The sequence below is a fragment of the Alistipes dispar genome, from assembly GCF_006542685.1.
GTDB classification, from domain to species: Bacteria; Bacteroidota; Bacteroidia; order Bacteroidales; family Rikenellaceae; genus Alistipes; species Alistipes dispar.
Genome location: NZ_AP019736.1, coordinates 458,877 through 516,547 on the forward strand (window position 1 = coordinate 458,877; position 57,671 = coordinate 516,547).

The following is a 57,671-nucleotide window of genomic DNA, read 5'->3' on the forward strand; positions in this document are numbered from 1 at the left end:
AGATGAATTCGTGAAGCCACCGCATCAGCGGAAGGTCATCGGCCCGGCTGCGCTGCAACGTCATGGCCGCGTGGCAATGGGTGTTCACCAGCCCCGGCATGACCAGCCGCCCCCGGCAGTCGATCTCCCGCAGGCCGGGATGCGCCGCGCGGAACTCCGCCGCGGCCGATTCGTCGGGCGACACCAGCGCGATGCGGTCGCCCGCGACGCCCACCGATCCGGTGAAGGTGTGCGGCCCCTCCGCGGAGGAAGTCATCGGCAGCACCGTCGCATTCGAAAAAAGCGTAGCCATATCAATGTTCCGTTTTCGTTCTGTTCCGTCTCTCTTTCGCCTTCCCGGAGCGCTCCCCGTCGATCGAGTTGCCCTGCACGGTGATGATGTCGCGGCCGTCCGCGGAGTTCGAGTAGATCTGGATCACCTTGTTGAAGACACCCGGCTCGCTCTTGTGCGGCTCATAGACGACGCGGATCACGCCCGAATCGCCCGGCGCCACGGGCCGCTTCGGATACGAAGTCTTCAGGCACGAACAGCTGGTCATGGCGCGCAGGATGACCAGCGGCGCCGTGCCGTCGTTCGTGAAACGGAATTCGTGGACCAGGTCGCCGCCCTTGCGCGGCACGTCCCCGAAATCGTGGGTCGGATGCTCCAGCGCGAGGTGCGCGCCTTCGGGTTTGCGGGCCTCCGCCGCCGCGAAGAGCAGGCAGGCGGAGAGTATCAACAATACTCTTTTCATAACGCGATTATCTGTTCATCGCCCGACAGCCGCCGCATCCGGCGCCGTCGGGCGTCCGTCCCGGAACCGTGTCCGGAAACGGGGATTCACTCCATGCGGAAAATATAGGTGATCGTACCGCCCTGCACCGCCGCACGGCTCTCCGTGAAGCGGGCCTTGCGCGCCGCGGCGACGGCGGCCGCGACCAGCGCGGCGTCGCTTTCGGTCGAACCCTTCGGCTCGAAGGCCGCGCCCGTGACCTTGCCCGAGGCGTCCACCGTCACGCGGATCACGATCTTGCCGCTCTTGTTGCCCGGATAGGCCGGTTTGGGCAGACTGCCCACCAGTCCGCGCCCCTGAAGCCCCTTGTCGAGCTGGTCCAGCCCGTCGGGATTCAGTCCGGGACCGCTGCCCGAAGCCTTGTCCTCGCCCTCCGGAGCGCGGGGGTTGCCGGCATTGTCCGGCTCGTCCGCACCGCCCTTGTTCATCCTGAAAAGCGCCTTGGGGTTGGGCGTCTGCGTCACCTCGTCCTTGCCGGCGACCTGCGCCGTGCGCTCCTCCGGCGCGGCGACGTCGTGCACGCGCGGCTCGTCGGCCGTCTTCACGGGCGGCCGCGGAGGCTCGGGGGCGGGAGGTTCGGTGAAGTCCACCAGAATCGTGTCGCCCGGCTTGTCCGGCGCCGGCGCGAAGTCGAACGACACGACGGCGAACGACACCGCGAAAAGCAGCGCGTAAGCCCCCGCGGCGATCATCGCCCACCGTCGAGGATTCTTATTGTCGGGATCGTAATAATACATAACCGTAATTTCACCAATATTTCGGAAACGTCTTTCGCCGCCTCGCGGCACATAAGCTCCCGCCGGGGAAGGGATTCGGGGCGGGGCCGGATTCGCAAACGCAGCCGCAGGCCGCGGATGCAACCGACCGGTCCGCAAACCCGCCCGGCTATCTCGGAGTCGTCGCCAGGATCAGCTTGTAGTTGTTGTCCTTGGCCACGTTCATCACCTTCACCACCTCGTCCACCGCGACGGTCTTGTCGCAATGGAGCGACACGGTGGGCTCCTTCTGCCCGTCGAGGCGCGTCCTGAGCGTCCGCTCCACGCCGTCGATCGAGCCGACCTCCTGCATCTCCACGTAGTAGCGGTACTTGCCGCGGCCCGAATCCTGAATCGAGACGGTGGTGATCGCCTTGTCCTTGAGCTGGTTGGAACTTTTCGGCAGCATCAGTTTCAGGGCGTTGGGGTTGATCAGCGTCGTGGCGATCAGCAGGAACAGCAGCAACAGGAACATCAGGTCGGTCATGGACGAAGCCGAAAACGACTTATCGACTTTCGAACCGTGTTTGATTGCCATAATACCTTATTTTTGAACGGGTTGATTCAGAATATCCATGAAGGCGATCGAGTTGGCCTCCATCTGGAACACCAGCTTCTCGATACGCGCCACGAGGTAGTTGTAGCCGAAGTAGGCCGGGATGCCGACGATCAGACCGCCCACCGTGGTGACCATCGCCACGTACATGCCGCTGGCCAGCAGCCCGAGGTCCACCGTGCCGCCCGCCGCCGACATGTCCATGAAGGTCTGCACCATGCCGAGCACCGTGCCCAGGAAACCGATCATCGGCGCGCCGCCGGCGATCGTGGCCAGGAACGGCAGGCCGTTCTCGAGCTTCGATACCTCGAGGTTGGCGACGTTCTCGATGGCGGCCTGCACGTCGCCCATCGGCCGCCCGATGCGCTCGATGCCCTTTTCGATCATGCGGGCGATCGGCGTGTCGGTCTTCCGGCAGAGATTGACGGCCGTCGAGATCTTGCCGTCGGAAATGTAGTCGCGGATGCGGTTCATGAAGTTCATGTCCAGCACCGACGCCTTGCGGATGGCCATGAAACGCTCCACGAAGATAAAGATCGTCACGCCGCCCAGCGCCAGCAGCGGCCACATCAGCCAGCCGCCCTTCACGAACAACGTCCACAAGCCCATGCGGGTCTCCTCACTTACGGCCACCGCTTCGGCAGCCTGCAAAAATGTCATCATAACAGATCTGAAAATTTATTTGAATTTGTATTTAGTTTGCAACCTTTCGTCCGTCGTCCGCGCTCCGCCGCCGCGGCTCCCGGCAGGCCGTATCCGCCTCCGGCCGCTGCCCCGCCTCCGATCCCGGAGAACCGCCGTCCGGCGAGGCCGCCGCCCCTGCGGGAAGGCGGAATGCGGCAGGCGCCTCCGCCGGGTCCGTTCCTCCCGGCGGACAGGGCGTCTCCGAAGCGCCGCCCCGCCCCGCCGGCAGCCACGAATAAAAATCCCCGTCCTCCGCGGGATTCGGTTCGTCGCACTCTTCGGGCCGCGGATCATCGTCCGGAGACGTCGCAGCGGCCCGTTCGGCGGCGCGCGCCGCCCGCCGGGCCTGCCGCCGGGCCCGGCGCTCCCTGTTCGTGAAACGCGCCCGGATACGCTGCCGCAGGTCGCGCAGATTGTCGAAATCCTCCTTGAAATAGATACCGATGCCGGTCTCCTGGAGGCCCTGGTTCTCGTCGAAGCGGTCGATGGTCTGCGTGAAGGCCTTCAGCTTGAGCGTCCCCGCCGGGTCGATCAGGTAGGTGATATAGGCTTCGCCCATGAAGTTGGACATGGAGCCGTTCACGGCCTGCTTGTTGTCGAGCAAGTAGTTGCCCTCGACTTCGACGAACAGCCGGTCGTTGATCAGGCTCTTCGAGATGCCGAAGTCCACCTCGTCGCTCGCCTGCTCCGACCTGGGCCGGTAGCCGATCCGGAAATCGTAGCCGAGCGACGAGAACCAACTGCTGACCATGTTCGAGAGGAACTCCATGCCCGTGGCGGCCGATACCGAACTGCCGATATTGGAGGAGGCCAGCGACGAGCTCTCGGCCATGAAGCTGTTGAACAGCAACAGGTAGGCGAACTGCGTATCGACCGTCTCGGGCGTCGAGAGGGCGTTGGCCACGACCGTCTGCGTCTCCGGATCGGACCCGGGCACGCGGACGTCGAAGCCGATGCTCGGATTCGAAAGCCGCTCCCCGAGGTGGATGACGCACTCGACGGGAACCGAGCGGCTGCCCCCGAGGTTGTCGGTCGTGCCTTGCAGAAGCGGCTGCAACGACGCCTTGAGCTTGTACACGGCGTCGATGTCCAGCAGGGCGTCCATCGGCGCTCCGGTCCACTGGATCGAGGAGCCGTTCTCGATGGTGAACCGCTTGCTGATGATATTTTGCAGCGAGAGCTGGAAGCTCCCTTCGGTCAGCGTGTAGTCGCCGTAGATTTCGAAGATGTTCGAACGGGGGTCGATCTGCAAGTTCAGCGTCCCCTCGCCGCGGGCCTTCAGCGTATTGCCCGCCAGCGTCAGCTCGACGTCCGCATTGGGCCGCACGTCGAGCGCCAGGGCGACGTTCATCCGGCCGGCGGCGGTCTGTTTCTGGCGGTGGCGGCGTTCGAAGGTCAGCTTGCGGCGCGCCACGGCGTCGAGCGTGTCCCTCCTCTCGGGCCGCTCGAAAACCACGAAATCGGCGTTGGCGATGTTCGACTTGCCCGACAGCGGCAGGAAGAAGTCCGAATCGTCGTCCGTCGAGGCCGTGATATCCATGTTCACCACCCCCTTGCGGCCCGTGATGCGGGCGTCGCCGGTGGCGTGGACCCGGCCGTAGAAAGTGTCGTTGTCGGCCTCGGTCGTATTGAGCACGAGCATCCGCTGCGGCGCCACGCGCACGTCGAAGGTGATGTTCGACAAGTGCGTCAGATCGAGGTCCAGATCGAACCGCCCGCGGTTGCCCTGCGCGTCGAAAACCGGAACGCCGGAGGCCCGGAAGCGGTTGTTGCGGACCGTCACCGTCGCCTCCGGCATCGTATAGGGAACCTGCGTGTAATCGACCGTCGTGCGGAGGTTCCGGACACGCACCTCGCCCCCGAGGTCGGCCTTCCGTCCCTCGCCCTGCAACACCAGATCGGCCGAAGCGCGCCCCGCCGTCGAGGAGATCACCCCCGAGAGCAGCGGGTCGAGCAGCGCCATGTCGAGGCTGTCGGCCGTCAGACGGGCGTAATAGCGCGCCCGGTCGGGCGCATAGAACCCCCGCACGAGCGTATCGCGCCGAAGACGGTCGGAGACGGTCACCCCCGCCCGATTGCGCGCGAAGTCCCAGCGCGAAGCGAGACGCAGCGGCGGCGCCGGAATGTCATTGACCCGCACGCTGTCGAAGAGGATGTCGGCCGTGATCTCGGCGCCGCGCAGCACCGATTTCATCGTCGCCGCGCCGTTCGTGCGCCCTTCGATCGCGTAGCCCATGCGTTCGGCGACCTGCGTGAAGGTCGAAAGGTCGAAGTTGCGCAGAGAGAGGGTCACCGAATCGGCGCGGCTGCGCGAAGCCACGCCGTCGATGAGCAGCTCCTGCTCGTCGTTCATCATGAAGAAGCGGTCGATCGACACGTGCGCCGTGTCGATGCGGATCCGGTGCGCGAAGATCTGCCACGTTTTCTCCCCCCGCGTGATGTGCGACGGAAGGATGCGCAGACCGATCACGCGGCCGAAGTCGCCCTCCTCGCTCAGAACGCCCGCGCGGACGCCGATCAGTCCCGAGACCTTGCGCACGGTGTCCGTGAAGCCCGTCGAAAGCTGTACGCGCCCCTGCTTCGCACCGCCCGTCACCGAGAGGTGCGGCAGGTGCAGCATCCCGGCGTAGAGGTCCTCGGCCGAGGCATAGACCGTGAGCGAATCGCCGCGGTTCGAAGCATTGACACTGAGGCGTGTGGCCAGCATCCGGCGGCGTTCGACGTATTCGGACGACGCCTTGAACGAGAGCCGGTCGCTCGCCGGGTTGAAGAGCAGCCGCAGCGACGTGCCGTCGGCGATCTGCAATCCCGCGGCCACGGCATCGGCCACGGGGTTGATATTGCGTATATCGACCGAGAGCAGCGAGAAGTCGTCGGGCGCGGCGGCCACGGCTCCCGGAGTTTCCTCATCGGACGCCCCGCCGCGCAGCACGGGCAGGTAGCGGCGCGCGCTGCGGCGCAGGTACTCGAAGACGGTGCGGTAGCTGGTCCGCGAACGGAACGTGACGTCGGCGAAATCCGAACGCAGCTCGACGAACTTGCCTGCGTCGGAGTTCTCGCCCGTCACCGTGACGTTCGAGGCCTGTATCTCCTTGTCGTTGTAGCGGTAGCGGGCGTCGGAGATCCGGATGCGCCCGTTCAGGTCGTCGAGCGACCGCCCGCCGGCCTTGGCCACGATACGGGCCGAGAGCTGCGAGACGGAGTCGCGGCGGTTGATCCGGAGCCGCGCCAGGTCGGCGTGGTGCAGATGCATCGTGAAGTCGTAACGCGGAACCGAATCGTTGAGGTCCACCAGTCCGAAAAAGTCGAAATCGAGGTTGGGATCGCGGGCCGTGATGCGGCCGTCGAACTCGCGGTTGCGCAGGCGCCCGTCGAGCCGCAGCGAGTCATAGACATAGCCGTTGAAGCCGAAGCGCCCGACGCACCCCTCCACGCGGGCGTCGGCATAGCCGCGCCCCACCACCCCGTCGATCCGGGCCGACAGGGTCGCGTCGCCCAGCAGCTCCCCGTGTCCCGTGAGCTCCCCGAGGCGCACGTCGCGCGCCGAGACCTCGCCCCGGATCGCGCTGCGGCCCTTTTCGAGCGGGCTCATCCGCAGGTCGCAGGTCACGTCGCCCCGCGCCGTCCCGGCCCCCAGCCGCATGTCGAACGACGAGAGCAGTCCCCGGAAACGGGCGTTCAGACGCATGTCGCCCGCCCGGTCCAGCACCGGGGCGAGCGACGCGGGAAGGGACTTTCCGGCGATGCGCCGCGCCAGGTCGTCGGCCGCCGCGGCCGAAGTCCGCAGGTCGGGAATCTCGAGGTCGAAGTGCGTCTTCCGGATGTCGGGAAGCCCCCGCAGCGAAGCCGTGGCCGCGAGCGTCGTGCTGTCGCCGATGCGCATCCGGCGGATCTCGCCTGAGAAGTCCGAGACGACGCCCGCCACCCGGGCATCTATCTCACTGAAGGTCAAATGCCAGTCGCGCAGACGGGGAGCGAAGTAAGCCACGTCGTCGGTCGAAACCTCCGTATCGCGCAGTGCGGCGTCGATGCGCACCTGGCCGAGAAAGTCCCGGTAGTCGGCCCACGAGTTGCCGGCCAGCGAAACGTAGGGAATCCGGATGTCCGACCCGGGCGTCACGATCCGGGCCTGCTCGAAGCCCAGGCAGCCCTGCGTGAGATAGAACCGCCCGGAGAGGTGATCCAGCACGAAGCCGCTCTTCTCGCGCGCCGACAGCGAGGCGACGGTCGTATAGACGGCCTGTCCGTCGATGGTGAAATCGTCCACCCGGGCGTCGAGCCGCGTCAGATGCAGGTGCGAAAAGTCGATTCCGTAGGGAGGATTGCGCTCCTCGTTCCGGTCGAGGCAAAGTTCCATGTTCTCGATCGAAGCGCTCTTCAGCGAGAGGCGGAACTCGCCCTTCCGTTTCCGGCCGGGATTCGAAAGGCGCGCGACGATCTGTTTGATGTTCATTTCGCCGTCGGGCATCTGGTGCAGATGCAGTCTGGCGTCGGCGATCTCCCCGCGGCTCAGCTCGACGCCCCCGCCCCACAGGCCGAAGCCCGTGACGTAGGCATCCAGACGCCCCACGTAAAGGAGCGTGTCGCGGCCGTAGTCCTCGACGTAGAAATCCTCGACGCGCACCTTCGAAAACAGCCCGATGTCCACCCGGCCCACGCGCACGACCGTTCCCAGCCGCTGCGAGACGAGAGCGGCCGCACGGCGCACGGCATAGTTCTGGACGGCGGGAATGTCGAGCAGCAGCGAAAGCGCCACGGGAAGGATTATCAGCAACAAAACCGCCGCAGATAACACCTTTCCCAATATTTTTATAACTTTGCGCAATCGGATTCCCGTATATAACTCGCAAAGTTAACCAAAAAGTTAAAATTACACGTAAAAAACCGGATGGATATTACAATTCTCGGCATCGAATCCTCGTGCGACGACACCTCGGCGGCCGTGTTGCGCAGCAACGTCCTGCTGTCGAACGTCATCGCCTCGCAGGCCGTGCACGTCAAGTACGGCGGCGTGATCCCCGAGCTGGCCTCGCGGGCCCACCAGCAGAATATCGTCCCCGTGGTGGATACGGCGCTCAGGGAGGCCGGCGTCACGGCCGACGAGCTGGACGCCATCGCCTTCACGCGCGGCCCCGGACTGGTCGGATCGCTGCTCGTGGGCGTGTCGTTCGCCAAGGGGCTGTCGATCGCCCGCAACATCCCGATGGTCGAGGTCAATCACCTGCAGGGACACATCCTCTCGCATTTCATCGACCTGCCGGACCGGCAATTGCCCCACCCGTCATTCCCGTTCCTCTGCCTGCTGGTGAGCGGCGGGCACACGCAGATCGTGCGCGTGGACTCCCCGACCCGAATGCGGATCATCGGCACGACGATCGACGACGCCGCGGGCGAAGCGTTCGACAAGTGCGCCAAGGTGATGGGGCTGCCCTACCCGGGCGGTCCGGTGATCGACCGCCTGGCCCGGGAGGGCGATCCGAAAGCGTTCCGCTTCGCACGGCCCCATGTCGAGGGATACGACTACTCGTTCTCGGGGCTGAAGACCTCGTTCCTCTACACGCTGCGCGACGCCGTGGCCTCCGACCCGGGGTTCGTCGAACGCCGCAAGGCCGACCTCTGCGCCTCGTTGCAGACGACCATCGTCGAAATCCTGCTCGACAAGCTCGTGCGCGCCTCGAAGGAGACGGGCATCCGCGACATCGCCATCGCCGGCGGCGTCTCGGCCAACTCGGGCCTGCGCGACGGCATCGCCGAGACGGGCCGCCGGCGCGGCTGGCGCACGTTCCTGCCCGAATTCAAGTTCACCACCGACAACGCCGCGATGATCGCCATGGCGGGCTACTACCGCTACAAGCTGGGCGAAGTGGCCTCGCTCGACGTTTCGCCCGCCGCCCGGCTGGAGAACATGTAGCCGGGCCCATTCACGCCGCACACGGTCCGGATGCTTCGGCATCCGGATTTTTTTCGTACCTTTGCTTCGAAGTCCGCAGTGGCGGACCGGCTTGGCTGCACGGAAAATCTGGTAAATGTTATTCTATAAATGATTAATCATTTATATGTCAGTGCAATAGTGTTTTATTCGACTTGCAAAAGGAACAAAATAGGAACAAAATCAATAATTTAAGCGATTATCCGTTTTTCGCATTTCACTTGATTTCATCCCTTGCACTTGGTCATACTAAAAGTGTTTTTCAAACCATTTTCCCGACAACCAGTCGCTCTTCTGAGAATATATTGTTGCAGCCAAAAGAGAAAATGACAAACCTCAGTCTTGTGAGTATATCCCTATTGGAGTTTTATTCTTCGCAAAGGTAGCTATTTCTATCAAGTCATAGGCATATAGAAAGGCAAATATGCCTACCTAAATTTAGTTTACTTTGATTTAGCATATATATAGGCTAATGTACTAAACTAAACTGAATTTTCGTCTCTCTTTGCACTTTTTCCCTAATAATCGCTCAGCCAAAAAGGAACATGGAACTGCATCGTATTTTCTCTTTTGGCTGCAATGCAACTTTTGGGTTAAATCATACTTCTGAAACCTATACGAATGGTTAGGAAACTCTTGGGCAACTAAGTTCGACATCAAAGAGATTAAGAACGATTAGAATATCATCCTGTTTTTATCTTTTTATTGCATTATATTTTATATCTTTGCCATAAATATCAAACGGATTAAACATGGATAAACCAAAGAACCGTATAAAAGAGGTGCTTGAAGAAAAAGGCATCAAGCAGATATGGTTGGCGGAAAAACTCGGAAAGAGTTTTTGTATCGTCAATTCTTATGTCTGCAACAGACGTCAGCCGAGTTTGGATGTGCTGTTCGAGATTGCAAATATCCTACATGTTGATCCGAAAGATTTAATCATCAGTAAATAAGCCCAAACATATGAAATTATACGAAATCCTCAAAGGCTCCGAATACAGTTTGGATATGTTCAGTCAAGAAGTCATTGCCGAGTTGGAGAACCGGATTATTGAACGGATCGACAAAAAGGGTAAAACCTATCCGGTGGTATCATGTCTTGTGCGTAATAAAGAAATAAAACTGACACCGGAAGAAATTGTCAGACAACTATATGCGGCTAAATTGATAAATGATTACGGTTATCCTAAAAGCCGGTTGGCTTTTGAATATCCGATTTATTTCGGACGTGAAACCAAGCGCGCAGATATCGTGATCCGGGATAATGACGATGCTAACGTCGCCTACATCATAGTTGAGCTGAAAAAACCGAAAGCCAAAGATGGCCGAGAACAGCTGAAATCTTACACCCATGCGACGGGTGCAAGTATGGCCGTATGGACTAACGGAACGACGATAGCCTATTATCAACGCCAGAATCCGAACTATTTCAAGGATATTCCTAATATTCCCAATGTGCACCAAACATTGGAGGATATCCTGCAAACTCCTTTTACTATGGACGATTTGGTCAAAAACGACAAACTGACCAAAACAGGCAAGTCGCTTAAAGACCTGATTCTCGAAATGGAAGATGAAGTTCTGGCAAATGCCGGCGTCGATGTATTCGAGGAGGTGTTCAAACTGATATTCGCCAAATTGTATGACGAACAAATCGGAGCTACGGAGAAAGATTACAATCTCGTATTCCGCAACTCCGGACAAAGTGATATTCAATTGAAAAATAAAATTGAGGACCTCTTCCGCAAGGCATGCAGCAAATGGACTGGCGTGTTTGCTAAAGATGCAAAAATAGCTTTGACTCCCCCGCATTTGTCCATCTGCGTCTCCTCGCTCGAAGGCGTCAAATTGTTCAATTCCAATCTCGACGTAGTGGACGAGGCTTTCGAGTATCTGATGAGCAAAAGCAGCAAGGGTGAAAAAGGGCAATACTTCACACCCCGTTATGTTATCGATATGTGTGTCAAAATGCTCAATCCGCAGGTGGATGAAACGATGATCGATACGGCTGCAGGCAGCTCGGGATTCCCTGTTCACACGATATTTCATGTATGGAAACAGATGCAGATAGCAGCTAATAAACCGGTAAATCATCTGTTCACGGCAACGCCGAAAAGTCATGCAGAAATCGAATATGTACAAGATAATGTTTTTGCCATCGACTTCGATGAAAAAGCCGTTCGTGTAGCTCGAACCCTGAATTTGATTGCCGGCGATGGTCATACGAATGTTCTGCACTTGAATACGCTCGATTGGGCCCGCTGGAATACGGTTACAAAGGAAGAAACATGGGTAGATACCTACAATGATGGCTTCAAAAAGTTGAAACAGTTACGTGTCGGCAACGATTTCGGACAGTTCAACTTTGCCATTCTGATGGCCAATCCGCCGTTTGCCGGTGAGATTAAAGAGGGGCAGATTTTAAGTCGTTACGATCTGGGTATGAAGAATGGTAAGGCACAAAAGAGTGTCAGCCGTGATATTCTTTTCATTGAACGCAATCTTAGTTTCTTGAAACCGGGCGGGCGTATGGCAATCGTATTACCGCAAGGCAGATTCAACAACAGCAGCGACAAGACCATCCGCGAATATATCGCAGAACGATGTCGTATCCTTGCCGTCGTGGGGCTGCACGGCAACACATTCAAGCCGCATACCGGCACCAAGACGAGTGTATTGTTCGTTCAGAAATGGGACGACGTACTGTGCCCGAAAGTCGATGATTATAACATCTTTTTCGCAACCCAGCAGAAAGAGGGCAAAAACAACAGCGGCGATAAATTATATTGGAAATCGGATAAAATCGGTACGACGACCGATCCGAAACTTGCACTTTGCGACAAATATGGACATCCTGTTGTTTATCACGATCTGCTCGCAACCGTAAATTATAACTGGAACGAAGAGAAAAAGTGCAATGAAATAGAGCAAATTACCCCCGACGGCATTGCCGAGGCGTTTGTCGAATTCGCCAAGAAAGAACGGCTATCTTTTTTCGCGGATGCCCCTTTGATAAAGTAAAATACGAGGCTTTATTGGAGGGGCTGGAGATAAAAGAAAAAAAACTCTATGAAGTATTAAGTAATAAGGATTTTCGAATAGATAGTTCTTTTTACACAAAAGAGCCAAAGAAAAATCCGGATCTTATTTATGCTAAAATCGGCGAACACCTTATTTCGTCGCAATACGGTATATCTATCGAGATGAATACGGATTCTGTTGGATATCCTATTTACCGCATGAACGAGATTCATGATATGTTATGCGATCTTGATGTCGATAAATGTGCTGATATTACACAAGCCGAATACGACAGATTCGCATTAAAAGATAGGGATGTGCTATTTAATCGAACCAACTCCTTTGAATGGGTAGGTCGAACGGGCATATATTATCAAAATGATGATATACAGCGGACGTTTGCTTCTTATCTGGTAAGGCTGAATCCTAAAGACAGCATATTACCGGAATATCTGTGTGCCTATTTGAATTGCAAATATGGAGAATGGGATGTAAAGCGCAGAGCAAGGCAATCAATTAATCAAACCAATGTAAATCCGGAAGAAGTCAAAGAAATTGAAATCCCGATTCTTGATATCGATTTGCAACAAAAAATCCAATGCTGTTTTACACAGGCAAATTCTTTAAGAATTTTATCGCAAAAGACTTATTCCGAAGCAGAATTAATATTGCATAACGAATTAGGAATTAACTCGATAGCAGTAACCGATGTGAATGTATCACAAAAACGGTTTTCCGATTTTATTAATAGCGGCCGATTGGATGCGGAATATTATCAACCCAAATACGACGGTCTTTTTTCTCGATTGAGTGAGTTTGAGACTAAACGATTAGGAGATATAGTCCGAATCTGCAAATCAATAGAACCTGGAAGCGAAGCATACCAGAATCAAGGTATTCCCTTTATGCGTGTTAGCAATCTGTCTAAATTCGGTTTTTCGGATACGGAAATACATTTATCGTCAGATGAATACGGAGATGTAATTCGGCCTAAACAAAATACCATTCTACTCTCTAAAGATGGAAGTGTAGGTATTGCTTATAAAGTCGAACAAGATATGAATGTCATAACCTCAGGCGCAATATTGCATTTGACCATTACGGATAATGAATTTATGCCTGATTATTTGACGCTTGTCCTTAATTCTGTTATCGTTGGTATGCAGGCGGAACGAGATGCCGGAGGATCAATCATACAACACTGGAAACCGTCGGAAATCGAAAATGTCGTCATCCCAAAGTTAAGCCAAGAAATTCAACAGGAGATTACAAATAAGGTGAAAGAAAGTTTTGCATTACGACGTGAAAGCAAACGATTATTAAACCTTGCCAAAACCGCAGTAGAAACAACCATCGAACAAGGTGAAAATGCAGCTTTGAGACTATTAGATAGATAAATCAAGTGTAAAAACTCGATGAATATACTTTTAGACACGAATATCATTATTCCATTGGAAGATACGAGCAGGGTCCTCGATTCTTCTTTTGCTGAACTGCGGAAACTCTCCGCAGAACAGAGTCATTGTCTGTATATTCATCCGATGCAACTTGAAGACATTAACCGAGACAAGAATCAAGAAAGACGGGGAATCGTATTATCTCGGTTAAAGCAATATTCACAGATAGAAAATCCACCAGTCTTATCCAGTCGGGAATGCCATAAACTCGGTTTATCACAATCCAACGACAACGACAAAGTAGACAATAACGTTTTGTTCGCTTTGTATCGGGGGGCAGCGCACCTTCTCGTTACAAACGACGAAGGCATTCACCGGAAAGCCACGAAAATCGGATTGCAGGATAAAGTATATCGGTTAGAACAATTCTTGTTATTACTTCGGCGATATACGACTGTCCCGTTTTCTTTCGATTACACTGGTGTAAAAGAGCGCTTTCTATATGAAATAGATAAAAACCAACCGTTCTTCGAATCTTTACGGCAGTCGTATGACGACTTTGATAAGTGGTTTCAGAAATGTGCCGCAGACAAGCGGAAATGCTGGTGTATAGAAGACGGAACCGGCAACATCGTCGCAGTCTGTATCTACAAACACGAGCAAGATGCTCAGCTGACTGATAACGGAGAGGTTATTCCCGGACGCATCTTGAAGCTTTGTACATTTAAAGTCGATATAAAAGCTCGCGGAAAGAAATTAGGCGAGCGACTTTTGTATATCGCATTCGATTATTGTGTAAAAAACAAGTTGGACTGGGTATATCTACATACGTTCGGAGAGGAACAAAAAACGCTTGTAGGGCTTTGTTTAGATTATGGCTTTTATTGTCTCGGTAAATACAAACAAGATGATGTTTATATTAAGCCAATGAAATTAATGGATGATGATTGCGGCAGTTTGGATTCTTTGATAAGATATTATCCCTACTTCAAGGATAATGAATCTGTTCAAAAGTTCATTATTCCTATTCGACCGCAATACCATGAAGATTTGTTCCCGGACTTCAGCAGCATGAAAGGTTCTCTGTTCGAGAAAGATCAATCGTTGTATTCTTGCCAAGGAAATACAATCAAAAAAGCGTATTTGTGTCATTCCAAAATAAAAACGATTCGTAAAGGGGATATCATCCTATTTTACCGAAGCAAAGACCGGAAATCCATACAATGTATGGGAATCGTCGAAGATGTTCTATTTTCAGAAAATATCGACGAAGTATTTCCTGCCATTGCCAAAAGAACCGTCTACAGTTATTCGGATTTACTTAAAATTCTGGAGAAAAAGACGCTAGTAATACTTTTCCGGTATATCGCTCTTGATAAAGAAATATCCTATCAACAGATTGCTAAGGCCAAAGTTGAAGGATATATCCAAAGTATTAGAAAAATTGATAATCAACAATATTCAGCATTGATACATGAGAACTGAAACAATCATATTATCCATTCATCCAAGTCATATTGAAAAAATACTATCTGGGGAGAAGCTATACGAATATCGCAAGCGCATTCCTACGGATATACGACATATTGTTGTATATGCAACGTCTCCGATCAAAATGATTGTCGCCTTGATTGAGATAGATTCAATTTTAAAGGGGACGCCAGAATGCGTATGGGAAAAAACCAAAAAACATGCAGGTGTTTCCAAAGATTTTTTCATGCTCTATTTTGCCGACCATCAAGATTCTTATGCTATCAAATTTAAGACGGTTTTCAAATTAGAGACGCCGAAATCTTTAATGTGCTTGGGTAATAATATTGCTGCTCCACAATCTTATACATACCTCACAGAGACAACAGAGGAATTGTGTAATAAATTAGGGCTAAAGTAATTAAGCAATGATGAACTTCGACGAATACATTCGCCAAGGCGAACCGCAGAAACGGGAAAAAGGATATGCGTGGCAGACTGCAATCGGTTTGCAGGCCGTCGACGGGCTCAAGCCATCCGACTATCTGATTGAAACCGCCCGAAAAGATATTGAAGGTGAAATTACGATTGATGAAGCGGAACAGCTCATAAAAAGCTACTACCAGTCGAAAGAAGCGCGTACACCCGAAGAGGCAGAAACGCATGAGGCGGATACGGCATCGACCAACATCCGCCGACTTCTTACCGAGAAAACCTTTGCTTTTACACTTGTCGGGCTGACATCGATTCATCGTCGGATTTTTGATGGGGTATTCAAATTTGCGGGACAAATCCGAGATTACAACATTACCAAAAAGGAATGGGTGCTGCGCGGTGATACGGTGTTGTATGTTTCCGCGCCCGATCTCCGCAAAGCGATCGAATACGACTTGGAACAAGAACGCCAGTTCGACTATTCAAAAGTGGACAGGAATGGATTAGTGAGCCACATAGCCAAATTCGTATCTGGATTATGGCAAATTCATCCGTTTGGTGAGGGAAATACGCGAACTACGGCCGTGTTCATGATTCTCTATCTACGTTCTATGGGCTTTGATGTAACAAACGATCTGTTCGCCAATCATTCGTGGTATTTCCGTAATGCACTGGTACGTGCCAACTACCAAAACGTGCGAAAAGGCATCATGCGTAATTCCGAATATTTGGAACGGTTCTTTCGTAATCTTCTATTGGGTGAAACGAATGAGTTGCGGAATAGGTATATGGTGGTTAATGCTCCGGAAGAGCTGACGGCAAAACAAGTCCAGCAAATCGACCGTACAAGTACCGAACAACCTGCCGTACAAGTAACCGAACAAGTTCGCGCTTTGTTGTTGGCTTTGTCAAACGAACAATTATCGTTAAAAGTATTGATGGAGAAAGTCGGTCTGAAACATCGTCCGACATTTTTGGAGAACTATATAACCCCCGCTTCCGAAGCCGGTTTTCTCAAGGTGCTATATCCCGACAAGCCCAATCACCCGAGACAAAAATACCTGCTTACGGCAAAAGGGCTGGCTCTATATAACGAAATAAAGAAAATGCAATAGTCTTGATAATTGCTTCCATTATGAACCTTTCCATCTTCATAGCGATATCCTTTTGTGACATTTTTATCGGATAGCTTTCGGCGGTTGGAGCTGTTTCTTGCATTGGACGTTTGCCAAAGCCGATTTGATCCGGGTTTGTCCGTTTGCCACGAAATTCATTTCGGGGGAGCCTAATACCCCGTCCGACATTCGTCGTCGGGTGGGTTGCCATACAATCTGCAAGCAGAGGTAGTGAGATTGTCCAATGTCGGGCAGATTATGAAACGGCAAACGTATAGGCAGAGTGCTTTTGGCGTATCGGGAAATTTAGCCTATACCAGTTCATGTCAAGCAGGCATCCGACAAGAGGATGGAAGAAAGAATTTGCCCCTTGTAGCGTTGTCTTACCTGGCAAGAATAAGATTATACTTTACTTGACTTTCATGGATAAAATAGAAAGCCTTTCAAAGTCGCCATTTCTTCCTATTATCCGAGCAATAAAATTCCTGTTTTAGGCATGGTTTTGACCAACTGCACTGTTCCAATTTTCTTTTCAGATGTTTGCATGAAACGGTTTACTTTAGTTTTCTTGCCCTATATATAGGGAAATACTAAACTAAACAGAATTATATATGCTCGCGTGGGAATAAACTACACCAACAAAAAAACATCGTGAAACCATAAAATTCGGCAGCTGCTTTAGTCGAATAATCCGTTTACTAAATTAACAGCATCGTCCTTTTTCTGATTGATGATTTTGGCGTAGACTTGCGTCATCTTCACATCGGCATGACCGAGCAGTTTCGAGGTCGTGTAGAGGTCTGCACCGAGCGTCAGCATCATCGTTGCGAACGTGTGGCGGCTCGTGTGAAATGAAAACCGCTTATCTATTCCAGCCGCTTTCGCCCAAGGTTTGAGAAGCGTGTTTATCATCGTTGGACTCGGCAAATCGAATACGTGTTCGTTTGCCGTCTTTTCCCCTCGCTCCGGCATCCACTTCAAGGCTTCGGGGGAAAGTGGCAGATAAATCGGCTCTTTGGTCTTTTGCATAGATACAGCCAAACGATATTGTCCCCTATCAACAAAGACATCTTTCCACTTTAAACTGATGATATCGCTTATCCGCAGTCCGCAGAAACAGGAGAACAAATAAGCCTGTTTTACCGCCTCGTTTTTCATCGGAGTAGCAATCAATGCCCGCACCTCTTCTATGGTCATATACGACCGCTTGCTCTCCGGTAGACGGATTTTATCCGAATTGTTGATTTTAGTAAACGGATTGACTTTTATAATTTCCGCTCGCACAGCAGCGTTCAATGCTCCGTTCAGAATGCGGTAATAGGTATGTAGCGTAAAATTTGATACTTGCTTACCTTTTGGCCGATATTCAGTCAGCAGATAGTCGATATACTCTTGGCAAAATGTTTTGTCAATTTGATCCATCGTTACCCGTTCTCCGGCATACTCTTTCAAGATGCGGATGGTAACTTGGATTTGGTTTCCATCTTTCTTTCCTCGCTTCGCCTGATTCTCTTTGTAGGTTTCCATCCAGTCCAGAAGAAAAACCTTTTCACGGGTTTCGATACCCGCTTCGCCGTTGGTAAGTTGAATGATCCGTTTCGATTTGATGGCATTGGCTGCGGCCATAGTCGTTTGATTCCGCACACGGGCATTGTTATCCGTTTCGGGGATAAGATACATCTTCAGATACTCATACGTCCGTTTACCGTCCCGATAGATATCCAAATACAGACTTTTGTTTCCATTGGCCAACTCTTTCATCCGAAGACGAATCGGCTCTTTTACTTTCGTGGGCTTCTTTACTCGTGGCATAATTCCTCCTTTTTTACTCGTTATTTCTGCCACAAAGGTAGAAAGAATAATCCAAGATAAGGAACAAATAAGGAACAAAAATGTACCGAAAAAGAGCCAAGCAACAATAAACAAGTAAAACAAGAGAAGATACAGATACAGCATAATTACTTATTATACAGTATATTTATTTTCACTTGATTGGTTTTTGTTTTCTCTTTCAATCTATGCTATATAAATCTGGAAAATTTTTTGACAAGCGGTCAGGCACATATTCCTGCTGTTGCGGCCCCGCGTCGTGACGGGCACGGGATTTGATCCTACGCCATAACGGCGCGGGCTATATGTGCTCATTCCTTGTCGGGTTTACCAGAACCTTCCGTGAAGCGAGCGGCAATAGTCCGCGTCCGTCGTTTCAGCGCGCCGGCGCGGTCCCGAACCCGACTGCCATGAAACACGAAACCTCCCCTGAAAAACGCCTCGCGGAGTGGGAACGCCTCGCGGAGATCATCCGCCGCTCGGGGCTTTCGATCAATGCCTTCGCCCTCCGCATCGGCCTGCCGCGCGGCGAGAATCTCTACCGCATCCGCCGCGGCGCGAACGGTATCAGCCGCGACCTGGCCGAACGCATCCACGCCCGCTATCCGCAATACAGCATCCGCTGGCTTCTCTCGGGCGACGAGCAGGAGTGACGCCCCGGAAAAGCCGCCGCCGGGCCTCCCGGAACAACGGATCACCCCCGCCGGAAAGGGTTCCGACGGGGGTGGAATCGCAGTGTCCGGCCGCAGCGACGCGGTCCGGACCGAAGCCGGACGCCCCGCAAACGGGCGGGACGCCGCTGCCGGGCGGTCACTTCGCGCCGAACAGCCGGTCGCGCAGCGAAAAGTTCGCCCGCCGGGCCGCGAAGGCGTCGTATTCGGCACGCAGCGAAGCCATCAGATCGCGCACGGACTGAATCTTCTCGGCCCGCCAGGCATTCGCACCGCAGAAGGCGTAGCCGTTCTGCAAGCGACCCTTGAAGGCGTTGTAGAGGGCCAGCATGATACAATAGGGACTATGCGTCACGTCGCACGTCCTGATGCAGTCGAACGGACAGGACTTCGGACGCTTGAGCCCCTCCTTCACCCGGTCGAGGAAGCGGTTGTGAATGGCCCGGCCCGGCATCCCGACGGGGCTCTGGATGATCTCGATGTCCTCCCGGCGCGCCTCGATATAGCTCTGCTTGAAGGCCGGGTCGGCGTCGCACTCCTCCGTGGTGACGAAGCGCGTGCCCATCTGCACGCCCTCGGCCCCCAGCTCCATGATCCGGTAGATGTCCTCGCCCGTATAGATGCCGCCGCCGGCGATCACCGGAATATGGCAGTCGTGGGCGGCCTCGAAGGAGCGCACCTCGGCGACGATCTCCGGCACGAGCGTCTCGAGGGCGTAGTGCTCGTCGTTCAGCTGCTCGGGCTTGTAACCCAGGTGGCCGCCCGCCTTGGGCCCCTCGACCACGATGGCGTCGGGAACGTACTTGTACTCCGAGAACCATTTCCGGCACAGGAGCTTCGCCGCACGGGCCGACGAGACGATCGGCGCGAGCTTGGTCTTCGCCCCTTCGGTGAGGAACGACGGCAGGTTGAGCGGCAGTCCGGCGCCCGAGAAGATGATGTCGGCCCGCTCGGCGACGGCCGTGCGGACCATGTCCGCGAAGTTCGACATGGCGACCATGACGTTCACGCCGACGATGCCGCGCGTAGCCTCGCGGGCCTTGCGCAGCTCCTGCTTCAGTCCCCAGACCGAAGCCTCGCGGTAATCCTTCGAATAGTCGTTGTAAATCACCCCCAGCCCGGCCGACGAGATGACGCCGATGCCGCCCTGGTCGGCCACGGCGGACGCCAGTCCCGAGAGGGATATGCCTACGCCCATACCGCCTTGCACGATGGGCACGGAAGCGCATAAGTTTCCGATTTTAAGTGCTTTCATTTACAGTTCGGATTAAAAAACCATTACTAACCGCTCAAAGGTAGGGAAAATCGGATGAAAACCGCCGACATTCCGAACAATTTAACGTAAAGGTCACATACGCACCGTGTCCCCTCCGCGACTCCCGGTAGTTTCCGCGTTCAGACGAACCGGATGCCCCGCAGCCGTCCGCCGCGCCGGCCCGCCGTTTCGCGCTCGACGATGCCCGTTACGACGTCGGCCGCATCGTGCCAGCGGTTGGTGCGGAACAGACGGCGGTAGGTCGTCAGATGCGCATACAGCTCGGGCCACTCCCGCGCCCATCCCCGCGGAAAGCGCACGAGGTGCAGCACGGTGGCCGAGTTGGAGAGGATGCGCGCCTCCTTGTTGCCGCTCTGGTGGAACCACTCGACCCGCACGCCGGGAGCGCGCGCCTGCACGGCGCGGGCGAACCCGCGGCCGCCGTTGTTGCTCTCGACGGCGGCCTGCCGCGTCGCGGAGCGCACGAGCATCCCGGCCACCAGCGGCTCGGTCACCTCCATCGGCTCGCGCGAATAGACCGCATCGGTGATGTAGATGACCCCGTCGGTATCGACCGCATACGAAAGCGAGCAGAGATAGTCGTCGCCCGTATCGGCCGTGTCGGTGTAGTTGGCCCGGCGGACGATCTCGCGCGGCAGGGCGTCGTACTCGGCGAAGTGCGGTCCGTAGAGCAGTCCTTCGCGCGAAGAGGGTCGCCCCTGGTAGAGAGCCTCGAACTGCAACGGATCGAGCCGCCGCTTGGAGTGCAGCAGCACGGCGCCGTGCTGCTCCTCCCACAACGCCTCGCCCGGTGCGCGGGGGTCGATTTCGGTGGGCGGCGAGGTCTTCAGCGCCTCGAAGTTCAGGTGCAGCCAGCCGCCGGGCGGAAGCGTGTCGAGCTGCCGCCACTCGCGCAGCTCCTCGACCGGTTCACGGGCCAGCAGTTCGCCGATGAGGTCCTCCTCGTGCCAGCGCGTGAAAACGACCAGTTCGCGCGAGGCGTTGTGCATCCGTGTGCGGACCACCGACGTATACCACTCCCAGCAGTTCGAACGCACGAGCGGCGAATTGGCCTCCAGCGCATCCTTATACAAATCGTCCAGGATGAAGCAGTCCACGCGGTTGCCCGTGAGCGAGCCCTCGCGGCCGACCGACAGCAGTCCGCCCCGCCGCCCCACGACCTCCACCTCGTCGGCCGTGCGGATATAGCCCGGCGGCCGGGCGCCGCGCTTGATCGTCGTAGCGGGGAAAAAGGCAGCGTATTCGCGCGACTCGAGAATCCGCTGCACGCGGCGGTTGAACTTCGAGGCCAGCGCCCCGGAGTAGGAGGCGATCGCCACGCGGCAGTCGGGATCCAGCCCCAGCACATAGGCCGGAAGGAGCGTCGTGGCACCGACGCTCTTGCCGTGCTGGGGCGGCATGGTGACGATCAGCCGCCGGACGCGCCCCGCGGCGAAGGCCTCCAGCACCCGGTAGTAGGCACGGTGGAAAGGCTTCAGGTCGAGGAAGGGATAGACCCCGAGGGCGAAATCGGCGAACGCCGGAGGCGTCGCGGCATCCGCATCGGACAGCACCGGTCCTCCGGGAAACGACTCTTCCGGCGAAAGTGACGAAGAGGCGGAAAGGCCGGGGCCGGCGGAGCGGGCGGCCGCGGAAGAGCCCGCCGCACCGGAGGAAGGACAGCCGGAGACCGCTCCGGATACGAAAGCCTCTGCGGAATCTCCTTCCGCAGAGGCCGGAACAGACATTGTGACCATTCGATGAAAACTGTTTTCAAAAACCCCTTGCGCGGCGCCGCGACAGGCAGGTTTTTCGGATAAGTGCGCTGCGGCGGGCGGCGCCGCGCCCGGGAAGCGAGGAGCCGCAGCACGAAGGCGTCAGAGGTACGCCTTCATTTCGGAAAACGAGAAGTCGTTGGCGACCTCCCCCTCGCCGTCCGCGGTGTGGAACTCCCACCAGACGGGCACAAGGTCCGCGACGGCATCGACGTCGCCTTCGGGCAGCGACTCGCGCCGCCGGCAGACGATGACCGAGGCCGTCAGGCGGCACTCCATGCCGCCGAACGCGAAACGGACCGATCCCGAAAAGTAGCCGCCGCCGTCGAGGGCGTCCGCCAGACGGACCGCCGTTTCCCGGTAAAGTTCAGGTGAAACCGAATAGCTCATTGATACAGAATCGTTTTTTTGCAAAAAAGTTTGCAGACAGAAACAAATTGTTTAACTTTGCAGGACAAAGATATATTCAAAATTTGAACATTCGAACCGAAAATTCAAATTTTTGATATAAAATTTTCCGATAGAATACCATGAACGAACGGGTAAAACTGATACGCAAGCAGCTCGGAATGACGCAAGAGCAACTCGCACAGCGACTTGGAATAGGCAAAGCCGCCCTCTCGATGATCGAGACCGGCAAGGCGGGGCTCTCGGCGAGGAACCGGAACATCCTGGTTCAGGAATTGAACGTAAACCCCGAATGGATCGAAACCGGCAGAGGCAGCATGTTCAACGCCGAGCCGGACCTGACGGCCTACATGCACCGCACGGACAACTCGCTGCCGCTCCAGAGCGTGCCTCTCTACTCGATCGAGGGCACGGCGGGGCTGGTTCCCCTGTTCGCCGACCAGACGCAGGCCAAACCCGTCAATTTCATCCACATCCCCAACCTCCCGAAATGCGACGGAGCGCTCTACGTGCGCGGGGATTCCATGTATCCGCTGCTCAAGAGCGGCGACATCGTGCTCTACAAGCAGCTCAACGACATCGACGACATCTTCTGGGGCGACATGTACCTGCTCTCGATCGACATCGACGGCGAAGAGTACGTCACCGTGAAGTATATCCAGAAATCCGAGCGCGAGGGGTGGGTGAAACTCGTGAGCCAGAATCCGCACCATGCCGACAAGGAGATCGCCATGAGCCGCATCCGGGCCATCGCGCTGGTCAAGGCCAGTATCCGGATGAACTCGATCCGATGACAGGGGACGTTCCGATAGAACGGAGCCGGAGCGCCCGCAATTTTTATTTTATCGGATGAAAACCCGTCCCGCACGAGGCGGAACGGAAATAATCGCTATATTTGTTCCGATCTTGGCGTCATGGGGAGGGGAAAGCAATGCAACTATCCGACAAATACGGTCCGACGGACGACTTCGGGCGTTTTTTCGACGAATACCGTCCGCGGCTGATCGCATTCGCCCGCGGATATGTCCGGGACCGGCTCGTTGCCGAAGACCTCGCCACCGACTCCTTCCTCTATTTCTGGGAGAACCGCTCCCGCATCGACACGGGCGGAAATCCGGCCGCCTACGTCCTCAAGACGCTCCGCCACAAATGCCTCAACCACCTGCGGGCGCAAGCCGTGCGGCTGCGGGCCCACGGCGAGATGGAGGAGTTGCAACAACGCGTGCTGCGCGAAAGCATCCGCTCGCTGGAGATGTGCGATCCCGAACGGCTGTTCGAGGGCGAGGTCGAACGGATCGTCCGCGACTGCCTGGACGAAATGCCCGAACTGACCCGCAGCGTCTTCACCGAACAGCGGCTCCGGGGACGCTCCTACCGCGAGGTCGCCGCACAGTACGGCATCAGCGAACGGCGCGTCGAGACCGAGCTGGGCAAAGCCCTCGGAAAACTGCGCCTCGCCCTGCGCGACTACCTGCCCGCCGCGCTCGCGGCGGCCGTGCTGGAACGCCTCACGCGGCAATTCTGAAAATATTTTCCCGAAAAACGTGTCCTTTCGCGGGAAACCGCCCTGCTGAAGTGCTTTTATAATGAACGCCCCGAAAAGCGGGCGGAAGGAAAAGCATGGAAAAAGAGATTCTGTACCGTTTTTTCAGAGGAGAGACCGGCCCCGACGAGGAGCGCCGGCTCATGGAATGGCTCGATGCGGACGAGGAGAACCGCCGCACGTTCGACCGCGAACGCGCCGTGTTCGACGCCCTGCTGCTCTTCGCCCCCGTTCCCGGAGCCGCGCAACGCAACCCCGGAATGCGTCTGCGCCGCATGGCGGGCGCCGCGGCACGCATCGCGGCCGTCGTCGCCCTGGCGGTCGGCGTCGGCTGGGGGTTCGTCGCCCACCGCGAACGCGGCTGGGAGCAACTGACCAACCGTGTGGTAGTCCCCGCCGGACAGCGCATCAACCTGACCCTGCAGGACGGAACCTCCGTATGGCTCAACTCCGGCGCCGAAATCGAATACCCGGCCCTCTTCGCCGGCGACACGCGGCAGGTAAGACTCAAAGGCACGGCGCTGTTCGACGTCAGCCACGACGCCGGACACCCCTTCGTCGTGGAGACCTACGCCTGCCGGGTGGAGGTGCTCGGCACGCGCTTCAACGTCAATGCAGACGAACAGCACGGCATCTTCTCGACGGCCCTGCTGCGGGGCAGCGTGCGTGTCACGCCGCACGACGCCCCGCAGCGGCAGGTCACGCTCAGACCCAACGAAAAGGTATCGCTGCACGACGGACGGCTGACGCTCGGACGGGCCGACGATCCGAACGAATACCTCTGGACCGAGGGGCTGATCTCGGTCAGCGGCTGCTCGTTCGAGGAGCTCCTGCACCGTCTCGAACACTGCTACGGGGTGCGGTTCGACGTGCGGCTGAAAGAGATGCCGCAATTCGAGGCCGTCGGCAAAATCCGCATCTCGGACGGCATCGAGCACGCCCTCGACATCCTCCAGCGCAACTGCGACTTCGAATACGCCTACGACTCGCAAACCAACGAAATAACCATCTACCGATAAAATAGCACGAACCTTAAAACCTGCCTGCCTATGAGATAACACGAGCCTTTCTGAGGCCGTCGTCGCCGATCGCGGAAGCCATCGGAAAAAATGCCCGAAGTCGTTGGCGCGACCCCGGGCGGCAAGGATAACGGCCATTCGCATCTGACGGAACAACCCAAATTATTATCCTTTAACTGACAAAGATATGAAGAAAAAAGTATCAGGCAATACAAAAAGCCTGATAATCTCGCTATTCGCGGTTTTGTCATGCCTGACGGCCTCGCACGCCTCGGCCCAGACCGCACGCGTGACGATCGGCATGCGGCAAGTGAAAATGGAACAGGTGATGAACGAAATCGAAAAACAGACCCGTTACCTGTTCATCCACGACAAGAATCTCGACACCGACCGGACGGTAAGCGTCGAGGTTCGGGACCGGCCGGTGGCCGAAGCCCTCGAACAGATGGTCGGAGGCACGGGGCTGACCTACGAAATCAACGGCTCGAACATCATCCTCTCGGAACGAAGGGGGGGGGTCGGCGCCACCCCGGACGAAACGCCGCAAACGGTAGCCGGCACGGTGACCGATTCCCGCGGGCTGCCCGTGATCGGCGCCTCGGTCATCATCAAGGGCACGACGATCGGCGTGAGCACGGACGTGAACGGCGGCTTCGAACTCCGTATCCCGTCCGGCACGCAGGCCCCCGTGCTGCTGGTCAATTACCTGGGATACGAACCGCAGGAGGTCGCCGTGAACGGACGCAGCGAAATCGCCGTCACGATGCAGGAGTCGGCCGTAGCCGTGGAGAACGTCGTGGTGACGGCGCTCGGCATCAAGCGGCAGGAGAAGGCCCTCTCCTACAACGTGCAGCAGGTGAAGGCCGAGGACATCACGACGGTCAAGGACGCCAACTTCATGAACTCGCTCAACGGCAAGGTCGCCGGCGTGCAGATCAACGCCTCGGCGGCCGGCGTCGGCGGCGCGGCCCGCGTGGTGATGCGCGGCGCGAAGTCCATCTACAAGGACAACAACGCCCTCTACGTGATCGACGGCGTGCCGATGACCAACATTTCCTTCGGCTCGAACGACGACGGTCTGCAAGGCAACTACGTGGGTTCGGACGGCGTGGCGGACATCAACCCCGACGACATCGAGTCGATCTCGGTGCTGACGGGTCCCTCGGCCGCGGCCCTCTACGGCTCGGACGCCGCCAACGGCGTGGTGCTCATCAACACGAAGAAAGGCGAGGCCGGACGGACGAGCGTGAGCTTCTCGAACAGCACGACCTTCTCCTCGCCGCTGGTGATGCCCCGCTTCCAGAACCGCTACGGCAACGTGGCCGGATCGTACCAGAGCTGGGGCGACAGGACCTCGCGGCGGTTCGATCCGGAGGGATTCTTCAACACGGGGTCGAACGTCAATAACTCGTTCACCTTCTCCACGGGCACGAAGCGCTACCAGTCCTACTTCTCGGCGGCGACGACCAACGCCCGCAACATCCTGCCCAACAGCGGATACAACCGCTACAACTTCACCTTCCGCAACACGTTCAGCTTCCTCGACGAAAAACTGACGGCGGACGTCGGCGCCAGCTACATCCTGCAGGACAACAAGAACATGATCTCCTCGGGACAGTACTTCAACCCGCTGCCGGCACTCTACCTCTTCCCGCGCGGCGACGACTTCGACAACGTGCGCATGTACCAGATCTGGGACGAGTCGCGCAACCTCTACACGCAGAACTGGACCTACGGCTCGGGCGACATGTCGTTCCAGAACCCCTACTGGATCATGAACAAGATGATAAACGAGACGAAGAAGCGCCGCTACATGCTCTCCGCGAGCCTGAAATACGACGTGACCAAGTGGCTCAACGTCACCGGCCGCGTGAAGGTGGACAACGCCGACATGGACATCACGAACAAGCGCTATGCCGGAACCGACACCAACTTCGCGGGCGAAAAGGGCCTCTACAACATCGAGAAGCGCAACGACCGCCAGATCTACGCCGACGCCATCGCCAACGTGGACCTCTACTTCGCCGACGACTACCACCTGACGGCCAACGTCGGCGGGTCGATCAAGGACGTGCAGATGGACCTCATGGGCTGGGGCGGCGACCTGCGCAAGATTCCCAACTTCTTCTCGATCACCAACATCTCCACCACGTCGTACAAGGAGCGCGAGGACGGCTCGCACGTGCAGTCGCAGAGCGTCTTCGCCAATGTCGAACTGTCGTGGAAGAGCATGCTCTACCTCACGGTGACGGGCCGCAACGACTGGGAGTCGGCGCTGGCCTTCTCGAAATACAAGTCCTTCTTCTACCCCTCGGTGGGTCTCTCGGCCGTGATCTCCGAAATGGTCGAGCTGCCCGAATGGTTCTCGTTCCTCAAGCTGCGCGCCTCCTATTCGGCCGTGGGATCCTCCTATGCGGCCTACCTGACCAAACCCTACTACAACTACAAGGGCCAGACGCACGAATGGGATTCGCTCCACCGCTTCCCGAACGACGACCTCAAGCCCGAGAAGACCAAGTCGTGGGAGGTGGGCCTCAACGCCCGCTTCTTCGGCGGCAAGCTCAACCTCGACGCCACGTGGTACCGTTCGGACACCTTCAACCAGACCTTCGAATCGACCCCCTCTTCGACGTCGGGCTACTCGTCGGTGCTCGTACAGGCCGGACAGGTCCGCAACTCGGGTCTCGAAATGCTGCTCAGCTACCATAACACATGGCGCGACTTCTCGTGGAACACGAGCGTGACCTACACGATGAACCGCAACAAGATCATCAAGCTCGCCAACGGCGTCATCAGCCCCGTGGACGGCAAGCCTATCGACATGCCCTACCTGGAGAAGGCCACGCTGGGCAACACCGGTTCGCCGCAGGTGATCCTCTACGAGGGCGGCACGATGGGCGACCTGTATATCAACCGCGAGCTGCGCACCGACGGCAACGGCAACATCTACGTCGATCCGGCCACCAACAAGGTCGAACTGACGACCACCGAACGCCGCAAGGTGGCCAGTCTGATGCCCAAGGGCAACATCGGCTGGAACAACAGCTTCGCATGGAAGGGCATCAACCTCAACGTCATGCTCGCGGCCCGTCTGGGCGGTTCGGTCGTCTCGAACACCGAGGCGTTCCTCGACTACTACGGCGTCTCGGAGCGTTCGGCCGCCGCGCGCGACGCCGGAGGCGTCCGGGTGAACAACGGCATGGTGGACGCCAAGAACTACTACCAAACCATCGGCGCGGGCACGGGCGCCGGAGCCTACTACATCTACGACGCCACGAATGTCCGGCTGCAGGAGCTCTCGCTGGCCTACACGCTGCCCAAGCGCTGGTTCGCCGACAAACTGTCGATGACCGTCTCGCTCGTGGGCCGCAACCTATGGATGATCTACAACAAGGCGCCCTTCGATCCCGAACTGACCACCTCGACCACCAACAACTTCCTGCAGGGCGTGGACTACTTCATGCTGCCCAGCCTGCGGAACATCGGATTCACCGTGAAGTTACAATTCTAAAACCCCGACCAAAATGAAAACAAACCGGATATTCCGCCGGATCGGCCGGCTGACCGCAATGGGCGCGACGCTCGCGGCCGTGGCCTGCACCGGCAGCTTCGAAGAGTACAACACCAAACCCTACCGTCCGTCGGACGAGGACCTCGAGGGCGACAATGTCGGCGTGGGCATCCTCTTCCCGTCGATGATGGAATGGATGATGCACGTGCAGGTGAACGCCTCGCAGTACCACGACGTGCTGCTGGGCGACGAGCTGGGCGGCTATGCATCGGCCGTGAAATCCTACCAGGGCCAGAACATAGCGACCTACAACCCGTCGGACGACTTCAACGACCCGCTGTTCGAGAACACCTTCTCGAACTTCTACGGCAACTACTTCCAGATCATGACGGAAACGGGCGGCGAAGGCCCCGTGTACGAACTGTCGCGGATCATCCGCGTGGCCTCGATGCTGCGCGTGACCGACGCCTACGGTCCGATCCCCTACTCGAAGATGCAGAACGGAACCTTCTCCGTGCCCTACGACAGCCAGCGCGACGTCTATATGGCGATGATCGACGACCTGGACGAGGCCATGGAGTCGCTCCACACCTTCGCCGCGGCCGGCGGCGGTTCGCTGCTGAGCGACTTCGACATCAGCACCTACAAGGGCGACGTCAGCCTGTGGATCCAGTTCGCCAACACGCTCAAGCTGCGCATGGCGATCCGCATGAGCGGCGTGGAGCCCGAGGCGCAGCGTATCGCCGAGGAGGCCGTGGCCGCCATCGACACCTACGGACTGATCGACGCCAACGCCGAGAACCTGCAATTCACGCTCACCTCGCGCCGCAACCCCTACTACACGCAGGCGACGAGCGAATCGTGGCAGGACCTGCGCTCGAACGCCAACATCACGATGTATATGAACGCCTACGAGGACCCGCGGCGCAGCTCCTACTTCTCGAAGTCGGGCTACGACGAGACCTATGCGGGCGTGCGCTCGGGAATCGAGAACGTGCTGCCGACGACCTACGCCTCCTTCTCCTACCCGCTCTTCGCGGAGACGGACCCCGTGCCGGTCATGTACGCCGCCGAGAGCTGGTTCCTGCGGGCCGAAGGAGCGCTGCTGGGCTGGGCGATGGGCGACACGCCCGAGAACCTCTACAACACGGGCGTGAAGACCTCCTTCGAGCAGTGGGGCTGCTCGTCCTCCTACGAAGGCTACATCGCCTCGACGCTGACGCCCCGACTCGCCTACACCGACCCCGCGGGGAAGCACGACCAGCCGAACTTCGGCCAGGCCGTCTCGGTGAAATGGGCCGACGACGGACACGAGCTGGAGCGCATCATCACCCAGAAGTGGATCGCCAACCACATGATCGGCCACGAGGCCTGGGCCGACTTCCGCCGGACGGGCTATCCCAAAATGATGATGGCCGTGAACAACCTCGGCGCCGCAGGCGGCATGTGGGGCAGCGTGGACGGCGACCGCGGAATGCGCCGCCTGCACTATCCGCAGTCGGAATACGACAACAACCGGGAGAACGTGCTCGGCGGCATCCAACTGCTCGGCGGTCCCGACGAATACTCCACCGACGTATGGTGGGCCAAGAAACAGAACTGACACACGAACCGAAAAACGCCATTCCAATGAAAAAGAACATCATAAGACTGTCCGCCCTCCTGTTGGCCGCGGCTCCGCTCGCAGCCTGCGACGACTGGACCGAACCCGAAGCGCAGGACTTCACGCAGCGCTTCCCGGAATCCTATTACGAAAACCTGCGGGCCTACAAGGCTTCCGACCACTCGATCACCTTCGGATGGTTCGGCGGATGGGACCCCAAGGCCGCCACGACCGGATCGAGCCTGATGGGCATTCCCGACAGCGTGGACCTGGTGGCCAACTGGGCCTCGTTCTACCTGACCGAGGAACAGAAGGCCGAAGCGAAGGCCGTGAAGGCGAAAAAGGGGACCGACGTGGTCGTGACACTCCTGCTGATGGACATCGGCCGCACGATCACGCCCGACGAGGTGACCGCAGGCATCACGGGCAAGGACGAAATCGCCCGGGCGATGCGCCACTACTGGGGCTGGTCCGACGACGCCGACGCGGCGGAAATCGAAGCCGCGATCCGCAAATACGCCAGCGCAGTGGTGGACGTCGTGCTGGAAAACGAATACACGGGCCTCGACCTGGACTACGAGCCGAGCTATTCGGACCACAAGGGGAACATCGTGAACGACCTGCCGTCCCAAGGCGACATCTACGCCGGAACGACTCCCGCCGAGCGGACCTTCTGGTTCGTGGACGAATGCGGCAGGCGCCTCGGCCCGAAATCGGACAGCGGCAAGCTGCTGATCGTGGACGGCGAGGTGGCCAAAATGCCGGTCGGCACGATCGAATACTTCGACTACTACATCCTGCAAACCTATTCCCTCAGCTACCAAAGCAATCTGGACACCAGACTCGGAGCGTTAATCGGCGCTTTCAGCGATGTGCTCGACGAGAAGACGATCACCAACCGCACGATCGTCTGCGAGAACTTCGAGCCGGAGGCCCTGTGGAAGAACGGCGGCACGACCTACGTGCTGCCCGACGGTTCGACGACCAACTCGCTGCACGGCATGGCTACGTGGCAGCCCTACACGGGCTACCGCAAGGGAGGCTTCGGCGCCTACCAGATGCAGAACGATTTCAAGAACGACTGCTACAAGTACTACCGGGAGGCCATCCACGCGATGAACGAACTGGAAAATGCCAACGAATAAAACCATGAAAAGACCTATGAGAACGATACTGAACGGCCGCTGCCGGGCGCTGCTCGCCGGCGCGGCGCTGCTGACGACCGCCTTCGGCTGCGACAACGCCGACCTCGGAGCGATCGACAACGCAGCCTACATAGCCGAAGCGCAGAAGGAGACCAGCTCGACGGTGGAGGTCGGCAACGACGGAGCCACCGCGTCGCTGACGGCCCGGCTGGGCGGCAAGGCCGACGGCGAATACTCCTTCCGGATCGAAGCCGACCCGGAAGTGCTGGAGCGGTTCAACGCCCTGAACGGAACCTCCTACACGCTGCTGCCCGAAACGGGCTACGAAATTCCCGGAGACCCGCTCGTGATCGGGACCGGCGATGTGGCGGCGACGCCCGTCGCGATAAAGATCCTGCCCTACACGCAGGAGATGGACGACTCGGGACAGACCTACGCCCTGCCCGTCACGCTGCGCAGCCTCGACGGCAGGATGACCGTGCTGGACGACGCCTCGCAGTTCCTCATCGTCTGCAACCGCAAGAAGATCGTTCCGGCCCCCGTCTTCAACTCGGAGTATGCGACCGGCGGCGTCACGAAACGCAACCGCGTGATCCTGAACATGAAGGATGCGCCGATCACCTTCACGGCCTACACCTTCGAATTCATGATGTATAAGGAGGCGTTCGACTACCGCAACTACATGATCGTCGGCTTCGACAACGAGGACGGACTGGGCAACCGCATGTGGGTGCGCTTCGAAGCCTCCTCGACGACCGCCGACCAGGAGAACCGCTGGATGCAGATCAACTCCGTGGTGAAACCCGCCGTGACGGCCACCGCGCCCTGCGAGGCGAAGAAATGGCAGCACGTGGCGATCGTCTTCGACGGTTCATCGACGAAGCTCTACCTCGACGGTTCGCTGGTGGCCGACAAGGCCACGGCCTCGCCCTCGATCACCTTCCGCCACTTCTCGTTCCTGCCGCAGCCGTCGTACTGCACCTCGACGATCTCGTTCCGCGAAGCCCGTCTGTGGAACACGGTGCGCACCGAGGCCCAGCTCAAGAACAACATGAACAGCGTGGACCCCAACAGCGAAGGACTGCTGGGATACTGGAAGATGGACGAAGGCCAGGGCTACGTCTTCAAGGACGCCACGGGCCACGGCAACGACGGCGAGTGCACCTACTCGAACGCCGGAGACATCTGGGATCCGCAGGTCTATGGACCGGCCACCGGACTGAAGTGGGTCGAGGACATGAACGAAATGGACGAGTAACGGCCTTTCGGCACGAACCGAACCGCTTTACGCAACCGACCGATGCAGGAGCGGGAAGCCTTTCCGGCTCCTGCATCTTTTCCCCAAAAGAACCGATATGAAAAACAACAACCGCTTCATTCTGGGCGGTCTCGCGACAGCCGCCCTGACGGGCTGCGGCGGACAGCCCGAACCGCCCCGCAGGCCGATGAACATCCTCTACATCATGACCGACGACCACACGTCGCAGATGATGAGCTGCTACGACGGCCGCTACGCCTCGACCCCGAATCTCGACCGGATCGCCGAAGAGGGCGTGCGCTTCACGAACAGCTTCGTGGCGAACTCGCTCAGCGGCCCCAGCCGCGCCTGCATGCTCACCGGGAAGCATTCGCACAAGAACGGATTCTACGACAACACCACCTGCGTGTTCGACGGCTCGCAGCAGACCTTCCCCAAACTCCTCCGCAAGGCCGGATACGAAACGGCCATCGTCGGGAAATGGCATCTCGAAAGCCTCCCGACGGGCTTCGACCATTGGGAAATACTGCCCGGGCAGGGAGACTACTACAACCCCGACTTCATCCGGCAGACGGGAGACACGGTGCGCTGCGAAGGCTATATCACGAACATCATAACCGACAAGAGCATCGAGTGGCTCGAGCACGGACGCGACCCGGAGAAGCCCTTCTGTCTCGTGGTGCACCACAAGGCGCAGCACCGCAACTGGATGGCCGACACGTGCGACCTCGCGCTTTTCGAGGACCGCACGTTCCCCGTGCCGGAGACCTTCTACGACGACTACGAAGGACGTCCGGCAGCCGCCGCACAGGAGATGTCCATCGCCTCGAACCACGACATGGACCCGATATACGACCTCAAAATGCGGCAGCCGGGCCGGAAAAGCCGCCTCAGCGACGCATACGAGGCGATGATCGGGCGCATGAACCCGGAACAGCGCGCGGCGTGGGACCGCTTCTACGAGCCGATCGCAGCGGACTTCTACGCCCGCAACCCGCAGGGGCGCGAACTGGCCGAATGGAAGTTCACCCGCTACATGCGCGACTACCTCAAAACGCTCAAATCCCTCGACGACAACGTGGGACGGCTGCTCGACTACCTCGAGGAGTCGGGACTCGCCGGGAACACCCTCGTAGTGTACACCTCCGACCAGGGATTCTACATGGGAGAGCACGGCTGGTTCGACAAACGGTTCATGTACGAGGAGTCGCTGCGGACCCCGCTCGTGATGCGGATGCCGGGCGGTGCGAAGGGACAGATCGCAGAGATGGTCCAGAACATCGACTACGCCCCCACGTTCCTCGAGCTGGCCGGAGCGCCCGTACCCGAGGACATTCAGGGCCGGTCGCTGCTGCCCCTGCTGCGGGGCGGGCATCCGGAAGACTGGAGAGAGTCGATCTACTACCATTTCTACGAATACCCGGCCGAGCACATGGTGAAACGCCATTACGGAGTGCGCGACGAACGGTGGAAGCTGATACACTTCTACGACGACATCGACGTGTGGGAACTCTACGACCTCGAAGCCGATCCCCGCGAGCTGCACAATCTCTTCGGAAATCCGGCCTACGCCGCCGAGCAGGAGCGGATGATGAAGGAGCTGGTGAAACTCCAGACGCAGTACGACGACACGGCGGCGATGGAAAAGAACGCATCCTACGACCGTAAAAGATAGGAAGACATGGAACACGCAATCCTGCGGGCCGCCGTATCGTTCGCGGCGAGTCTCGCACTCACCGCCTGCGCGGCTCCGGCGGCCGAGGAACTTCCGACGCTGCTTCCCCAACCACGCGAAACGGTCTGGAAAAGCGGTTCGTACCGGCTGCCGGAACGGGTGCGGATCGGATACGACTCGCCCGAACTCGCCGCGACGGCCGGGTACCTCGCCGAAGCGCTCGCACCCTACGCCACCGCGACGACGGCCGAAGGCGAGGGCGACATCACGCTCTCGACGGATACGGCGTCGCTGGCCGAAGAGGCCTACCGCCTCTCGGTCTCCCGCCCGGGCATCCGCATCACCGCCGGATCGCCGCGCGGCGCGGCGAACGGCATCGCCACGCTGCGGCAACTGCTCCCGCCCGGCGCAGTCCGGGAAGCGGAAATTCCCTGTACGGAAATCGCCGACGAACCGGCCTTCGGCTGGCGCGGGGCGATGCTCGACGTGAGCCGCCACTTCTTCGACAAGGAGGAGATCCTCGGGCTGCTCGACCAGATGGCCCGGCTCAAGCTCAACAAGTTCCACTGGCATCTGACGGACGACCAGGGCTGGCGCATCGAAATCCGGCGTTACCCCGACCTGACCGGGAAGGGCGCCTGGCGGCACTTCAACAAGCAGGACACGATCTGCACGGGCCGCGCGCGCCGGGAGCTGAACGACGACTTCCTGCTGCCGGAAAAGCGGCTGCGGACCGAGGGGGCCGACACGCTCTACGGCGGCTGCTACACGCAGCGGGACATCCGCGAGATCGTCTCCTACGCCGCCGCACGGGGAATCGACGTGATTCCCGAGATCGACATGCCGGGGCACTTCCTGCAGGCCATCGAACACTACCCGTGGCTCACCTGCTTCCGACCCGAGACCTGGAGCGAGCAGGCTTTCTCCTCGCCGCTCTGTCTGGGCAGGGACGACGTGCTGCGGTTCTGCGAGGAGATCTGGGAGGAGGTCTTCGAACTCTTTCCCTACGAGTACGTCCATATCGGCGGCGACGAGGTGAACATGAAGAACTGGAACCGCTGTCCGCGCTGCCGGGCCCGGATGCGTGCCGAGGGGCTGGCCGACGGCCACGCCCTGCAAGCGTGGTTCACCCGCCGGATGCAGCGCTTCTTCACCGAACACGGCCGCCGCATGATCGGCTGGGACGAACTGCTCGCCGACGAGGTAGATCCGGCCACGACGATCATGTGGTGGCGTCCCTGGGAGCCGCAGTCGGTGAGCGACGCGACCCGCCGGGGCTGCGACGTGATCGTGAGCGCGCAGTCGTGGTTCTATTTCTCGCTGGAGGAGGACGCCGGATCGCTCGCGCGCACTGCCGGATTCGAAATCCGCCCCGACTCGCTCTCCGACGAGCAGAAGGCCCGCATCAAAGGCATCCAGGGCCACCTCTGGACCGAAAAGGTTCCCTCGTGGTCGCGCGCCGAGTACATGCTCTACCCGCGGCTGCTGATCGTGGCCGAGAAGGGTTGGTGCGCGCCGGAGCGCGTCAGCGAAGAGTCGCTGATGCCGCGGCTGCTCCGCTACTGCGAACGGCTGGACGCCGAAGGGATCAACTACCGGATCCCCTCGCTGAGAAACTACCACGAATTCTGCGTCTTCACCGACTCGGTCCGGACCACGGCCGAATGCCCGCTGCCGACGGCGATCCTGCGCTACACGCTCGACGGATCGGTCCCGACCGCCGCATCGCAGCGCTACACGGGTCCGATGACCTTCCGCGACGACGCCACGCTGCGCCTCCGGGCCTTCCATGCCGACGGCCGCACGGGCGACTGGGTGACGATCCGCTACGAGAAATGCGGCTTCGCACGGCCCGCCGAACCGCGCGAAACGCAGCCGGGACTGCTGGCCGAGTGGTATTTCAAGCGTTTTCCGGACTGCGCCGCGATCGGCGGAGCGCAGGCCGACGGACGGTGTGTGGCCGATTCGGTCCACTTCCCGCAGGAGGCCACGGGCCGGCGGGCCGTGGGAATCGTCTTCCGCGGATACATCGACGTGCCGGAGAAGGGCATCCATACCTTCGCACTCGCCTCGAACGACGGCAGCGTCCTGCGGATCGGCGACCGCGTGGTGATCGACAACGACGGCGAACACCCGCTGCTCGAGAAGACCGGACAGGCGGCCCTTTCGGCCGGACTGCACCCGCTCGAGCTGCGTTTCTTCGACTACAACGGCGGCAAGGTGCAACTGTCGCTCGTCAGCGAGGACGGCAGCCGCCGGACGCTCGACGGGAAGTGGCTGCGGCACGTTCCTGCGGAAAGCCGGTAATCCCGGCGACCCGCACGCGGTGCGCCGCCGCCCCGGAAAGAGCATCTTCCCGGAAAGGCCCCGCCGGCCGGGACCGTCCGGAATCCGAAAAGCGTTTCACCCCCGTCGCACGACGAATGCGGCGGGGGTGAATCCGTCAGGGGCCCGCAGGCCGGGCACGAATTCCGCGCAAGACGAATTCCGCGCAAGACGCTGAAAATCAGAATCAGGAGCATCCCGCCCCGACGGATTGTAAGGAAAATCGCCCTTTACGACGAAAAAATGAAGCCGCAGGGTACAATCTGACAATAAATTCATATATTTGTGATACGTTAGAAACCCAACTAATCTAAAACACAATGGAACAGACCAAAGTGCGGGAGTTGCAGGACGTCGTGATCCGCTTTTCGGGCGACTCGGGCGACGGCATGCAGCTTACAGGCACGCTCTTCTCCGACACTTCGGCGCTCATGGGAAACGGCATCTCGACCTTCCCCGACTACCCCGCCGAAATCCGCGCCCCGCAGGGAACCGTCGCGGGCGTCTCGGGATTCCAGGTACACTTCGGCGACCACCGCGAGCTGAACCCCGGCGACTACTGCGACGTGCTGGTGGCGATGAATCCCGCGGCCCTGAAGGCCAACCGCAAATGGCTCAAGCGCGGCGCCACGGTCATCATCGACGGCGACTCGATCACCGAGGAGCACCTCAGAAAGGCCGGATTCGCCACGTCCGACCCGATCGCCGAGCTGGGACTCGACGAGTACAACGTCGTCGTGCCCGACATCACCACGATGACGCGCGAGGCGCTCAAGGAGACGGGGCTCGACAACAAGTCGGTCGTCAAGTGCAAGAACATGTTCGCGCTGGGCATCTGCTTCTGGCTCTTCGACCGCCCGGAGGATTACGCCCGCCGCTACCTCGATACGAAATTCGCCAGGAAGAACCCCGCCGTGGCCGAAGCCAACAAGCTGGCCATCGACGCCGGGTACAACTATGCGGCCAACACGCACCAGTTCGCCAACCATTACAGCGTGGCCGCCGCCCCCCTCGAGAAGGGAACCTACCGCTCGATCTCGGGCAACGTGGCCACGGCGTGGGGGCTCTGCGCCGCGGCCGAGAAGGCCGGGCTGCCGCTCTTCTGCGGCTCGTATCCCATCACCCCCGCCACGGTGATCCTCGAGGAGCTGGCCAAGCGCAAGGACCTCGGGGTGAAGACCGTGCAGGCCGAAGACGAGATCGCCGGCATCTGCACGGCCATCGGCGCGGCCTATGCCGGGAACTTCGCCGTGACGACCACCTCCGGCCCGGGCCTGTCGCTCAAGAGCGAGGCGCTGGGACTGGCCGTGATGACCGAACTGCCGCTGGTGGTCGTGGACGTGCAGCGCGGAGGCCCCTCGACGGGCCTGCCGACGAAAACCGAGCAGAGCGACCTCCAGCAGGCCCTCTACGGCCGCAACGGCGAGTGCCCGGCGGTCGTGATGGCCGCCTCGTCGCCGAGCGACTGTTTCCACTACGCCTTCGAGGCAGGACGCATCGCCATGGAGCACATGACGCCCGTCATCCTGCTCTCCGACGGATTCATCGCCAACGGCTCCGAACCGTGGCGCATCCCGCAGATGAAGGATTACCCGGCCATCTGTCCGCCGATCGTGGACGAGGCCCCCGAGGGAGGATTCATGCCCTACGTGCGCAACGAGAAACTGGCCCGCGGCTGGGCGTTCCCCGGCAAGGTCGGGCTGGAACACCGCGTGGGCGGTCTGGAGAAGGACTGCGTGAAGGGCTGCATCTCGATCGACCCGGACAACCACCAGAAAATGGTGAAGACCCGCGCGGCCAAGGTGGCCCTCGTCGCCGAGGACATCCCCGCGCAGGAGGTCTGGGGCGATGCGGAAGGCGACCTGCTGGTCGTGGGCTGGGGCGGCACGCGCGGCCACCTGCAGAACGCCGTGGACGAAATGCGCCGCGAAGGCCGCAAGGTGTCGCTGTGCCACTTCAACTACATCAACCCCCTGCCGCGCGGCGTGCGCGAGATTTTCGCCCGCTTCTGCAAGATCGTCGTCTGCGAGCTCAACGAAGGACAGTTCGCCGCCTACCTGCGGCAGGAGTTGCAGGAGTTCCGCTACGAACAGTACAACAAGTGCGAAGGGCTGCCCTTCACGGTGGTCGAGCTTCGCCGGAAATTCGAATCCTTACTGAAATAACGCCATGGCACAATACAACTACACCCCCGCGGATTTCAAGAGCGACCAGGAGGTGCGCTGGTGTCCCGGATGCGGCGACCACGCCATCCTGAACGCCGTGCAGCGCGCCCTGCCCGAAATCGCCGACGCGACCGACACGCCGCACAACCTCTTCACGTTCATCTCGGGCATCGGCTGCTCGTCGCGCTTCATCTACTACATGAAGACCTTCGGGTTCCACTCCGTACACGGCCGCGCCAACGCCGTGGCGACGGGCGTCAAGGTGGCCAACCCGCGCCTGAACGTCTGGGTCACCACCGGCGACGGCGACTCGCTGGCCATCGGCGGCAACCATTTCATCCACGCCATCCGCCGCAACGTGGACCTCAACGTGATCCTGTTCAACAACGAGATCTACGGCCTGACCAAAGGGCAGTACTCCCCCACCTCGAAGCTGGGCAAGATAACCAAGACCTCGCCCTACGGCACGGTCGAAAAGCCGTTCAACCCCGGCGAGCTGGTGATCGGCGCCAAGGGCACGTTCTTCGCGCGTTCGATCGACATGGAGGTGCAGCTCTCGAAGGAGTGCATCGTCGCGGCAGCCGGACACAAGGGCATGTCGGTCGTCGAGATGCTCCAGAACTGCGTGATCTTCAACGACAAGACCCATGCGGCGTTCGCCGCCGACAAGGCCACGCGCGCCGAGCGGACCATCACGCTGCGCCACGGCGAAAAGATGCTCTTCGGCGCCAACCGGGAGAAGGGCCTCGTCTTCGAGAACATGCGGCTGAAGGTGGTGACCGTCGGAGAGGGCGGCTACACGCTGGACGACATCCTGACGCACGACGCCCACGAGCGCGACACGACGCTGCACGTGATGCTCGCTGCGATGAAGTATCCCGACTACCCGGTGGCGCTGGGCGTGATCCGCGCCGTGGAGGACGACGCCGTGTACGATGCGGCCGTCGAACGGCAGGTCGAGGAGGTGAAGGCCGCGAGCAAAATCCGCTGCGTGGACGATCTCCTGCGCTCGGGAGCCACATGGGAGGTGAAATGACGCGCCTCTCGGCAAGAAGAACGGCCGGGTCTCCATCGCGGAGATCCGGCTGTTTTTCGAATGCCCCGCAATCGCTCGGAATCATGCGACACGCATACACCGCCGGGCCGGGCGAAGTCGTCCGGGACATAGCGCCCGGAGGACGCAACACCGGCGGCGCCCCGGCCAACTCCGCCTGGCACACGGCCCAGTCCGGCTACGAAGCCGCCGCCGCAAGACCGCGGAACGCGATGCGGAGGGCGTCATGTCCCGCCTGCCGGAGTTCCGACGATCCGGAGCCGGTCAATCGGAGCCGGGCGGGCTGTCCCGCGGTCCGTTCCCGACCGTACACCGGCAACCCCTCCGGCCGCGCGGCACGGACGGCCAAACCCTACACGCATCACGACCCGCTTCGGAAGCGGCCCGAAGCGGGCGTTTTTTCATTTTCCCGGGCGATTCTGGTACTCTCTTTGCAAAAGCCGAAACCGGAGTGTTTCACTTAATGCTTTTCTATCATGAAAAAATTATTGCTTACGTTCGTTTGCGCAGCGGCCGCGCTCGGCGTCTGCGCCGCACCCGAGAAGATCGGGTTCGACAAACTGCCGAAATCGTCGCAGGAGTTCATCCAGAAAAACTTCCCGCGCGAGGTGGTGAAAGACACCGAAATGGACCGCGAGGCGTCGTGGGACAAGTACACCGTCTATTTCAACAGCGGCTCCCGCGTATCGTTCGAAGGCGGCAAGGGAGACTGGTCGGAGATCGTGATGAAGAACGGCGCGGTTCCCGCGACCGTCATTCCCGTCAGAATCAAGACCTACGTCGCCGACAACTATTCCCAGAGCATGGTCAATCGGCTCTCGACCATGAAGGAGGGTTACAAGGTCGGGCTCACGAACGGCCTGACGCTCTACTTCGACAAGGAGGGCAAATTCAAGAAACTGGACAGGTAACAGTCATCCGCTTCCGCATCAGAGGTCGTTTGACCTGCCTTTCCCGATTCACCCCGCAGCGAGCCCGGCCCGCGCGGGGCGAATCTTTTTCCGCGGCTCCGGCGACGGCCGCGGCCGCACCTCCCGGAAGCGCACATACGCCGGAATCCGGCCCGACAGACAATCGTCCTTCGACACAAACGGCAGGAATTTCCGGAAAAATCCGTATATTTAAGGGCCGCATCCAAAAATCGCCCGCCCCATGAACCCGCTCGTGCACACGCTTCTTCCGGCCGCCGTTCTGCTGTCCGTCCTTCCGGCCGCCTCCCAGTCGTCCAATCCCTTCGCGGAACAGGTTCTGCGTTACCCGCAGGAGAAGCTCCACGTCCACACCGACAAGGACACCTATGTGGCAGGAGACACGATCTGGCTGCGTGCGCGGTGCGTCGATGCCGCCTCGCACCGTCCGGTGGCAGCGAGCCGCTACGTCTATGCCGAACTCCGCGACGAATCGGGCGCGCTCGTGCGGCGGATCAAGATACTCCGCCGCGATTCGCTCTACGCGGGCTATCTTCCCGTTCCGACGGACGCTCCGGACGGCGACTACACCTTCTCGGCATACACGCGCTTCATGCGGAACCAGGGTGCGGACTACTTCTTCCGCAAGCCCCTTCGGATCGCCGCCTACCGCGGCGCTGCGGGCGAGGTTCCGAAGCCGCGGCCCCGCCCCGCGACGGGCGATTTCGCCGTGACGTTCCACCCCGAAGGCGGTTACCTCGTGCCGGGCCGTTCGTGCCGCGTAGCCTTCAAGGCCCTGACGGATGCGGGCCGTTCGACGGCTGTCGAAGCCGTGCTCCGCGACGACCAGGGCACGACGCTCGACACCGTGCGGACGCGCCGTGCGGGAATGGGCAGTTTCCGGATGGTTCCCGAGGCGGGCCGCACCTACCATGCAGTGTGCCGCACCCCTTCGGGCGCCGAGAAGCGCTTCGACCTCCCCGTGCCGAATGCCGCGGCGTGCGTGCTGCAACTCGCGGAACGGGACGGATTCATCGCGGTGAACGTGCTGACGGCAGGATCCTTGCCCGCACGGCTGCGGCTGGTGGTGCACTGCCGGGGCAACCGCTGCTACGACGGAGGCTGGGAACCGGGATTGCTTTTCCGCAGTTCCGATCTGCCGGCGGGCGTAGTGCAATGGCTGTTGCTGGATGCGGCGGGCAACGCCCTTTCCGAACGGCTGCTGTTCAATGAGGGCGCAGAGGGAGTGCATGTCTCGCTGCGGGCGGAGAATCCCTCTCCGCGACGCCGGGAGCGTGCGGATTTCTCGGTCCGCCTGACCGACGGCGCGGGAAATCCCCTGCGCGGGGAGTTCTCGGTTTCGGTGACGGACCGCAACGCCGTGCCCGACCTCGTTTCGGGCGACATCCGCACGACGCTGCTGCTCACCTCCGACCTGCGGGGATATGTCGAATGCCCCGGGAGTTATTTCCGGAGCGACGATCCCGAAGCCCGTGCGGCGCTCGACGAACTGATGCTGACGCAGGGGTGGAGACGCTACGACGTGCCGGCCCTCCTGCGCGGAGAGTACGCCGAGCCGGAGTACGCGCTCGAAGCGGGACAGCAGATCTCCGGACGGATCGTCCGGGCCGGGCTGGTGAACACCCGCAAGCAGCTCGGGAAGTACCGGATGGCGATGATCGTGCCCCGTTACGGCTACCTGGCCGAAGCTCCGGTCCGGGCGGACGGATGCTTCGATCTCGACGGTTTCGATTTCCCCGACAGCACGGCATTCGTGCTGCGGCCGCAGGCGACGACAGGGCGGATGCGCAATGCCTTCGTGAAGGTCGATCCCGAGACTTTCCCCGAGAACGGGATTCCGGCGCACTATCCGGCCGCCGGGGCCGGCGATGCGGAGGCGCTGTTCCGCACGGCGCTGGCCTACGTCGGATACATGGGCTCGGCCGACCTGCGGAACGTGCTCATAGACCCCGTGGAGGTGCGGGCGAAACGGGAGATTCCCCGGACGCTGGAGGAGCGCAAGGCGGTTTACTCCTGGAATGCGGAGCGGATCGCCGATACGGGAGTCCACACGATCCTCGACTGCATCGAACGGATGCCGGGAATACGCAGGCGGGAGAACGTGTTTCTCTATCAGGGACGGGCCGTTTTCTTCATGTGCGACGGAGTGCTTTACGATGACCTCGAAGAATCGCTCCCGGCATTCTCCGCTCCGCCGGCGATCGACCGTAATCGCACCGTCAAAAGAATAAATATGGCGGGGCCTGGCGTTCCGGATACTGATTCGGATCTTGGCTCGGAGCCTGGTTCGGATACCAATGCCTCTGATACCCATCTCGCGCAGGCCGTTGCGGCGCCCATAGGGCAATATTCCGATCTGCCTCCCTTTGTGAATCTGCCGCTGGAATGGGTCGATCGGATCGACATACTGGACCGATTCTCCGGCCGGTTCCTGTCCGGACGCGATAACGGCATCATCGCCGTCACGCTGAAATCCTACGAAGAGATTTCGGCTCTCGATACGGGCGAGAGTATCGACGTGGGAATCGTCTCGCCGTTGGGCTATCAGACGCCTGCGGAGTTCTACTCCCCGGCCTACGAAACGCCGGAGAGCCGCGACAGCCACACGCCCGATTTCCGCACGACGCTCTACTGGAATCCCTGCATCCGCACCGATGCCGACGGCCGGGCGGCTTTCGGATTCCGGACCTCCGACGCCCCGGCCGACTTCCGGATCGACATCGAAGGGCTGACTCTTGACGGACAGCCGGTCGTGCATGCCGAGTAGCGGATGCGGCGGCAGGACAAACGGCCGCCCGGCCGGGACTGCCTGCGGATATTCCGGTGGGGAGAGGTCCTCAAAGACCGGAAAGAGGGCGGGGATTCCGGCCGGAGGAATGGGTGGTGTCCCGGGCAGGAGGCCGCCGCTCCTCCGGAATCCTTCCGATACGGCGTTTGAAGTCCCGCACGATCTGCCGGCCCAGTCCGGACACCGTGCTGTCCACCTTGTGAATCTCGACGGGCGTCACCAGATTCTTGTATTTGGCCCTTCCCAGCCGGAACTTCATGTCGTCCAGATTGCCCGTGATGTTCAGCCCCAGCTTGAAGGGAATCGGCGACTTGAGGATGGAAATGTGGTAGTCGAAATTCATGTCCAGGTCCTGCGTGCCTCCCACGGCCGCCCGGTAGCGGTCCATGGCGACGGCGAAGGGATAAACGGTGACGTATCCGTCCTTGACGCTGATATTCACGGCAATGCTGTCGATCAGGTTCCGCTCCTTGTTCTTGAAGAAGAATTTCTTGGAGATTTCGGCGAAGGTCTCGCCGTCCATCAGCACGAGGCTGTCGCCCCGGAGGCGGATGGCCGAACGAAGGGTCGGAATCCGGATGTTGAGCGCCGAGTCCAGATCGGCCTCCGCCGAGACATCGAAATCGACCGTTCCCCGGAACGACCGCAGCATGGGCACGATGCTGTCGAGCGACGGGGTGAATTCGACCAGCTTTCCGACATTGATGCGCCGCAGGCGGAAATCGAATCCGACGTATCCCCGCTCGGGCCGCACGGCCTGGTAGAGCAGCGTCGTGTGCATGACCGCATCCAGCCCCTTCATGGCCAGGCCCTTCAGGTGCACGGCCCCGTCGCGGACGTCCACGGCGCCGCGCACGTCCTCGAAAACGAATTTGCCGTAGCGCACGCGGCGGAAGTCGGTGTGCAGCGCGAAGTCGATGTTTTTCGGAACGACGAAGAGTTTCAGATCGGTGGCCGCGGTGTCCGCCTCGATGCGCAGGGTGTCGGCCGGGAACGAGACGGCGCGGATCAGTTGGTTGCAGTTCAGATTCCGCGACGAAAGCGAAAGCTCGGCGCGCAGGGGCCTGCGGCGGCGCATGGCGCCGTAGAGGTCGTGCACGACGCCGCTGGCCGTCAGGTCGGAGCGTCCGATGCGCATGGTGGCGTTCCGCAGCGTGACGGCGCGGTTCCCCACCGTCACGGAGGTCTTCTCCATGCGGATCGGCAGGGCGCACTGCGGCGTGGAGACCACCAGACGGCTGAATCCGACGATCCCTTCGGGAATCCACACCGAATCGCGCAGCTTCTCGGCCGTCACGCCGATTCCGGCCCGGTCCATTCCCATCCGGGAATCCCCGACGCGGCAGAACAGCGTGTCGGCTTCGAGCGCGAGCCCCACCTTCGGTTTCGCGGGATCGCGCTTCCCGGGTTGCAGACGGACGGTCGCCGTGCCCCGACCGCAGAAAAGACTCAGGGAGTCGCCCGCGGCGGCCTTCAGCCGGTTGAGCGTCATCGTGCATTCCATGCGGGCGATACGGGTCGTGTCCTGGGGGTTCGTCGTCCGGACCGTCGCCGCCAGCCGCTCCATCGAGGAGGAGAGCCGCGGCGAGCGGAGAGAGGCGTGCCGTATCTCGGCTTCGGCGTCCAGGCGGTCGTCCCCGGCGAACGAGAGCGAAGCGCTGCTCGTGAATTCGAACTTCCGGGCCGTATCCCGGAGCGCCAGGCTGTCCATGACCACCCGTCCCCGGGCCCGGATACGCCCGAGGTCGCGGTTCCTGAGCGCCGAAAGACGGCAGCTCATCCGCAGTTCGGCCTCGAGCTTTCCGGAAAGGGCGACCCCTTCCTGCAACGGGAAGGTCTGCGCCAGGGCCGTCAAGTCCACCGCGGACTTCGTATGGAACGAGACGAGCGGATCGTCCAGCAGGTTCTTCACCTCGGCATCGGCCAGAATATCGGTGTGCGCACCCTTGAAGCGGAAAATCTCCAGATTGCAGAACGACGGCTCGCGGCGCATGGGATCGACCTGTCCCACGAGACGGGCATCCAGCGCATCCACCCCGTAGGGCATTCCGGCATAGCGCGCCGAAGCGTCCTTTATCTCGGCGTCGAGCGTAGCGAGCGGAAGCGCCTGCCTTCCATAGGGGCCCTTCACCGCACCGCTGATGCGCACCTCGCCGTCGGCGGCGACCTCCCCGCGTTTCAGCACGCTCTCCGGGATCATGTGCAGCACGGTCTCCAGCGAGGGAGCGTGCAGCCCGTAGCGCAGGTCGAGAAGCAGCGCCCCGGCCGCCGCCGTGTCGCGCCGCACGGTTCCCGTCAGGTCCAGCTCCGTGCCGTTGATACCGAGCAGGGCGTCGTGCAGCGTGAGCGTGCGCTGCGCCCGGTCCAGTTCGACGGAGGCGCGCAGACGGGTGGCCACGCGATTGACCAGCAGTTCGCCGTCCTGCCAGAAAAGGATGTTCCGGTTCCGGAAATCGAGCGCCAGCATGGAGTGTCCCTCCCCGAGCCGGGCCCTCAGCCTCAGCCCGGCATCCCGGATGTTGGCGAAAACCTTCGTTTCGCGGTCGTCGAACGTCACCGAACCATGACGCAGCGCGACGTGCCGGACGGAGATTTCACTGACGGTCCGCACGGTATCCGCCGTTGTATCCGCCGCCGTGCCGGACGCAAGCGTGTCGGCGGAGGGGAGGATGTCCCAGTTCGCACGCCCCGTCCCGTCCCGGAAGGCATAGACGTCGGCACTGTCCACCGAGAGTTTCAGTATGTCGATTTTCCGGTGTCTCAGGTAGCTGACCGGATTGAAGACCAGCACGGCCTTGCGGAACGTGAGCAGCGTGTCGGTCCGCTGCCAGAGCGTGTCGCGGAGTGCCGTCGAAACCAGCGTGCCGTCCGTCAGTTTCACGCCGAACCGCGGAAAGGTGGAGAAAAAGGTCAGCTCCACGCCGCCCATCCGCAGCCGGGCGTTCAGACTCCGGTCGGCGATCCGCTCCACGACGGGCGTCAGTTTCGAGGGCGTGAAAACGAAATTCAGCACGACGGCCGTGCCGACGAGCAGCAACAGCAGCACGCTTCCCGCCGAAACGGCGCTTATCCGGATGATTCTCTTCGTGCGACGGTCCATTGGCAAATCCTCCTCTTTTTCAGCAAAGATAACGATTTTTCGGAGACATCGCACCGGACGCCGGGACATATCCCGGGCCGTCCGTCGCTCGGGACGGTCCGGAATCGGCATGCGGCATACCCCCCTCCGGTGCGGTGAACGGCTGCGGGAAACGAACCGACCGGGAGGAAGGGCGGCAGATGCCCCGCGGCAAGGGAGGCGACGAATGCAAAAGATTCAGGACAGACAACGAAAAACCCTGCAAACCTCGGTGTTTGCAGGGTTTCCTTGTGGAGAATACGAGATTCGAACTCGTGACCTCTTGCATGCCATGCAAGCGCTCTAGCCAGCTGAGCTAATCCCCCGTTGCGGGGGCAAAGATAATCGGATTTTTCGATTCTCACAAGATTTGCCCGAAAAAAAACAGTTATTTTTTCCGGTCCGTTTTCCGGACATTCGGATCTTCCGCCGCCGGAATCGGAGAAAATCGCGTATATTTGCAGAAACAGCAGGCTGCAAACCGTTCGGCCTGCGGCCGGAGGTCCCGGGCGAACGAACGGCCGGGCGGCTCCGCACGCAGAATGACGGTCCGCCCCGGCCGGAACGCCGCGGAAGCGCCTCGGCACACGAAAAAAAAATGCAAGACGAGAAATCATGGAAAACAGAATCTGTTCCCTGTTCGGAATCCGCTACCCCATCGTCGCGGGCGGCATGATCTGGTGCAGCGGCTGGCGGCTGGCCGCCGCCGTGAGCGAAGCGGGCGGCCTGGGGCTGATCGGCTCCGGCTCGATGACGCCCGACCTGCTGCGCGAACATATCCGCCGCTGCCGCGAAGCCACACGGAAACCCTTCGGCGTGAACGTCCCGCTCATGTACCGGTATGCCGACCAGATCATCGAAACGGTCATCGAGGAGCGCGTGCCGGTCGTCTTCACCTCGGCGGGCGACCCGAAGAGCCGGACGGCACAACTGCACGAAGCCGGCTGCAAGGTGGCGCACGTCGTGTCGAGCTCGAAATTCGCCCGCAAGAGCGAGGAGGCGGGCGTGGACGCCGTCGTGGCCGAAGGGTTCGAGGCCGGCGGACACAACGGCCGCGAGGAGACTCCGACGATGGTCCTCACGCCCCACGTGCGCCGGGCGGTGCGGATTCCGCTGCTGGCGGCGGGAGGCATCGCCACGGGACGGGGAATGCTGGCGGCTTTCGCCCTCGGGGCCGAAGGCGTGCAGTTGGGCACGCGGTTCGCACTGACCCGGGAAAGCTCGGCCAGCGAGGAGTTCAAGAGGCTGTGCCTCTCGCTCGAAGAGGGCGGCACGACACTGGCGCTGAAGAAGCTCGCCCCGACACGCCTGGTGCGCAACGACTTCTGCCGGGCCGTGGAGGAGGCCGAGAGCCGCGGCGCGACGGCCGAAGAGCTTTCGGCGCTGCTCGGGCGCGGCCGGCCGAAGCGGGGAATCTTCGAGGGCGACCTCTCGGAAGGTGAACTGGAGATCGGACAGGCAGCCTCGCTGCTCCGCGACCTGCCCCCGGCCGGGGAGGTCGTCCGGCAGATCGTCCGCGAATACGACGAGGCGCTGCCGACGCTCGGGCGGCTCGGCCCGCTCTGAATGCGCCGGACGCTTCGGATGCGCCGGACACGGGACGCTACCCGAGTTTCATCACCTCGTCGATGCCCATTTCGCGGTAGGTCGATTCCAGCTCCTCGCCGCGGTCCGAGATGACCAGCAGCTTGTCGCCCAGCCGCAGCTCGGTCTTGCCCTGCGGCACGAAATACTCCCCGTCGCGGCAGATCATCATGACCAGCGTATTCTCGGGCAGCACGATGTCCTTGAGCGTATGCCCGCTCTCGAGCATGCTCTCATTGACCTCGACCTCGGTCAGCACCGACTTCATGTCCTCGTGCATATTGACGTCGAAGGCCGATTCGCGCTCCTCGTAGGCCAGTCCCAGCAGGTTGGCCATGCCGCTGACGGTCGTGCCCTGCACCAGCAGCGAGATGATCGTCGAGAGGAAGACCACGTTGAACAGCAGGTCGGCGTACTCGACGTCGTCCATCATCGGATAGATGGCGAAGAGGATCGGCACGGCGCCGCGGAGCCCCACCCACGAAATGTAGAGCCGCGCCCGGGCCGTGAACTTCCGGAACGGCAGCAGGCAGGCGAAGACCGACAACGGCCGCGCGACGAGGATGAGGAAGAAGCCCACGGAGCAGCCGAGGATCAGCACCTCGGGTTGCAGCAGTTCGTCGCTATTGACGAACAGTCCCAGCGTGAGGAACATCACGATCTGCATGAGCCACGTGAAACCGTCGAAAAAGACCGTCAGGGGCCGTTTCTGCACCAGTTTGTGATTGCCGATGACCAGTCCCGAGAGATAGACGGCCAGGTAGCCGTTGCCGCCCACCAGATCCGTGAAGGCGAACGAGAAGAAGACGAAGGCCAGCAGCAGCACGACGTAGAGCGAGTGGTTCGCCAGTCCGATGCGGTTGATCGTCCACACGGCCAGCCGTCCGACGAGGTAGCCGGAGAGGGCTCCGACGACCATCTGCACGACGAACGCCACGACCGACATGCCCAGCCCGACGTGCTCCGACGTGTTCGACAGCACACCGATGAGCAGGATCGTGAGCATGTAGGCCATCGGATCGTTCGAACCGCTCTCCAGCTCGAGCAGCGGCCGCAGGTGCTCCTTCAGCCCCTGCTTCTTGCTTCGCAGGATCGAAAAGACCGAGGCCGAATCGGTCGAGGACATCGTGGAGGCCAGCAGCAGCGCCAGCGCGAAGGGCATCTCCAGCCCCAGCCACGGCGCGATGAGCCATACGAAGCCCGCCAGGACGAGGGCCGTCATCACCACGCCCGCCGTGGCCAGCACGACACCCGGCCCGATGATCGGCCGGATCTCCCGGAAGGAGGTGTCCATGCCGCCTGTGAACAGAATGACGCACAGCGACATCATGCCGATGAACTGGGTGATATCGACCGAACGGTAGGAGATGAAATCCAGTCCGAACAACATGCCCACCCCGAGGAAGAGCAGCAACGCCGGCGCCCCGAAACGATAGGCCACCTTACCGGCCAGCACCGCCACGAAAAGCAGCAGCGCCCCCACCAACACGATATTCTCTCCGCTTAAATTTATCATCGTCTCAACAATTTAACCTGAATCTCTACGAACCGGGCCCCGCCGCATCCCGTCAGGCATGGAAGGCCGGCAATTCCCGGCATCCGAAAAATCGTGCCGCAAACACGCCTCCGCCCCGGAAACCGTCTCCGTGCGCACCGCCCGGACCCGGCATCGCCGCACATGCGGCGGCGGAATCCGAAGGACCGGACGCATCCGGAGCCACCGGACAACGCAGGGATGCGCTCCGGAAGACCGGAACGTCCGCCAAATGAGAAACCGGCGCAGACGGCAGCCGCAACGGCCCGCGCGCCGCGGACCGGCGAAGCAGACCGGGGGCCGGGACGAAACGCCGGAATCCGGGCTCCGAATGCCGCGGCAGATGCACGCAACGCGATCGGCGACCGTGCGCGGCCGCAACCGGGCAGCCGCGCCGAGACAGGAAGCCGGCGAACTCAGGAAGCTCGGACAACAGTCCCGCATGTCCGAACGACCCGCTCGAACGCAAAGCTATGAAAAAAATCGGAATATTCCGCCCCTCCCATGAAAAAGGAGGACCATACGGCCCGAAAAACATACGGTCCGGACAACGGGTCCGAAGGAGCCGCACCGCCGGAACGGATCACTGCGGAATGAAGGTGTAGGTGATGGTCCCCTGCTGACGCGCCGGGGCCGAAGAGTCGATATTGAAGGACGAGACGCGCGCGGCATGCAGGGCGGCTTCGCGCATGCAGTCGTCGCCGCCCTCCGCAACGCGCGCCGAAACCACCTCGCCGGCGCGGTTCACCACGATCGCCACCACCACTTCGCCGCCCCCCTCGCACCGGTAGGCCGGCACGCTCAGATCGACCGACTGCCGCACGGGATTCTTCAGCGAGAAGGAGACCGTGACGCGCCCCTTCACCTTCCGGTCCTCGTGCCGTCCCTCCTCCCGGCCCCGGCGGCCCTCACGGATCGCCCGCTCCTCGGCCAGGCCCTGTTCGTAGGCTTCGCGGTTGGCGCGCATGCGCGCCTCGGCCTCGGCGGCGGCATCGTTCAGCGCCGCGGCGTTCGTGCCGCGGTCGTCCCGGAGTTTCTCGTTCAGCGCATTCTCGTTCGACACCTCGTTGCGGATACTCCGCCAGTCGATCTCCTCGCCCTCCTGCTGCCGGCGGCGCACCTCCTCCGCGAGGCGGTCGCGCTCCTGCTCCAGTTCGGCGAGCGACTGCAAGTCGATGAACATGCCCTGCTGGTGGGGCCGGCGCCCCACCACGATCTTCGACGAGACGAAGGCGATCATCAGCACCAGATAGGCGATCAGCGTGATGCACAACCCGATACGGTGGTCGTACGCCCACTCTCCGGCATCCTCCCGGCGGTTGTCGAACGGCAGGCGGAGACGTGCCCTGCGCGGACGGCCTTCCGCCGCGCCGGCGTTCTCTCCGGAGGCCGCGCCTCTCCCGGCCGGAACGCTCCGGCCGGCACGGGAACGCCCCGACGTCCGGGCCCCGCCCGGCACGCCGTCCGCCGCCGCATCCGGCCGCGTCCGTTCCGCTCCGTCCCCGGCTTCCCGGCTCCTTCCGGAGTCCTCCGTATGCTCGTGCTCTTTCGAAGACATGTCGTTTCGGGATTTCAGCGCAAAAGTAGTGTTTTTTACCGTATTTTTATTACCTTTACGAAAAATTAACCGCACCCCGGAGCGCCGGAGCCGAAATTTGGTTTTGCGCCCGAGTTGCATTATCTTTGCGTGCAAATTACCATGAATCCGCTTATGACAACCAAACAACAAACGCTCAAGGCTCCGATCTCGTTCTCGGGCAAGGGCCTGCACACGGGCGTCAAAGTGACGATGACGGTCAATCCGGCCGAAGCCGGCACGGGCATCGTATTCCGCCGCACCGACATCGAGGGGCAGCCGCTCATCCCCGCCCTGTGCGACTACGTGGTGGACACCTCGCGCGGCACGACGATCGAGGCAGGAGGCCACCGCGTCAGCACCATCGAACATATCATGTCGGCGCTCTGGACGCTCGGCGTGGACAACGCCCTGATCGACATAGACGCCCCCGAGACGCCCATCCTCGACGGCTCGGCCCGCGAATACGCCGAGGCCGTCACCCGGACCGGACTGGTGGACCAGGAGGCCGAGCGGCAGTTCTACCACGTCACCGAGAAGATGGTTTACACGATCCCCGAGAAGGGCACGGCGATCATTCTCTACCCCGACGACGAATTTTCGGTGTCGGTGCACGTGGACTACAACTCGAAGGTCATCGGCAACCAATACGCCACCTTCGAGCCGGGCGACGACTACGCGGGAAAGATCTCGCCCTGCCGCACGTTCGTCTTCCTGCACGAACTCGAACCGCTGATGAAGATGAACCTCATCAAGGGAGGCGATCTGGACAACGCGATCGTCGTGGTCGAGAATCCCGTGCCGGACGAGCAGCTCGAACACCTCAAGAAGCTCTTCAACAAGCCCGACATCGAGATCAAGGCGGGCTACCTGAACAACCTCGAGCTGCGCTGCAACAACGAGCTGGCGCGCCACAAGCTCCTCGACCTGCTGGGCGACTTCGCGCTGCTGGGCGTGCGCATCAAGGGCCGCGTATGGGCCACCCGCCCGGGCCACTTCGCCAACACGGAGTTCATGAAACAGCTCAAGCACGCCATCCGCAAGGCCGGCGAGAAACCCCGCTTCACCTACGACTGCCGCAAGCCGGCGCTCTACGACATCAACGCCATCCGCCACATGCTGCCCCACCGCCCGCCGTTCCTGCTCGTGGACCGCATCTTCCACCGCGACGACACGGACGTGGCGGGCATCAAGAACGTGACGATGAACGAGCCGTTCTTCGTGGGCCACTTCCCCGAGGAGCCGGTCATGCCGGGCGTGCTCATCGTCGAGGCCATGGCGCAGTGCAGCGGCATCCTGGTCTTGGGCGGCGTTCCCGACCCGGAGAACTACTCGACCTACTTCATGAAGATCGACGGCGTGAAGTTCAAGCGCAAGGTCGTCCCGGGCGACACGCTGCAATTCGAAATTCACCTGCTGGAGCCCATCCGCCGCGGCGTGGCCGTGGTCGAGGGCAAAGCCTTCGTCGGCGAGTCGCTCGCCTGCGAGGCGATCATGATGGCGCAGGTCGTCAAGAACAAAAAGTAGCGCGGCGATGATAAGCAAACTTGCCTACGTCCACCCCGAAGCCAGGCTCGGGGCCGACGTGACGGTGGAACCGTTCGCCTGCATCGCAGCCGACGTCGTGATCGGCGACGGCTGCTGGATCGGTCCCGGCGCCGTGATCCACGACGGAGCGCGCCTCGGCCGCTGCTGCAAGGTCCACACGGCCGCCTCGGTGTCGTGTCTGCCGCAGGACCTGAAGTTCGCCGGCGAGAAGACCGTGTGCGAGATCGGCGACCACAACGACATCCGCGAATACGTCACCATCAGCCGCGGCACGGCCTCCACGGGCACGACGCGCATAGGATCGCACAACCTGCTGATGGCCTACACCCACATCGGCCACGACTGCGTGGTGGGCAGCCACTGCGTCATCGCCAACCGCGTCTCGCTCGCGGGCGAGGTGCATGTCGGCGACTGGGTGGTCATCGGCGGCCACGCGGCCATCCACCAGTGGACCCACATCGGCGAACACTCGATGATCCAGGGCGGCGCGCTGCTCGGGCAGGACCTGCCGCCGTTCGTCATCGTGCGCAACGACACACTCCGTTTCGCCGGCATCAACAAGATCGGACTTTCGCGCCGCGGCTTCACGCAGGAGCGCATCGCCGAGATCCACGACGCCTGCCGCATCCTCTTCCAGAGCGGACTGAACTACATGGCCGCCTGCGACGAGGTCGAGCGCATCGTGCCGCAGAGCGACGAGCGCGACTCGCTCGTGCGGTTCATCCGCACCTCGAAACGCGGCGTCATCAAACCCTACGAGACGCGGAGCCGCGAGGAGTGAGCCTCCGTTCCGCGGGGCGGCATGCGGGGGACCTGCCTTCCGGGGAGGTCCCCCGTTTCGTCGCGGAGAGGCGCGCCGTGCGTCAAAATTTTTCCTATAAATATTTGTATATCGGATTTTTTCACTATATTTGCGTTGTCGAAAGACGAAGCGAAGCGGAAAGGGGACGGAAAGTCCCCTTCTTTCATAGTTGCACACGACCGAAAAACAGCGATATGATCGACACGAAAAAGATAACCGAAGCGGCGGAACGCCATCTCGAAGGGACCGACATGTTCGTCGTGGAGTGCACCTCGACGCCGGGCAACGAAATCGAACTGACGATCGACAGCGACACGTCGGTCGGCATCGACGCCTGCGTGGCGCTGAGCCGCGCCGTGGAGGCCGACCTCGACCGCGATGCGGAGGACTTCTCGCTGACGGTCGCCTCGGCGGGCATCGGCTCCGAGCTGCGCACGCTGCGGCAGTACCGCAAACTCGTCGGACGCCCGGTGGAGGTGCTGCTCACGAACGGCGTGAAGATCCTGGCCCACCTCGACGAGGCGACCGACGAAGGCGTCACCCTCTCCTACGAGGAGAAGCAGGCCGTGGAGGGCAGGAAGCGCAAGCAGCCGGTGAAGGTCACGCGCTCGTATCCCTTCGCACAGATCAAGTACACGAAGGAGTGGCTGGATTTCAAATAGCGCCCGGCCGCCTGCGGCGCAGGACGGCATGCAAAGGAACGAAATATACAAAGACAGATAATTAGCACACAATGGACAACCTGAATTTGATCAGCAACTTTGCCGAGTTCAAAGAGCTGAAGAACATCGACAAACCGACGATGATCGGCGTATTGGAGGACGTCTTCCGCCACGCGCTTCAGAAACAGTACGAAACGGACGAGAATTTCGACGTCATCATCAACCCCGAGAAGGGCGACCTCGAAATCTGGCGCAACCGGACCGTCGTGGAGGACGGCGCCGTGGAGAATCCCAACATGCAGATCGCCGTGTCGGAGGTGAAGGCCATCGACCCGACCTACGAGGTCGGCGACGAATACGCCGACGAGATCAAGCTCTCGTCGTTCGGCCGCCGCACGGTGCTGTCGCTGCGGCAGAACCTCGCCTCGCGCATCCTCGATCTGGAGAAGGCCAGCCTCTACGAGAAGTACTCGGAGAAGGTCGGCGAGATCGTGACGGGCGAAGTCTATCAGGTCTGGAAGAGGGAGGTGCTCATCCTCGACGACGAGGAGAACGAGCTGATCCTTCCCAAGGCCGAGCAGATTCCCAACGACTTCTACCGCAAGGGCGACACGATCAAGGCCATCGTCAAGTCGGTCGAGATGAACAACAACCAGCCGCGCATCATTCTCTCGCGCACGGCCAACCAGTTCCTCGAGCGGTTGTTCGAACAGGAGGTTCCCGAGATCTTCGACGGCCTGATCACCATCAAGAAGATCGTCCGCATCCCCGGCGAACGCGCCAAGGTGGCCGTGGAATCCTACGACGAACGCATCGACCCGGTGGGCGCCTGCGTCGGCATGAAGGGCTCGCGCATCTACTCGATCGTCAAGGAGCTGCGCAACGAGAACATCGACGTGGTGAACTACACGGCCAACACGCAACTGATGATCCAGCGGGCGCTCAATCCCGCGAAGATCTCATCGATCACCATAGACGAGGAGAAGAAGACCGCCTCGGTTTACCTCAAGCCCGACCAGGTGTCGCTGGCCATCGGCAAGGGCGGCCTGAACATCCGCCTCTCGAAGATGCTCACGGGCTACGACATCGACGTCTATCGCGAGATCGAGGAGGAGGACGTGGCCCTCACGGAGTTCGCCGACGAGATCGACGGCTGGATCATCGACGCGCTGAAGAGCGCCGGCTGCGACACGGCCAAGAGCGTGCTGGAGCTGCCCGTCGAGGAGATCGCCGCCCGCGCCGACCTCGAACTGGAGCAGGCGCAGAAGGTCGTCGAGATTCTGAAGGCCGAGTTCGAATAACCAAAACCGAAAGAAAGGAGAACAATACGATATGGGTAATGAAAGAAAATTAAGGCTCATTCAGGTTGCCAAGGAGTTCAACGTGGGTATCAACACCATCACGGACTTCCTGCACAAGAAGGGCATCAAGAGCGACGGATCGCCCAATACGCTGGTCGATGCGGAGACTTATGCCGTTCTGGAGAAGGAGTTCGGGTCGAACCGCGCCGCCGCGAGCGCACGCAACTCGATCCGCGAACGCATCTCCCTGAAGCAGACGACCATCACACTCGAGGAGGCTAAGAAGCAGGAGCGCGAGGAGGAAAAGGAGGTCGTCATCAAAAGCAACGTGATCAGCGTGAAGGACGAGATCCCGCAGATGAAGATTCTCGGCAAGATCGACCTCTCGCCCAAACCCAAGCCCGCTCCGGCCCCGGCGCCCCAGCCCGCGCCCGCGAAGACGGAGGCTCCCGCCCCGAAGGCGGAGGCCCCCGCGCCGGCACAACCCGAGAAGAGCGCCCCGGCAGCGCCCGCGGCTCCGGCACAGGCTGCACCCGCTCCCGCACGGGAGGAGCCGAAAGCCGCGGCCCCGGCAACCCCGGCCGCCGCGCCGGCACAGCCCGAAGCCCCGGAGAAGACGGCTTCGGCCTCCGCTCCGGCAGCCGAAGCGCCCAAGGCCGAAGCGCCGAAGGAGGAGGCGCCGAAAGACAACATCTTCCGCCCGGCAACGGTGACCCTCACGGGTCCGCAGGTGCTCGGCACGATGGACGTGTCGGGCTTCGTCCCCGGCGGCAAACACAAGCGCAAACGCCTCCAGAAGGAGAAGGTGGACGTTTCGAAGGCCCAGAAAGGAGGCTCGCAGGGCGGCGGCAAGCAGGGTCAGGGCGGCCAGGGCGGCAACGGCGGCAGCCGTCCCGGCGGCGGGCAGGACCGCAACCGCGGCGGACAGCAGAACCAGCCCCGTCCGGGCGAAGGACGCCGCAACAAGAACAAGAACACGCCCAAACCGGTCGTCCGCCCCGAAGTGAGCGACGAAGAGGTTTCGAAGCAGGTGAAGGACACCCTGGCCCGTCTGACGGCCAAGGGCGCCAAGACCAAGGCGGCGAAATACCGCAAGGAGAAGCGCGAAGCCGTGGCCGAACGCATGAGCGAGGAGTTCGAACGTTCGGAACAGGAGCGTTCGACGCTCAAGGTCACCGAGTTCGTCACCGTGAGCGAGCTGGCCACGATGATGAACGTCCCGCCCACCGAAGTCATCACGGCCTGCATGAACCTCGGACTGATGGTGTCGATCAACCAGCGTCTCGACGCCGAGGCGCTCGTGGTCGTGGCCGAGGAGTTCGGCTACAAGGTCGAATTCGTTTCCGTGGAGATTCAGGAAGCCATCGCCGACGACCACGAGGACAAGGAGGAGGACCTCGTGCCGCGTCCGCCGATCGTGACGGTCATGGGACACGTGGACCACGGCAAGACCTCGCTGCTGGACAACATCCGCAAGACGAACGTCATCGAAGGCGAGGCGGGCGGCATCACGCAGCATATCGGCGCATACAGCGTCGAGCTGAACGGCCAGAAGATCACCTTCCTCGACACCCCGGGCCACGAGGCCTTCACGGCCATGCGCGCCCGCGGCGCGAAGATCACCGACGTGGCCATCATCATCGTGGCGGCCGACGACAACGTGATGCCGCAGACGATCGAGGCGATCAACCACGCGCAGGCCGCCGGCGTGCCGATGGTCTTCGCCATCAACAAGATCGACAAGCCCAACGCCAATCCCGACCACATCAAGGAGCAGCTCTCGCAGATGAACTACCTCGTGGAGTCGTGGGGCGGCAAATACCAGGACCAGGAGATTTCGGCCAAGAAGGGGCTGAACCTCGACAAGCTGCTCGAAAAGGTGCTGCTCGAGGCCGAGATGCTCGACCTGAAGGCCAACCCGAACAAAAAGGCCGTCGGCACGGTGATCGAATCGACGCTCGACAAGGGACGCGGCTACGTCTCGACGGTGCTGGTGCAGGCCGGCACGCTGCATGTCGGCGACGTGATCCTCTCGGGGACCTTCACCGGCCGTGTGAAGGCCATGTTCAACGAGAACGGCAAGAAGGTGGCCGAAGCGGGTCCCTCGACGCCCGTGCAGGTGCTGGGTCTCAACGGCGCCCCGCAGGCCGGCGACACGTTCAACGTGATGGAGGACGACCGCTCGGCGCGCGAGATCGCCAACAAGCGCGAGCAGTTGCAGCGCATGCAGGGCATCATGACCCAGAAGCACGTGACGCTCGACGAGATCGGACGCCGCATCGCCATCGGATCGTTCAAGGAGCTCAACATCATCGTCAAGGGCGACGTGGACGGCTCCGTGGAAGCCATGTCCGGATCGCTCATCAAGCTCTCGAAGGAGACCGTGCAGGTCAATGTCATCCACGCCGCCGTGGGCCAGATTTCGGAGTCCGACGTGCTGCTGGCCGCCGCCTCGAA

General features: G+C 60.4%; 40 protein-coding genes and 1 tRNA gene (2 of these 41 cut by a window edge). 27 read left to right on the forward strand and 14 right to left on the reverse strand.

What is annotated here, in order from left to right; genetic code table 11:
- From FME97_RS02255 to FME97_RS02280, 6 genes are all read right to left on the reverse strand, one after another.
- A protein-coding gene (locus tag FME97_RS02255; RefSeq protein ID WP_141427674.1) for an amidohydrolase crosses the window boundary here: on the reverse strand, positions 1–292 show its beginning. It extends 1,019 nt beyond the left edge of the window; 292 of the gene's 1,311 nt are visible here — the first part of the coding sequence; it begins with the start codon at positions 290–292; the stop codon falls past the left edge of the window.
- Between the two features lies 1 nt (position 293).
- The gene (locus FME97_RS02260) at positions 294–734 is read right to left on the reverse strand and encodes a DUF1573 domain-containing protein (protein ID WP_141427675.1); all 441 of its coding nucleotides are present in this window, start codon (positions 732–734) and stop codon (positions 294–296) included.
- Between the two features lie 86 nt (positions 735–820).
- A complete protein-coding gene (locus FME97_RS02265; protein ID WP_141427676.1) occupies positions 821–1,510 on the reverse strand; it encodes a TonB family protein in 690 nt (229 codons plus the stop codon).
- Positions 1,511–1,658: 148 nt separating this feature from the next.
- Positions 1,659–2,066, reverse strand: a complete 408-nt coding sequence (locus FME97_RS02270) for an ExbD/TolR family protein (protein ID WP_141427677.1) — start codon at positions 2,064–2,066, stop codon at positions 1,659–1,661.
- 6 nt (positions 2,067–2,072) lie between these two features.
- Positions 2,073–2,747 carry a MotA/TolQ/ExbB proton channel family protein gene (locus FME97_RS02275; RefSeq protein WP_141427678.1) on the reverse strand — a complete coding sequence of 225 codons (675 nt, stop codon included), beginning with the start codon at positions 2,745–2,747 and terminating at the stop codon, positions 2,073–2,075.
- A gap of 31 nt (positions 2,748–2,778) precedes the next feature.
- Positions 2,779–7,545 carry a translocation/assembly module TamB domain-containing protein gene (locus FME97_RS02280; RefSeq protein WP_317129399.1) on the reverse strand — a complete coding sequence of 1,589 codons (4,767 nt, stop codon included), beginning with the start codon at positions 7,543–7,545 and terminating at the stop codon, positions 2,779–2,781.
- 111 nt (positions 7,546–7,656) lie between these two features.
- On the opposite strand from FME97_RS02280, the gene tsaD reads away from it, so the two are divergent.
- From tsaD to FME97_RS02315, 7 genes are all read left to right on the forward strand, one after another.
- The gene (gene tsaD, locus FME97_RS02285) at positions 7,657–8,679 is read left to right on the forward strand and encodes a tRNA (adenosine(37)-N6)-threonylcarbamoyltransferase complex transferase subunit TsaD (protein ID WP_141427679.1); all 1,023 of its coding nucleotides are present in this window, start codon (positions 7,657–7,659) and stop codon (positions 8,677–8,679) included.
- 770 nt (positions 8,680–9,449) lie between these two features.
- A complete protein-coding gene (locus tag FME97_RS02290; protein ID WP_141419275.1) occupies positions 9,450–9,650 on the forward strand; it encodes a helix-turn-helix domain-containing protein in 201 nt (66 codons plus the stop codon).
- 10 nt (positions 9,651–9,660) lie between these two features.
- A complete protein-coding gene (locus FME97_RS02295; RefSeq protein ID WP_141427680.1) occupies positions 9,661–11,718 on the forward strand; it encodes an N-6 DNA methylase in 2,058 nt (685 codons plus the stop codon).
- Between the two features lie 14 nt (positions 11,719–11,732).
- The gene (locus tag FME97_RS02300) at positions 11,733–13,115 is read left to right on the forward strand and encodes a restriction endonuclease subunit S (protein WP_198418191.1); all 1,383 of its coding nucleotides are present in this window, start codon (positions 11,733–11,735) and stop codon (positions 13,113–13,115) included.
- Positions 13,116–13,133: 18 nt separating this feature from the next.
- Positions 13,134–14,600, forward strand: a complete 1,467-nt coding sequence (locus FME97_RS02305; protein ID WP_141427681.1) for a GNAT family N-acetyltransferase — start codon at positions 13,134–13,136, stop codon at positions 14,598–14,600.
- Positions 14,590–15,006, forward strand: a complete 417-nt coding sequence (locus FME97_RS02310) for a hypothetical protein (RefSeq protein ID WP_141427682.1) — start codon at positions 14,590–14,592, stop codon at positions 15,004–15,006. The genes FME97_RS02305 and FME97_RS02310 overlap by 11 nt, the downstream gene beginning before the upstream one ends.
- 7 nt (positions 15,007–15,013) lie before the next feature.
- Positions 15,014–16,135 (forward strand): Fic family protein, encoded by a 1,122-nt coding sequence (locus FME97_RS02315; RefSeq protein WP_141427683.1) that lies wholly within the window; start codon positions 15,014–15,016, stop codon positions 16,133–16,135.
- Positions 16,136–16,813: 678 nt separating this feature from the next.
- Here the strand turns inward: FME97_RS02315 and FME97_RS02320 are convergent.
- Positions 16,814–17,947, reverse strand: coding sequence for a site-specific integrase (locus tag FME97_RS02320; RefSeq protein WP_141429918.1), 1,134 nt, complete (start codon positions 17,945–17,947; stop codon positions 16,814–16,816).
- A gap of 428 nt (positions 17,948–18,375) precedes the next feature.
- Between FME97_RS02320 and FME97_RS02325 the strand changes: the two genes are divergently transcribed.
- The gene (locus FME97_RS02325) at positions 18,376–18,618 is read left to right on the forward strand and encodes a helix-turn-helix domain-containing protein (protein WP_141427684.1); all 243 of its coding nucleotides are present in this window, start codon (positions 18,376–18,378) and stop codon (positions 18,616–18,618) included.
- A 157-nt stretch (positions 18,619–18,775) separates the two neighbouring features.
- Here FME97_RS02325 and FME97_RS02330 read toward each other — a convergent pair whose 3' ends face one another.
- From FME97_RS02330 to FME97_RS02340, 3 genes are all read right to left on the reverse strand, one after another.
- A complete protein-coding gene (locus tag FME97_RS02330) occupies positions 18,776–19,891 on the reverse strand; it encodes an NAD(P)H-dependent flavin oxidoreductase (RefSeq protein ID WP_141427685.1) in 1,116 nt (371 codons plus the stop codon).
- A gap of 140 nt (positions 19,892–20,031) precedes the next feature.
- Entirely contained in the window at positions 20,032–21,465 is a 1,434-nt protein-coding gene (terL, locus tag FME97_RS02335) for a phage terminase large subunit (RefSeq protein WP_141427686.1), read from the reverse strand.
- A gap of 303 nt (positions 21,466–21,768) precedes the next feature.
- On the reverse strand, positions 21,769–22,056 hold the full coding sequence (locus FME97_RS02340; protein WP_141427687.1) for a hypothetical protein: 288 nt from the start codon (positions 22,054–22,056) through the stop codon (positions 21,769–21,771).
- A gap of 140 nt (positions 22,057–22,196) precedes the next feature.
- On the opposite strand from FME97_RS02340, the gene FME97_RS02345 reads away from it, so the two are divergent.
- From FME97_RS02345 to FME97_RS02405, 13 genes are all read left to right on the forward strand, one after another.
- Positions 22,197–22,868: a LexA family transcriptional regulator gene (locus tag FME97_RS02345; protein WP_141427688.1), complete on the forward strand. Its 672-nt coding sequence runs from the start codon at positions 22,197–22,199 to the stop codon at positions 22,866–22,868.
- Positions 22,869–23,005: 137 nt separating this feature from the next.
- Complete coding sequence (locus FME97_RS02350) at positions 23,006–23,599, forward strand: RNA polymerase sigma-70 factor (RefSeq protein WP_141427689.1); 594 nt, start codon at positions 23,006–23,008, stop codon at positions 23,597–23,599.
- Positions 23,600–23,694: 95 nt separating this feature from the next.
- On the forward strand, positions 23,695–24,636 hold the full coding sequence (locus FME97_RS02355; RefSeq protein ID WP_141427690.1) for a FecR family protein: 942 nt from the start codon (positions 23,695–23,697) through the stop codon (positions 24,634–24,636).
- 187 nt (positions 24,637–24,823) lie between these two features.
- Entirely contained in the window at positions 24,824–28,147 is a 3,324-nt protein-coding gene (locus FME97_RS02360; RefSeq protein ID WP_141427691.1) for a SusC/RagA family TonB-linked outer membrane protein, read from the forward strand.
- Between the two features lie 13 nt (positions 28,148–28,160).
- Positions 28,161–29,750: a SusD/RagB family nutrient-binding outer membrane lipoprotein gene (locus tag FME97_RS02365; RefSeq protein WP_141427692.1), complete on the forward strand. Its 1,590-nt coding sequence runs from the start codon at positions 28,161–28,163 to the stop codon at positions 29,748–29,750.
- A 26-nt stretch (positions 29,751–29,776) separates the two neighbouring features.
- Entirely contained in the window at positions 29,777–30,895 is a 1,119-nt protein-coding gene (locus tag FME97_RS02370) for a glycoside hydrolase family 18 (RefSeq protein ID WP_141427693.1), read from the forward strand.
- A gap of 16 nt (positions 30,896–30,911) precedes the next feature.
- Positions 30,912–32,153, forward strand: a complete 1,242-nt coding sequence (locus FME97_RS02375) for a BT_3987 domain-containing protein (RefSeq protein ID WP_141427694.1) — start codon at positions 30,912–30,914, stop codon at positions 32,151–32,153.
- Between the two features lie 97 nt (positions 32,154–32,250).
- Positions 32,251–33,828: a sulfatase family protein gene (locus FME97_RS02380; RefSeq protein ID WP_141427695.1), complete on the forward strand. Its 1,578-nt coding sequence runs from the start codon at positions 32,251–32,253 to the stop codon at positions 33,826–33,828.
- A 6-nt stretch (positions 33,829–33,834) separates the two neighbouring features.
- A complete protein-coding gene (locus FME97_RS02385) occupies positions 33,835–36,135 on the forward strand; it encodes a family 20 glycosylhydrolase (RefSeq protein ID WP_141427696.1) in 2,301 nt (766 codons plus the stop codon).
- Between the two features lie 338 nt (positions 36,136–36,473).
- Positions 36,474–38,318: a 2-oxoacid:acceptor oxidoreductase subunit alpha gene (locus FME97_RS02390; protein ID WP_141427697.1), complete on the forward strand. Its 1,845-nt coding sequence runs from the start codon at positions 36,474–36,476 to the stop codon at positions 38,316–38,318.
- Positions 38,319–38,322: 4 nt separating this feature from the next.
- Positions 38,323–39,354 carry a 2-oxoacid:ferredoxin oxidoreductase subunit beta gene (locus FME97_RS02395; protein WP_141427698.1) on the forward strand — a complete coding sequence of 344 codons (1,032 nt, stop codon included), beginning with the start codon at positions 38,323–38,325 and terminating at the stop codon, positions 39,352–39,354.
- 494 nt (positions 39,355–39,848) lie between these two features.
- Positions 39,849–40,283, forward strand: coding sequence for a PepSY-like domain-containing protein (locus tag FME97_RS02400; RefSeq protein WP_141427699.1), 435 nt, complete (start codon positions 39,849–39,851; stop codon positions 40,281–40,283).
- Between the two features lie 241 nt (positions 40,284–40,524).
- Positions 40,525–43,068, forward strand: coding sequence for a hypothetical protein (locus tag FME97_RS02405; RefSeq protein WP_141427700.1), 2,544 nt, complete (start codon positions 40,525–40,527; stop codon positions 43,066–43,068).
- 70 nt (positions 43,069–43,138) lie between these two features.
- Here the strand turns inward: FME97_RS02405 and FME97_RS02410 are convergent, their stop codons facing one another.
- Together FME97_RS02410 and FME97_RS02415 are read right to left on the reverse strand one after the other, a co-directional pair.
- Positions 43,139–46,189, reverse strand: a complete 3,051-nt coding sequence (locus FME97_RS02410) for an AsmA family protein (protein ID WP_141427701.1) — start codon at positions 46,187–46,189, stop codon at positions 43,139–43,141.
- A gap of 270 nt (positions 46,190–46,459) precedes the next feature.
- Positions 46,460–46,533, reverse strand: a tRNA-Ala gene (locus tag FME97_RS02415).
- A 289-nt stretch (positions 46,534–46,822) separates the two neighbouring features.
- On the opposite strand from FME97_RS02415, the gene FME97_RS02420 reads away from it, so the two are divergent.
- Positions 46,823–47,773, forward strand: coding sequence for an NAD(P)H-dependent flavin oxidoreductase (locus tag FME97_RS02420; protein ID WP_141427702.1), 951 nt, complete (start codon positions 46,823–46,825; stop codon positions 47,771–47,773).
- A gap of 37 nt (positions 47,774–47,810) precedes the next feature.
- Here FME97_RS02420 and FME97_RS02425 read toward each other — a convergent pair whose 3' ends face one another.
- Entirely contained in the window at positions 47,811–49,307 is a 1,497-nt protein-coding gene (locus tag FME97_RS02425; protein ID WP_141427703.1) for a potassium/proton antiporter, read from the reverse strand.
- A 601-nt stretch (positions 49,308–49,908) separates the two neighbouring features.
- Entirely contained in the window at positions 49,909–50,883 is a 975-nt protein-coding gene (locus FME97_RS02430; protein WP_232522917.1) for an energy transducer TonB, read from the reverse strand.
- Positions 50,884–51,036: 153 nt separating this feature from the next.
- Here FME97_RS02430 and FME97_RS02435 point away from each other — a divergent pair, with 153 nt between their 5' ends.
- The 5 genes from FME97_RS02435 to infB form a co-directional block, all read left to right on the forward strand.
- Complete coding sequence (locus tag FME97_RS02435) at positions 51,037–52,428, forward strand: bifunctional UDP-3-O-[3-hydroxymyristoyl] N-acetylglucosamine deacetylase/3-hydroxyacyl-ACP dehydratase (RefSeq protein WP_141427704.1); 1,392 nt, start codon at positions 51,037–51,039, stop codon at positions 52,426–52,428.
- A gap of 7 nt (positions 52,429–52,435) precedes the next feature.
- Positions 52,436–53,230 (forward strand): acyl-ACP--UDP-N-acetylglucosamine O-acyltransferase, encoded by a 795-nt coding sequence (gene lpxA / locus FME97_RS02440; protein ID WP_141427705.1) that lies wholly within the window; start codon positions 52,436–52,438, stop codon positions 53,228–53,230.
- Positions 53,231–53,445: 215 nt separating this feature from the next.
- On the forward strand, positions 53,446–53,913 hold the full coding sequence (gene rimP / locus FME97_RS02445; RefSeq protein ID WP_141427706.1) for a ribosome assembly cofactor RimP: 468 nt from the start codon (positions 53,446–53,448) through the stop codon (positions 53,911–53,913).
- A 71-nt stretch (positions 53,914–53,984) separates the two neighbouring features.
- Positions 53,985–55,214 (forward strand): transcription termination factor NusA, encoded by a 1,230-nt coding sequence (gene nusA, locus FME97_RS02450; RefSeq protein WP_141427707.1) that lies wholly within the window; start codon positions 53,985–53,987, stop codon positions 55,212–55,214.
- Between the two features lie 31 nt (positions 55,215–55,245).
- A protein-coding gene (gene infB / locus FME97_RS02455; RefSeq protein ID WP_141427708.1) for a translation initiation factor IF-2 crosses the window boundary here: on the forward strand, positions 55,246–57,671 show its 5' portion. 448 nt of this gene lie beyond the right edge of the window; the window shows 2,426 of its 2,874 coding nt (coding positions 1–2,426); it begins with the start codon at positions 55,246–55,248; its stop codon lies off the right edge, out of view.

Excerpts from the sequence above, each read along its gene's own strand:
- FME97_RS02375 (WP_141427694.1), top strand. The coding sequence starts at position 30,912 with ATGAGAACGATACTGAACGGCCGCTGCCGGGCGCTGCTCGCCGGCGCG.
- FME97_RS02305 (WP_141427681.1), top strand. The coding sequence starts at position 13,134 with ATGAATATACTTTTAGACACGAATATCATTATTCCATTGGAAGATACG.
- FME97_RS02390 (WP_141427697.1), top strand. The coding sequence starts at position 36,474 with ATGGAACAGACCAAAGTGCGGGAGTTGCAGGACGTCGTGATCCGCTTT.
- FME97_RS02290 (WP_141419275.1), top strand. The coding sequence starts at position 9,450 with ATGGATAAACCAAAGAACCGTATAAAAGAGGTGCTTGAAGAAAAAGGC.
- FME97_RS02430 (WP_232522917.1), bottom strand. The coding sequence starts at position 50,883 with ATGTCTTCGAAAGAGCACGAGCATACGGAGGACTCCGGAAGGAGCCGG.
- FME97_RS02275 (WP_141427678.1), bottom strand. The coding sequence starts at position 2,747 with ATGATGACATTTTTGCAGGCTGCCGAAGCGGTGGCCGTAAGTGAGGAG.
- FME97_RS02365 (WP_141427692.1), top strand. The coding sequence starts at position 28,161 with ATGAAAACAAACCGGATATTCCGCCGGATCGGCCGGCTGACCGCAATG.
- FME97_RS02420 (WP_141427702.1), top strand. The coding sequence starts at position 46,823 with ATGGAAAACAGAATCTGTTCCCTGTTCGGAATCCGCTACCCCATCGTC.
- FME97_RS02325 (WP_141427684.1), top strand. The coding sequence starts at position 18,376 with ATGAAACACGAAACCTCCCCTGAAAAACGCCTCGCGGAGTGGGAACGC.
- FME97_RS02355 (WP_141427690.1), top strand. The coding sequence starts at position 23,695 with ATGGAAAAAGAGATTCTGTACCGTTTTTTCAGAGGAGAGACCGGCCCC.
- FME97_RS02405 (WP_141427700.1), top strand. The coding sequence starts at position 40,525 with ATGAACCCGCTCGTGCACACGCTTCTTCCGGCCGCCGTTCTGCTGTCC.
- tsaD (WP_141427679.1), top strand. The coding sequence starts at position 7,657 with ATGGATATTACAATTCTCGGCATCGAATCCTCGTGCGACGACACCTCG.
- FME97_RS02395 (WP_141427698.1), top strand. The coding sequence starts at position 38,323 with ATGGCACAATACAACTACACCCCCGCGGATTTCAAGAGCGACCAGGAG.
- FME97_RS02295 (WP_141427680.1), top strand. The coding sequence starts at position 9,661 with ATGAAATTATACGAAATCCTCAAAGGCTCCGAATACAGTTTGGATATG.
- lpxA (WP_141427705.1), top strand. The coding sequence starts at position 52,436 with ATGATAAGCAAACTTGCCTACGTCCACCCCGAAGCCAGGCTCGGGGCC.
- FME97_RS02320 (WP_141429918.1), bottom strand. The coding sequence starts at position 17,947 with ATGCCACGAGTAAAGAAGCCCACGAAAGTAAAAGAGCCGATTCGTCTT.
- FME97_RS02370 (WP_141427693.1), top strand. The coding sequence starts at position 29,777 with ATGAAAAAGAACATCATAAGACTGTCCGCCCTCCTGTTGGCCGCGGCT.
- FME97_RS02425 (WP_141427703.1), bottom strand. The coding sequence starts at position 49,307 with ATGATAAATTTAAGCGGAGAGAATATCGTGTTGGTGGGGGCGCTGCTG.
- nusA (WP_141427707.1), top strand. The coding sequence starts at position 53,985 with ATGGACAACCTGAATTTGATCAGCAACTTTGCCGAGTTCAAAGAGCTG.
- FME97_RS02350 (WP_141427689.1), top strand. The coding sequence starts at position 23,006 with ATGCAACTATCCGACAAATACGGTCCGACGGACGACTTCGGGCGTTTT.
- FME97_RS02435 (WP_141427704.1), top strand. The coding sequence starts at position 51,037 with ATGACAACCAAACAACAAACGCTCAAGGCTCCGATCTCGTTCTCGGGC.
- FME97_RS02270 (WP_141427677.1), bottom strand. The coding sequence starts at position 2,066 with ATGGCAATCAAACACGGTTCGAAAGTCGATAAGTCGTTTTCGGCTTCG.
- FME97_RS02360 (WP_141427691.1), top strand. The coding sequence starts at position 24,824 with ATGAAGAAAAAAGTATCAGGCAATACAAAAAGCCTGATAATCTCGCTA.
- FME97_RS02345 (WP_141427688.1), top strand. The coding sequence starts at position 22,197 with ATGAACGAACGGGTAAAACTGATACGCAAGCAGCTCGGAATGACGCAA.
- FME97_RS02380 (WP_141427695.1), top strand. The coding sequence starts at position 32,251 with ATGAAAAACAACAACCGCTTCATTCTGGGCGGTCTCGCGACAGCCGCC.
- FME97_RS02400 (WP_141427699.1), top strand. The coding sequence starts at position 39,849 with ATGAAAAAATTATTGCTTACGTTCGTTTGCGCAGCGGCCGCGCTCGGC.
- FME97_RS02310 (WP_141427682.1), top strand. The coding sequence starts at position 14,590 with ATGAGAACTGAAACAATCATATTATCCATTCATCCAAGTCATATTGAA.
- FME97_RS02340 (WP_141427687.1), bottom strand. The coding sequence starts at position 22,056 with ATGAGCTATTCGGTTTCACCTGAACTTTACCGGGAAACGGCGGTCCGT.
- FME97_RS02410 (WP_141427701.1), bottom strand. The coding sequence starts at position 46,189 with ATGGACCGTCGCACGAAGAGAATCATCCGGATAAGCGCCGTTTCGGCG.
- FME97_RS02265 (WP_141427676.1), bottom strand. The coding sequence starts at position 1,510 with ATGTATTATTACGATCCCGACAATAAGAATCCTCGACGGTGGGCGATG.
- FME97_RS02260 (WP_141427675.1), bottom strand. The coding sequence starts at position 734 with ATGAAAAGAGTATTGTTGATACTCTCCGCCTGCCTGCTCTTCGCGGCG.
- FME97_RS02315 (WP_141427683.1), top strand. The coding sequence starts at position 15,014 with ATGATGAACTTCGACGAATACATTCGCCAAGGCGAACCGCAGAAACGG.
- FME97_RS02385 (WP_141427696.1), top strand. The coding sequence starts at position 33,835 with ATGGAACACGCAATCCTGCGGGCCGCCGTATCGTTCGCGGCGAGTCTC.
- rimP (WP_141427706.1), top strand. The coding sequence starts at position 53,446 with ATGATCGACACGAAAAAGATAACCGAAGCGGCGGAACGCCATCTCGAA.
- FME97_RS02330 (WP_141427685.1), bottom strand. The coding sequence starts at position 19,891 with ATGAAAGCACTTAAAATCGGAAACTTATGCGCTTCCGTGCCCATCGTG.